General features: G+C 45.8%; 58 protein-coding genes (1 of these 58 running past the window's edge). 17 read left to right on the forward strand and 41 right to left on the reverse strand.

Annotated elements, in window-relative coordinates:
- Positions 1–194 precede the first annotated feature (194 nt).
- On the reverse strand, positions 195–848 hold the full coding sequence (locus AC4OGX_RS00170) for a YigZ family protein (RefSeq protein ID WP_493327770.1): 654 nt from the start codon (positions 846–848) through the stop codon (positions 195–197).
- Between the two features lie 283 nt (positions 849–1,131).
- Between AC4OGX_RS00170 and AC4OGX_RS00175 the strand changes: the two genes are divergently transcribed.
- Positions 1,132–3,720 carry a PBP1A family penicillin-binding protein gene (locus AC4OGX_RS00175; protein ID WP_493327771.1) on the forward strand — a complete coding sequence of 863 codons (2,589 nt, stop codon included), beginning with the start codon at positions 1,132–1,134 and terminating at the stop codon, positions 3,718–3,720.
- A 130-nt stretch (positions 3,721–3,850) separates the two neighbouring features.
- On the opposite strand, the gene AC4OGX_RS00180 is transcribed toward AC4OGX_RS00175, so the two are convergent.
- The 4 genes from AC4OGX_RS00180 to ftsH all read right to left on the reverse strand — a co-directional run bounded on the left by AC4OGX_RS00180 (position 3,851) and on the right by ftsH (position 9,934).
- A complete protein-coding gene (locus tag AC4OGX_RS00180) occupies positions 3,851–4,786 on the reverse strand; it encodes an ROK family glucokinase (protein ID WP_493327772.1) in 936 nt (311 codons plus the stop codon).
- 39 nt (positions 4,787–4,825) lie between these two features.
- Positions 4,826–5,755 carry an HPr(Ser) kinase/phosphatase gene (gene hprK / locus AC4OGX_RS00185; RefSeq protein ID WP_493327773.1) on the reverse strand — a complete coding sequence of 310 codons (930 nt, stop codon included), beginning with the start codon at positions 5,753–5,755 and terminating at the stop codon, positions 4,826–4,828.
- 103 nt (positions 5,756–5,858) lie between these two features.
- Positions 5,859–7,730 (reverse strand): excinuclease ABC subunit UvrC, encoded by a 1,872-nt coding sequence (gene uvrC / locus AC4OGX_RS00190; RefSeq protein ID WP_493327774.1) that lies wholly within the window; start codon positions 7,728–7,730, stop codon positions 5,859–5,861.
- Between the two features lie 125 nt (positions 7,731–7,855).
- On the reverse strand, positions 7,856–9,934 hold the full coding sequence (ftsH, locus tag AC4OGX_RS00195; protein WP_493327775.1) for an ATP-dependent zinc metalloprotease FtsH: 2,079 nt from the start codon (positions 9,932–9,934) through the stop codon (positions 7,856–7,858).
- 141 nt (positions 9,935–10,075) lie between these two features.
- On the opposite strand from ftsH, the gene AC4OGX_RS00200 reads away from it, so the two are divergent.
- The gene (locus tag AC4OGX_RS00200; RefSeq protein WP_493327776.1) at positions 10,076–11,554 is read left to right on the forward strand and encodes a DUF1846 domain-containing protein; all 1,479 of its coding nucleotides are present in this window, start codon (positions 10,076–10,078) and stop codon (positions 11,552–11,554) included.
- Positions 11,555–11,781: 227 nt separating this feature from the next.
- Entirely contained in the window at positions 11,782–13,401 is a 1,620-nt protein-coding gene (gene pyrG / locus AC4OGX_RS00205; RefSeq protein WP_493327777.1) for a CTP synthase, read from the forward strand.
- 68 nt (positions 13,402–13,469) lie between these two features.
- On the opposite strand, the gene AC4OGX_RS00210 is transcribed toward pyrG, so the two are convergent.
- From AC4OGX_RS00210 to AC4OGX_RS00225, 4 genes are all read right to left on the reverse strand, one after another.
- Positions 13,470–14,054: a phosphatase PAP2 family protein gene (locus AC4OGX_RS00210; protein WP_493327778.1), complete on the reverse strand. Its 585-nt coding sequence runs from the start codon at positions 14,052–14,054 to the stop codon at positions 13,470–13,472.
- A 66-nt stretch (positions 14,055–14,120) separates the two neighbouring features.
- Entirely contained in the window at positions 14,121–15,050 is a 930-nt protein-coding gene (locus AC4OGX_RS00215; protein ID WP_493327779.1) for a cation diffusion facilitator family transporter, read from the reverse strand.
- Between the two features lie 248 nt (positions 15,051–15,298).
- Entirely contained in the window at positions 15,299–15,643 is a 345-nt protein-coding gene (locus AC4OGX_RS00220; protein ID WP_493327780.1) for a hypothetical protein, read from the reverse strand.
- 142 nt (positions 15,644–15,785) lie between these two features.
- On the reverse strand, positions 15,786–16,934 hold the full coding sequence (locus AC4OGX_RS00225; RefSeq protein ID WP_493327781.1) for a M23 family metallopeptidase: 1,149 nt from the start codon (positions 16,932–16,934) through the stop codon (positions 15,786–15,788).
- 107 nt (positions 16,935–17,041) lie between these two features.
- Here AC4OGX_RS00225 and AC4OGX_RS00230 point away from each other — a divergent pair, with 107 nt between their 5' ends.
- Complete coding sequence (locus AC4OGX_RS00230; protein ID WP_493327782.1) at positions 17,042–17,644, forward strand: manganese efflux pump; 603 nt, start codon at positions 17,042–17,044, stop codon at positions 17,642–17,644.
- A 56-nt stretch (positions 17,645–17,700) separates the two neighbouring features.
- Here AC4OGX_RS00230 and AC4OGX_RS00235 read toward each other — a convergent pair whose 3' ends face one another.
- The 11 genes from AC4OGX_RS00235 to AC4OGX_RS00285 all read right to left on the reverse strand — a co-directional run bounded on the left by AC4OGX_RS00235 (position 17,701) and on the right by AC4OGX_RS00285 (position 27,523).
- Complete coding sequence (locus AC4OGX_RS00235; protein WP_493327783.1) at positions 17,701–18,363, reverse strand: YkgJ family cysteine cluster protein; 663 nt, start codon at positions 18,361–18,363, stop codon at positions 17,701–17,703.
- The gene (locus AC4OGX_RS00240) at positions 18,348–19,298 is read right to left on the reverse strand and encodes a tRNA dihydrouridine synthase (RefSeq protein WP_493328087.1); all 951 of its coding nucleotides are present in this window, start codon (positions 19,296–19,298) and stop codon (positions 18,348–18,350) included. Before AC4OGX_RS00240 ends, AC4OGX_RS00235 begins: the two co-directional genes overlap by 16 nt.
- A 95-nt stretch (positions 19,299–19,393) precedes the next feature.
- Positions 19,394–20,332, reverse strand: coding sequence for a DMT family transporter (locus AC4OGX_RS00245; RefSeq protein WP_493327784.1), 939 nt, complete (start codon positions 20,330–20,332; stop codon positions 19,394–19,396).
- Between the two features lie 191 nt (positions 20,333–20,523).
- Entirely contained in the window at positions 20,524–21,444 is a 921-nt protein-coding gene (locus tag AC4OGX_RS00250) for a sensor histidine kinase (RefSeq protein WP_493327785.1), read from the reverse strand.
- A gap of 2 nt (positions 21,445–21,446) precedes the next feature.
- Positions 21,447–22,223 (reverse strand): ABC transporter permease, encoded by a 777-nt coding sequence (locus tag AC4OGX_RS00255; protein ID WP_493327786.1) that lies wholly within the window; start codon positions 22,221–22,223, stop codon positions 21,447–21,449.
- Entirely contained in the window at positions 22,217–23,143 is a 927-nt protein-coding gene (locus tag AC4OGX_RS00260) for an ABC transporter ATP-binding protein (protein WP_493327787.1), read from the reverse strand. Before AC4OGX_RS00260 ends, AC4OGX_RS00255 begins: the two co-directional genes overlap by 7 nt.
- 100 nt (positions 23,144–23,243) lie before the next feature.
- Entirely contained in the window at positions 23,244–24,005 is a 762-nt protein-coding gene (locus AC4OGX_RS00265) for a response regulator transcription factor (RefSeq protein ID WP_493327788.1), read from the reverse strand.
- A 189-nt stretch (positions 24,006–24,194) separates the two neighbouring features.
- Entirely contained in the window at positions 24,195–25,307 is a 1,113-nt protein-coding gene (locus AC4OGX_RS00270) for an ABC transporter permease (RefSeq protein ID WP_493327789.1), read from the reverse strand.
- The gene (locus AC4OGX_RS00275) at positions 25,271–26,206 is read right to left on the reverse strand and encodes an ABC transporter ATP-binding protein (protein WP_493327790.1); all 936 of its coding nucleotides are present in this window, start codon (positions 26,204–26,206) and stop codon (positions 25,271–25,273) included. Before AC4OGX_RS00275 ends, AC4OGX_RS00270 begins: the two co-directional genes overlap by 37 nt.
- Positions 26,194–26,961, reverse strand: coding sequence for a hypothetical protein (locus AC4OGX_RS00280; protein WP_493327791.1), 768 nt, complete (start codon positions 26,959–26,961; stop codon positions 26,194–26,196). The genes AC4OGX_RS00275 and AC4OGX_RS00280 overlap by 13 nt, the downstream gene beginning before the upstream one ends.
- Positions 26,954–27,523 (reverse strand): RNA polymerase sigma factor, encoded by a 570-nt coding sequence (locus AC4OGX_RS00285; protein WP_493327792.1) that lies wholly within the window; start codon positions 27,521–27,523, stop codon positions 26,954–26,956. The genes AC4OGX_RS00280 and AC4OGX_RS00285 overlap by 8 nt, the downstream gene beginning before the upstream one ends.
- A 314-nt stretch (positions 27,524–27,837) precedes the next feature.
- On the opposite strand from AC4OGX_RS00285, the gene AC4OGX_RS00290 reads away from it, so the two are divergent.
- The 3 genes from AC4OGX_RS00290 to AC4OGX_RS00300 are packed head-to-tail and all read left to right on the forward strand — an operon-like array spanning position 27,838 to position 29,797.
- Complete coding sequence (locus AC4OGX_RS00290; protein ID WP_493327793.1) at positions 27,838–28,206, forward strand: GntR family transcriptional regulator; 369 nt, start codon at positions 27,838–27,840, stop codon at positions 28,204–28,206.
- The gene (locus AC4OGX_RS00295; protein ID WP_493327794.1) at positions 28,203–29,063 is read left to right on the forward strand and encodes an ABC transporter ATP-binding protein; all 861 of its coding nucleotides are present in this window, start codon (positions 28,203–28,205) and stop codon (positions 29,061–29,063) included. Before AC4OGX_RS00290 ends, AC4OGX_RS00295 begins: the two co-directional genes overlap by 4 nt.
- Before the next feature lie 2 nt (positions 29,064–29,065).
- Positions 29,066–29,797 (forward strand): hypothetical protein, encoded by a 732-nt coding sequence (locus AC4OGX_RS00300; protein WP_493327795.1) that lies wholly within the window; start codon positions 29,066–29,068, stop codon positions 29,795–29,797.
- 206 nt (positions 29,798–30,003) lie between these two features.
- Here AC4OGX_RS00300 and AC4OGX_RS00305 read toward each other — a convergent pair whose 3' ends face one another.
- Together AC4OGX_RS00305 and AC4OGX_RS00310 are read right to left on the reverse strand one after the other, a co-directional pair.
- On the reverse strand, positions 30,004–30,726 hold the full coding sequence (locus tag AC4OGX_RS00305; RefSeq protein ID WP_493327796.1) for a DUF5131 family protein: 723 nt from the start codon (positions 30,724–30,726) through the stop codon (positions 30,004–30,006).
- Between the two features lie 69 nt (positions 30,727–30,795).
- Positions 30,796–31,725 carry a DUF1848 domain-containing protein gene (locus tag AC4OGX_RS00310; RefSeq protein WP_493327797.1) on the reverse strand — a complete coding sequence of 310 codons (930 nt, stop codon included), beginning with the start codon at positions 31,723–31,725 and terminating at the stop codon, positions 30,796–30,798.
- Positions 31,726–32,017: 292 nt separating this feature from the next.
- Between AC4OGX_RS00310 and AC4OGX_RS00315 the strand changes: the two genes are divergently transcribed.
- Together AC4OGX_RS00315 and AC4OGX_RS00320 are read left to right on the forward strand one after the other, a co-directional pair.
- The gene (locus AC4OGX_RS00315) at positions 32,018–33,358 is read left to right on the forward strand and encodes an AAA family ATPase (protein WP_493327798.1); all 1,341 of its coding nucleotides are present in this window, start codon (positions 32,018–32,020) and stop codon (positions 33,356–33,358) included.
- 2 nt (positions 33,359–33,360) lie between these two features.
- A complete protein-coding gene (locus AC4OGX_RS00320; RefSeq protein ID WP_493327799.1) occupies positions 33,361–34,020 on the forward strand; it encodes an RloB family protein in 660 nt (219 codons plus the stop codon).
- Between the two features lie 97 nt (positions 34,021–34,117).
- On the opposite strand, the gene AC4OGX_RS00325 is transcribed toward AC4OGX_RS00320, so the two are convergent.
- The 8 genes from AC4OGX_RS00325 to AC4OGX_RS00360 all read right to left on the reverse strand — a co-directional run bounded on the left by AC4OGX_RS00325 (position 34,118) and on the right by AC4OGX_RS00360 (position 43,783).
- Positions 34,118–34,648: a hypothetical protein gene (locus AC4OGX_RS00325; protein ID WP_493327800.1), complete on the reverse strand. Its 531-nt coding sequence runs from the start codon at positions 34,646–34,648 to the stop codon at positions 34,118–34,120.
- Complete coding sequence (locus AC4OGX_RS00330) at positions 34,639–35,307, reverse strand: J domain-containing protein (RefSeq protein ID WP_493327801.1); 669 nt, start codon at positions 35,305–35,307, stop codon at positions 34,639–34,641. Before AC4OGX_RS00330 ends, AC4OGX_RS00325 begins: the two co-directional genes overlap by 10 nt.
- The gene (locus AC4OGX_RS00335) at positions 35,288–36,145 is read right to left on the reverse strand and encodes a DUF5685 family protein (protein ID WP_493327802.1); all 858 of its coding nucleotides are present in this window, start codon (positions 36,143–36,145) and stop codon (positions 35,288–35,290) included. Before AC4OGX_RS00335 ends, AC4OGX_RS00330 begins: the two co-directional genes overlap by 20 nt.
- A gap of 405 nt (positions 36,146–36,550) precedes the next feature.
- On the reverse strand, positions 36,551–37,414 hold the full coding sequence (locus tag AC4OGX_RS00340; protein WP_493327803.1) for a hypothetical protein: 864 nt from the start codon (positions 37,412–37,414) through the stop codon (positions 36,551–36,553).
- A gap of 19 nt (positions 37,415–37,433) precedes the next feature.
- Entirely contained in the window at positions 37,434–38,849 is a 1,416-nt protein-coding gene (locus AC4OGX_RS00345; RefSeq protein ID WP_493327804.1) for an alginate O-acetyltransferase AlgX-related protein, read from the reverse strand.
- An 11-nt stretch (positions 38,850–38,860) separates the two neighbouring features.
- The gene (locus tag AC4OGX_RS00350; protein ID WP_493327805.1) at positions 38,861–40,270 is read right to left on the reverse strand and encodes an MBOAT family O-acyltransferase; all 1,410 of its coding nucleotides are present in this window, start codon (positions 40,268–40,270) and stop codon (positions 38,861–38,863) included.
- Positions 40,271–40,335: 65 nt separating this feature from the next.
- Positions 40,336–42,771 carry a transglutaminase domain-containing protein gene (locus AC4OGX_RS00355; protein WP_493327806.1) on the reverse strand — a complete coding sequence of 812 codons (2,436 nt, stop codon included), beginning with the start codon at positions 42,769–42,771 and terminating at the stop codon, positions 40,336–40,338.
- A 382-nt stretch (positions 42,772–43,153) separates the two neighbouring features.
- The gene (locus tag AC4OGX_RS00360; protein WP_493328089.1) at positions 43,154–43,783 is read right to left on the reverse strand and encodes a recombinase family protein; all 630 of its coding nucleotides are present in this window, start codon (positions 43,781–43,783) and stop codon (positions 43,154–43,156) included.
- 251 nt (positions 43,784–44,034) lie between these two features.
- Between AC4OGX_RS00360 and AC4OGX_RS00365 the strand changes: the two genes are divergently transcribed.
- Together AC4OGX_RS00365 and AC4OGX_RS00370 are read left to right on the forward strand one after the other, a co-directional pair.
- On the forward strand, positions 44,035–44,505 hold the full coding sequence (locus AC4OGX_RS00365; RefSeq protein WP_493327807.1) for a GNAT family N-acetyltransferase: 471 nt from the start codon (positions 44,035–44,037) through the stop codon (positions 44,503–44,505).
- Positions 44,506–44,549: 44 nt separating this feature from the next.
- Positions 44,550–45,317 (forward strand): HD domain-containing protein, encoded by a 768-nt coding sequence (locus AC4OGX_RS00370; protein ID WP_493327808.1) that lies wholly within the window; start codon positions 44,550–44,552, stop codon positions 45,315–45,317.
- 81 nt (positions 45,318–45,398) lie between these two features.
- Here AC4OGX_RS00370 and AC4OGX_RS00375 read toward each other — a convergent pair whose 3' ends face one another.
- Together AC4OGX_RS00375 and AC4OGX_RS00380 are read right to left on the reverse strand one after the other, a co-directional pair.
- Positions 45,399–45,536, reverse strand: coding sequence for a hypothetical protein (locus AC4OGX_RS00375; protein WP_493327809.1), 138 nt, complete (start codon positions 45,534–45,536; stop codon positions 45,399–45,401).
- Positions 45,533–45,745 (reverse strand): hypothetical protein, encoded by a 213-nt coding sequence (locus AC4OGX_RS00380; protein ID WP_493327810.1) that lies wholly within the window; start codon positions 45,743–45,745, stop codon positions 45,533–45,535. The genes AC4OGX_RS00375 and AC4OGX_RS00380 overlap by 4 nt, the downstream gene beginning before the upstream one ends.
- Before the next feature lie 166 nt (positions 45,746–45,911).
- Between AC4OGX_RS00380 and AC4OGX_RS00385 the strand changes: the two genes are divergently transcribed.
- The 5 genes from AC4OGX_RS00385 to AC4OGX_RS00405 all read left to right on the forward strand — a co-directional run bounded on the left by AC4OGX_RS00385 (position 45,912) and on the right by AC4OGX_RS00405 (position 48,247).
- On the forward strand, positions 45,912–46,136 hold the full coding sequence (locus AC4OGX_RS00385) for a LysR family transcriptional regulator (RefSeq protein ID WP_493327811.1): 225 nt from the start codon (positions 45,912–45,914) through the stop codon (positions 46,134–46,136).
- Positions 46,137–46,418: 282 nt separating this feature from the next.
- Positions 46,419–46,754: a nucleotidyltransferase family protein gene (locus tag AC4OGX_RS00390; RefSeq protein WP_493327812.1), complete on the forward strand. Its 336-nt coding sequence runs from the start codon at positions 46,419–46,421 to the stop codon at positions 46,752–46,754.
- 14 nt (positions 46,755–46,768) lie between these two features.
- Positions 46,769–47,203, forward strand: coding sequence for a HEPN domain-containing protein (locus AC4OGX_RS00395; protein ID WP_493327813.1), 435 nt, complete (start codon positions 46,769–46,771; stop codon positions 47,201–47,203).
- Positions 47,204–47,291: 88 nt separating this feature from the next.
- Positions 47,292–47,801, forward strand: coding sequence for a ferritin (locus AC4OGX_RS00400; RefSeq protein WP_493327814.1), 510 nt, complete (start codon positions 47,292–47,294; stop codon positions 47,799–47,801).
- Positions 47,802–47,857: 56 nt separating this feature from the next.
- Positions 47,858–48,247, forward strand: a complete 390-nt coding sequence (locus AC4OGX_RS00405) for a desulfoferrodoxin family protein (RefSeq protein ID WP_493327815.1) — start codon at positions 47,858–47,860, stop codon at positions 48,245–48,247.
- 202 nt (positions 48,248–48,449) lie between these two features.
- On the opposite strand, the gene AC4OGX_RS00410 is transcribed toward AC4OGX_RS00405, so the two are convergent.
- From AC4OGX_RS00410 to AC4OGX_RS00435, 6 genes are all read right to left on the reverse strand, one after another.
- Entirely contained in the window at positions 48,450–48,734 is a 285-nt protein-coding gene (locus AC4OGX_RS00410) for a hypothetical protein (protein WP_493327816.1), read from the reverse strand.
- A 60-nt stretch (positions 48,735–48,794) separates the two neighbouring features.
- On the reverse strand, positions 48,795–49,556 hold the full coding sequence (locus AC4OGX_RS00415) for an ABC transporter permease (RefSeq protein ID WP_493327817.1): 762 nt from the start codon (positions 49,554–49,556) through the stop codon (positions 48,795–48,797).
- Positions 49,553–50,284, reverse strand: coding sequence for an ABC transporter permease (locus AC4OGX_RS00420; protein ID WP_493327818.1), 732 nt, complete (start codon positions 50,282–50,284; stop codon positions 49,553–49,555). Before AC4OGX_RS00420 ends, AC4OGX_RS00415 begins: the two co-directional genes overlap by 4 nt.
- A complete protein-coding gene (locus AC4OGX_RS00425; protein ID WP_493327819.1) occupies positions 50,281–51,039 on the reverse strand; it encodes an ABC transporter ATP-binding protein in 759 nt (252 codons plus the stop codon). Before AC4OGX_RS00425 ends, AC4OGX_RS00420 begins: the two co-directional genes overlap by 4 nt.
- A 130-nt stretch (positions 51,040–51,169) precedes the next feature.
- Complete coding sequence (locus tag AC4OGX_RS00430) at positions 51,170–52,492, reverse strand: Nramp family divalent metal transporter (protein ID WP_493327820.1); 1,323 nt, start codon at positions 52,490–52,492, stop codon at positions 51,170–51,172.
- A gap of 28 nt (positions 52,493–52,520) precedes the next feature.
- Positions 52,521–53,492, reverse strand: coding sequence for a dihydrodipicolinate synthase family protein (locus tag AC4OGX_RS00435; protein ID WP_493327821.1), 972 nt, complete (start codon positions 53,490–53,492; stop codon positions 52,521–52,523).
- Positions 53,493–53,988: 496 nt separating this feature from the next.
- Between AC4OGX_RS00435 and AC4OGX_RS00440 the strand changes: the two genes are divergently transcribed.
- The gene (locus AC4OGX_RS00440) at positions 53,989–54,984 is read left to right on the forward strand and encodes a LacI family DNA-binding transcriptional regulator (protein WP_493327822.1); all 996 of its coding nucleotides are present in this window, start codon (positions 53,989–53,991) and stop codon (positions 54,982–54,984) included.
- On the opposite strand, the gene AC4OGX_RS00445 is transcribed toward AC4OGX_RS00440, so the two are convergent.
- The 3 genes from AC4OGX_RS00445 to buk form a co-directional block, all read right to left on the reverse strand.
- Complete coding sequence (locus AC4OGX_RS00445; RefSeq protein ID WP_493327823.1) at positions 54,981–56,273, reverse strand: DUF6056 family protein; 1,293 nt, start codon at positions 56,271–56,273, stop codon at positions 54,981–54,983. The genes AC4OGX_RS00440 and AC4OGX_RS00445 overlap by 4 nt on opposite strands.
- Before the next feature lie 219 nt (positions 56,274–56,492).
- Positions 56,493–57,044, reverse strand: coding sequence for a DUF1097 domain-containing protein (locus AC4OGX_RS00450; RefSeq protein ID WP_493327824.1), 552 nt, complete (start codon positions 57,042–57,044; stop codon positions 56,493–56,495).
- A gap of 6 nt (positions 57,045–57,050) precedes the next feature.
- Positions 57,051–57,671 carry the 3' portion of a butyrate kinase gene (gene buk / locus AC4OGX_RS00455; protein ID WP_493327825.1) on the reverse strand. 492 nt of this gene lie beyond the right edge of the window, so only the last 621 of its 1,113 coding nucleotides appear in the window; its start codon lies off the right edge, out of view; the stop codon is at positions 57,051–57,053.

Below are 57,671 nucleotides of genomic sequence, written 5' to 3' on the forward strand. Positions count from 1 at the left end.
ACGATGGACACCCTTGCCTTCGGCTATATCCTTCCCACTACCGGGCGGATTCCGGACTTGCACCGGTTAGAAACGTGCGCCGCCGGGCGCACTTGAAAAAGGTACCTGGGATTCCCGGGTACCTTTTTACTGTCCTTCATTCTTCTTATCTGACGTATCCTCTCCTACTTAGCCATATGTCTTTCTTGGGTATTTTACACCACATCCCAGATTTTCAATTCCTTATCCGCCTCAGCAAACCAGCACTCCCCATTCCTGCTGATCCTGCTCTTTCCATTCGTCCCCTCAGTCACCTCGGCGGTCACAGCCTTCTCATCCCCGGTCGGTACAAGTACAGTCAGCTCCACTGAATCGGTATAATTGGTCTCTAATATAGGAAGTCCTCTCTGCCCCAGGATATATTGGATTTTGCCAAGTCCGGTATAATCTGTCTGTATCTTCAGTTTAAAACCGTAAATTCTGGTAATAATCGTACTGTGGGCAAGGCCTTCTCTGGATGCGGATGTATACGCGCGCACGAGACCGCCAGTGCCGAGCAGGGTTCCTCCGAAATAGCGGGTAACGATAATCAGCACATTTTCAAGTTTTGCTCCTTTTATTACCTCCAAAATCGGCTTACCCGCTGTCCCGCTCGGTTCCCCATCATCACTGCAGCGTTCCAGCGGACGCTCCTCCCTGATTACATACGCGTAGCAATGATGCCTGGCATCCCAATACTGCTTTTTGATGCGTTCCAGACATTCCAGGGCTTCCTCTTCCGACGAAACCGGGAAAACATCTGCGATAAAACGGGACTTCTTTTCGACAATCTCTGCAGTGTTTCCCTGATATACTGTTTTATATTCCATAATGCACCTACCTCTGTCGATGATTTATTGCAATTTTCAACTCATGCCCTTCGGGCGGGTTTACAGCTTCGCTGTAAAATATAGTATACCCATAGGGCATCCCGTAACTCATGCCCTTCGGGCGGATTTACAGCTTCGCTGTAAAATATAGTATAACAAATATGTAGGAAACCTCAAGAAATTATTAAGATTTTTTTATAAATATGAACTTTTGGCAAATTTTCTTTATTTAGGGAGTTAAATTTGATATAATGAGTGGAATGAATAAAGGAGGATATTATTCATGAATTACGGAAAAGAAAATCTTTCGAAGAGAAAGAAGAATATTTCTTCAAAAAAGAATATGAAAAAGAAGCGTGTCGGAGTCCGCGTCTTCAAGGCTCTGATCATTTGTCTGCTATTGATCATAGTCATTGGTGCGGGAGGGGGTGCTCTGTTTGTTAAAAAGATCATCGACAAGGCACCAAAGGTTACTCCTGATAAAGTAAAGCCTTCCGGGGCTACTACCTTTGTTGTGAACGAGAACGGAGAACAGCTGGATACCTTCTTCCAAAAAGGATCCAACCGTGTTTACAAGACCTATGATCAGATACCGATCAACCTCACACACGCATTTGTCGCGATCGAGGATGAGCGTTTCTATCAGCACAACGGGATCGACCTGCAGGGTATCCTGAGGGCCGGTGTTGTGGGACTTGCCTCCGGACATTTTTCAGAGGGTGCCAGTACATTGACACAGCAGCTGATCAAGAATAATGTGTTCCCGAACTTCGTCGATGAAAATACCTTCTATGACAGGCTGCAGAGGAAGCTCCAGGAGCAGTATCTTGCCGTGGAGATCGAGAAGCAGATGACAAAGGAGGAGATCGTTGAAGCCTATATGAACACGATCAACCTGGGGCAGGGCTGCTTAGGCGTACAGACGGCAGCAAAGAGATATTTCGGAAAAGATGTCTCCGACCTTACACTCTCTGAATGTGCTGTAATCGCCGGTATCACACAGAACCCTTCCGGCTATGACCCGGTAGAACATCCGGAAGACAACAAGAAGAGACGTGATAAGGTTCTAAAGAATATGCTGGATCAAGGGTATATCACGAAACAGGAGTTTGAGGAAGCTAAAGCAGAAGCTGTATATGATAAGATCACGAACACTGTCCAGGCTACAGAAGAGGACAAGCCGAATACCTATTTTGTCGATGCACTGCTTCAGCAGGTCATCAAAGACCTTCAGACCCGAAAGGGCTATACAGAGACACAGGCTTATAATGCCGTATACAGCAACGGACTTACGATCACAGCTACACAGGATAAAGGAATCCAGCAGATCTGTGACGAGGAGGCTGCAAATCCGGCCAACTATCCGGCTACCGTGGAGTACGGCCTGGAATATGCCCTGACAGTCACACATGCAGACGGCACCTCCGAGAACTACAGCAAGGAGATGCTCGGCGAATACATCCGCGGTGCATGGGGCAAGGAATACCCGCTCATCTTCTCTTCTCCTGAGGAAGCACAGCAGGCAGTTGCAGAGTATAAGAGTACACTGAACATTGCCGAGGGAGATACCGTTACAGAGAATATGGATATCACTCCGCAGCCGCAGATCTCCATCGTAGTGATGGACCAGTATACAGGTAAAGTAAAAGCAATCGTCGGAGGACGTGGAGAAAAGAAGACCAGTCTCTCCCTGAACCGTGCGACAGATTCAACAAGACAGCCTGGTTCCTGTTTTAAGATTCTTTCAACCTATGCACCTGCTCTGGATTCTGCCGGATATACACTTGCAAAAACAATCGACGATGCTCCGTTCAAATATGACAATGGACAGTCAGTCAACAACTGGGATCATAAATACATCGGTCCGACACGTGTACGTTACGCCATCGAGCACTCTATGAACGTTTGTGCCGTTAAGACACTGACTGATATCGGTCTGCAGACCGGATTTGATTCCCTAAAGGAATTTGGCATCACTACTCTCGTAAATAATGATGATGACAACTATCCTGGATTCACCGATGTGGCACAGGCTACCGCCCTCGGAGGAATCACTCGTGGTGTATACAACCTGGATATGACAGCCGCTTATGCCGCCATCGCCAACAATGGCTTATATACCGAACCAATCCTTTACACAAAGGTAGTCGACAGTGAAGGAAATGTCCTGTTAGATAATACCGAGCCTGTTACACGCCAGGTCATCAAGGATTCCACAGCAGGGCTTCTCACAAGCGCTATGGAAGATGTTATCAATAAAGGGACCGGTACGGCTGCAAGATTAAATAACATGCCGGCTGCCGGTAAGACAGGTACAACGGAGAAAAGTACAGACCTCTGGCTTTCTGCGTATACACCTTATTTTACCTGCTCCATATGGACAGGTTATGACTCCAATAAACCAATGGAGGGTTACCAGTATGACCAGATCTGGCATGAAGTCATGTGGAAGCATATCATGGACCGTATCCATGAGGCGCTGCCATATAAAGACTTTACGATGCCTTCCTCTGTAGAACAGAAGACGATCTGTACACAGACAGGACTTTTAGCAACCTCTACCTGCCCGCCTCTGACCGAGTATTTTGCAAAGGGAACAGCGCCTACTCAGAGCTGTCCAGGTCATGTAGTGCAAAAGCCGGAGGATGAGGAAGATAAAGATAAAGAGAAGGAAGACGAGGAAAAGCCAAAGGAGGAAGAACCTGAGGAGCCTCAGACACCGGAAGACCCTTCCGGCGGTGAAACTCCAGCTCCTGAAGACCCTTCCGGCGGCGGTACTACACCTCCTCCTTCTGAAGGAGGCGGCAATACCGAGGCACCACCTGCTGAAGGAGGCGGCGGTACGACAGATGTACCGGCTCCTGCAGAGTAAAGGACCTGCAAAGGATTTTTACTAAAAAGTGAGTATAAAAAAGCAGAGAAGATTGAAACTTCAATTGAAACTTCAATCTCTCTGCTTTTTTTGTATAGAACCTTTTCTTTTTTCTATATGCAGGTTCCTTTTAATCTCCTAACACCAGCTTAGCAGAACCGCAGATTCCCGCGTCATTTCCCAAAGTAGCCAGGGTAAATCTCACATCCTTATTCGCAAAGAATACCCGCTCTCTGAATGGCTTCTCAATATAGGTTAAAAGCACTTCTCCGGCCTTTGAAACACCGCCGCCGATGACAATTACTGACGGGTCTGTGATCGTTGCCAGATTGGCAAGCTCATACCCCAGATATCTTCCGAATTCTTCTGCCACCTCCATGGCTACCGTGTCTTTGGCTTTTACTGCATCGAAGACTGCCTTTGCCGTTACTGTATCCTTTTTAAGCATCGTGTCTCTTGTCTCTTTGTCCAGTTTTCTCTTTGCCAGACGGACGATTCCTGTAGCGGATGCATACTGTTCCAGACACCCCCGGCTTCCACAGCCGCAGACCTCAGTCTCCTCATAATTCACGCAGACATGTCCCAGCTCGCCTCCTGCTCCGTGTGCCCCGGTGATCACCTTGCCGCCGATGATGACACCGCCGCCGACTCCGGTACCCAAGGTCACCATCACCATGTTTCTCTGGCCTGCACCGCCGCCTTTCCACATCTCACCCAGTGCCGCCACATTGGCATCGTTTCCGATCTCTGCCCGAAGGCCTGTCAACTCCTCCAGCTCCTTCTTTACGTCTTTATATTTCCAGCCCAGATTCGCGCTGCCATTGACAATGCCCTCCTCTGTTACCGGTGCAGGAACTCCAGCCCCGATCCCCAGGACATCTGCTTTATCAATGTTCTTTTCTTTCATCTTATCAAGGATGGAAGCTGAAATATCCGGGAGGATGGCTTTGCCTTCCTCTTCTGTGTGGGTAACGATCTCCCATTTGTCAAGGATCTCACCCGTCTCTTCAAAAAGTCCTAACTTTACAGTTGTTCCTCCGATATCTACGCCAAAACAATACTTCATGGTCTGTCTCCTATCTGTCTTTTTTGTTTCATTTTATATCTATCTGTGTTTTGCCAGGTTCTCCTGCACACGCTTGTACAGCTCCTGAGCCGCATTATATCCCATCTGCTTTTGTCTGTGGTTCACAGCCGCGGATTCCACGATGATCGCCAGATTACGTCCCGGACGGATCGGGATGCTGTGGCATACCACACGGTTACCCAGGAATTCTGTGTAATTTTCCTCCAGGCCCAGGCGGTCATACTCTTTATCGCGGTTCCAGTCCTCAAGGGTGATAACCAGATCAATGTTCTGCGTCTCTCTGACACTCTGTACACCGAACATGGACTTCACATCTACGATCCCGATGCCACGCAGCTCGATAAAATGCCTTGTGATATCCGGGGCAGCACCGACCAGAGTATCATCACTCACTTTGCGGATCTCAACCACATCGTCTGTAACAAGACGGTGGCCTCTCTTGATCAGCTCCAGAGCTGCCTCGCTCTTACCGATCCCGCTCTCTCCCATGATCAGGACGCCGACACCATATACGTCCACCAACACACCATGGATCGAGATGCATGGGGCCAGCTTAACATTCAGCCAGCGGATGATCTCTCCCATGAAAGAGGAGGTTGATTTGGAGGTCGTAAAGATCGGCACCTCATGCTTCACTGCCAGATCCAAAAGCTCCTGCTCCGGCTGCATGTCTCTGCTGAATATGATGCACGGCACCTTATGGCTCAATAATTCTTCATATATCTTGATCTTCCGCTCCTTCGTTAGTGTCTCCAGATATGCATACTCCACAAATCCGATCATCTGCACTCTGTCTGAGTCAAAATGATCAAAAAATCCGGTAAGCTGAAGAGCCGGTCTGTTAATATCCGGCACATTCACTTCCCGACCGATCAGTTCCACATCAGGAGTCAGATTCTTTAAATCCATCTTCTCAACGATTTCGCTTAACTTTACTCCTTGTACCATAATATTCTCCTTTTCCTTTATTACTTACTGCCCGTAAAATGACAGAAAACAAACAGATTTCCTTTTCATTATAGCATGAATACCTAGTCCTTAAAAGACTTCGTCAAAGATTCGTCTCTTCCTTCCCGTGAAAAAACTGATAGACCGCCTCTGCCGACTTCTCATTCATGGATGGGACATTTGCCAGCTCCTCCACCGTGGCAGCCTTGATCGCATCCAGACTCAGATAATGGCGCATCAGCGCTTTTCTCCTGGCAGGCCCGATCCCGGTAATATCATCCAGGATTGAATGTACCTGCCCCTTTGAACGAAGCTGTCTGTGATACTCAATAGCAAAACGGTGTGCTTCATCCTGGATCCTTGTGACCAGTCTGAACGCCTCCGAGGATTTATCGATAGGGATCTCCTCATTGTGGTAATACAGCCCTCTGGTCCTGTGATAGTCATCCTTAACCATACCGCACACCGGGATGTTTAAGCGCAGCTCCTCCAGTACTTCCAGGGCGACATTGACCTGCCCCTTTCCACCGTCCATCAGGATCAGATCCGGGAACAGGGTGAATCCTCCCAGCTCTTTACTCTCCTCTCTTTCTCTCAGACCATGGGTAAACCGCCGGGTCAGCACTTCACGCATACTTCCATAGTCATCTGCCCCTTGGATCCCCTTGATCTTAAACTTACGGTAGTCATTCCTCTTCGGCCTGCCTCTCTCATAAACGACCATAGAACCTACAGATTCGAATCCATTTGTATTTGAAATATCATAAGCCTCCATCCGGTTGATATGATCCAGATCCAAAAGCTTTGCGATCTCCTTGACAGCACCGATGGTCCTGCCTTCCTCTCGTTTCAGGCGTTCCTTATCCTTGCCAAGGACCAGACTCGCATTATTGGCAGCCAGCTCTACCAGCTTCTCCTTCGTCCCCTTCTTGGGAACACGGATCGTCACCTTACCGCCCCGCTTGGTACTCAGCCACTCCTCCAGCAGCTGCATGTCATCCAGTTCCTCCGGCAGCATCAGCTCACTGGGTATAAATGGTGTTCCTGCGTAATACTGCTTGATGAAACTGTCCAGCACCTCTTTGTGAGGCTCCTCCTTTGAAATCCTCAAATAGAAATGATCTCTTCCGATCAGACGGCCGCCGCGGATAAAGAAGACCTGTACCACTGCATCCTCTTCCTCAGATGCCACCGCCAGCACATCCCGGTCCTCGCCGCTGCTGTCTGTGATCTTCTGCTTCTGTGCCACCTTTTTCACGCTGTTTAAAAGCTCCCGAAACTCGATTGCCTTTTCAAATTCCAGTGCCTCGGATGCCGCATTCATCTTCTCTTCCAGCTCTTTTAGAATACCGTCAAAGTTTCCGTTTAAGAAACGGATCACCTCCTGGACAGCCTTCCCATACTCTTCCTGAGAAATGTACCCCTGACAGGGTCCGTCGCACTGCTTGATATGGTAGTTTAAGCAGGGCCTTTCCTTCCCCACATCTCTCGGCAGATTCCTGTTACAGCTGCGGATATGGTACAGCTTGTGAAGAAGCTCGATGGTATCCCTCACCGCCTGCGAGCTGGTATACGGCCCGAAATACTTCGCCTTATCCTTTAGCATCTTTCTGGCGAGCATCACACGGGGATATGGCTCATTCGTTGTTACCTTTATGAATGGATAGGCTTTATCATCCATCAGCATCGTATTATACTTCGGTCTGTGCTCCTTGATCAGATTACACTCAAGGACAAGCGCCTCCAGCTCCGAGTCTGTCACGATATACTCAAACCTCCGTATATGCGTGACCATCTGCTCAATCTTAACCCCCTTGTTCCTGCTGCTTTGAAAATACTGCCTCACCCGGTTCTTGAGGCTGACCGCCTTGCCCACATAGATGATGTTATCCCTCTCATCGTGCATAATATAAACCCCCGGCTTTCCCGGGAGTTTTTTTAATTCTTCCTGAATATCAAAATTATTATTTTCCATGCAACTATTATAAAGCCTGGGCCCTGTTTTGTGAAGAAAAACTTTTCTGCATGAGTCTTTACTATAAAAGAACCCGGAAAGGATCATCTTGTATAGACTTCCTTTCCGGGTTCCCGGCTCTTTATTTACTCTGTTGGATCTTCTGCCCCGTCTGGTTCCTTAGCAGGCTCTGATGATGCTTCTGGCTGTTTTGCTATTTCTTCGGATACAGTCTCTTTCGCTGCCTGTTCCCCGACCGGCTTCATTGCAATCCTAATATCCTTCTTCGGCTCTGTGCCTTCTTCCGGCTCCTCGAGCCCCTTGACCTCACGGAAAATCTTCATGAATTCTTTTCCGGTAATGGTCTCCTTCTCGATCAGGAAAGCGGATATCTTATCCAATGCCTCCCTGTTTTCCCGAAGCAGGCGTTTTGCTTCTTCATACGCTTTCTTTAACATCGCCATGACTTCTCCGTCTATCTCGGCAGCCGTAGCCTCCCCGCAGTTCACGACCGGGCGGCCGTCCAGATAGCGGTTCTGGATAGATTCCAGGCCGATCAGGCCAAACTTCTCTGACATACCATACTGGGTGATCATGGCCCTGGCGATCTTCGTTGCCTGTTCAATGTCATTGGATGCTCCTGTTGTAACGGTATCGAACACGATCTCTTCTGCTGCACGTCCGGCTAAAGCACCTACTAACATGGCCTCCAGCTCCTTCTTCGTATTGAGGAACTTCTCTTCCTCCGGAGTCTGCATCACATAACCCAGGGCTCCCATCGTCCTCGGAACGATCGTGATCTTCTGCACCGGTTCGGCATCCTTCTGAAGAGCACTTACCAACGCATGGCCGACCTCATGGTAGGATACGATCTTCCTCTCCTCCTCACTCATGATGCGGTCCTTCTTTTCTTTCCCGACAAGTACCACCTCAACTGCCTCAAATAAATCCTTCTGGCTGACTACCTGTCTGCCATTTTTAACAGCATTGATAGCCGCCTCATTGATCATATTGGCAAGGTCTGAGCCGACGGCCCCGGAGGTTGCCAGTGCTATGGCTTCCAGATCCACGGTCTCATCCATCTTAACATCCTTTGAATGTACCTTTAAGACATCCACACGCCCTTTCAGGTCCGGTTTATCCACGATGATACGTCTGTCGAAGCGTCCCGGTCTTAAAAGTGCCGGGTCCAGTACTTCCGGACGGTTCGTCGCTGCCAGAAGCAGCAGTCCTTTATTCGTGTCAAATCCGTCCATCTCGGCAAGCAGCTGGTTCAAAGTCTGTTCCCTCTCGTCATTGCCGCCCATTGCAGTGTCACGGGTCTTACCGATGGCATCGATCTCATCGATGAATACGATACAAGGCGCCATCTGCTGCGCCTGCTTGAATAAATCACGGACACGGGATGCCCCGACCCCCACATACATCTCCACAAACGCGGAGCCTGACAGTGAGAAAAACGGAACCTTTGCCTCTCCTGCCACAGCCTTTGCAAGCAGAGTCTTACCGGTTCCCGGAGGGCCCACAAGCAGAGCTCCCTTCGGCAGCTTCGCACCGATGCCCGTATACTTTCCAGGATTATGCAGAAAATCCACCACCTCCTGCAGGGATTCCTTCGCCTCATCCTGGCCTGCCACATCCTGGAATGTGACTCCCGTTTCCTTCTCCACATATACCTTCGCATTGCTCTTGCCGATTCCCATCATTCCGCCGCCCTTAGACATGCGTTTCATAAGGAAATTAAACAAGATGACCAGCAACAGGATGGGCAGGATCACGGTAATGAAAATCTCAAATATCATGGTAGACGCCGTATCCGGAATACGCTGTTCATATTCCACCCCGGCCTTATACAGACGGTCTGATAAGGTATCATCCTTTACCGCACCTGTATAGTAATCGGGAGCCTTCTCTTCCTGGCTGCCATTCTTTTCCTCCAGCCTGCTCACGATATCCGATGCCGTGCCTGTTCCCTTTTTCTCCTTCGCATCATCTTTCAAGGTAATGTAAAGCTTGGTCGACTCGATCGTGACCTTTTCAACCTTTCCTTCATCCACCATCGTCAGGAATTTATCATAACTGATCTCCTCAGGATTCTTATCCTGCATCATCGAGTATAATCCCATCACTATAAAAACAGTCAACAGTGTTGTTACCAGGATCACTCCCCAGCCCTGACGATTGTTTTTAGGATCTTTATTGTTTCTGTTATTCTGATTATCCATTCTCTGCCTCCTAAAATCCACTATCCCCATTATAAGTACAGCTTGAACATAAATCAATAAAAAGATTATGAAAATATTGTAAACACAGGGCGTTTTATAGTATACTGGTTACGAAATATGTCATGAGTGAGGAAAGAGAAAATGAAAATAGGATTCGATAATGAAAAGTATTTAACCATGCAGTCAGAACATATCCGCGAAAGGATCAACCAGTTCGATAACAAGCTTTACCTCGAATTTGGCGGGAAGTTATTCGATGATTTCCATGCAGCCAGAGTCCTTCCGGGCTTTGCACCAGACAGTAAGCTAAGGCTGTTAAAGCAGCTCAGCGACCAGGCAGAGATCGTCATCGTCATCAGCGCTCGTGATATTGAGAAGAATAAAGTCCGCGGTGATCTTGGGATTACATACGACTCAGACGTACTCCGGCTGATGGATTCCTTCCGTGACAGCGGCCTGTATGTAGGAAGTGTCGTTATTACCCAGTATTCCGGTCAGGAGAGCGCCCAGCTCTTCAAAAACCGTCTGGAGAACTTAGGCATCCGCGTATACATCCACTACAATATCAGCGGCTATCCGTCCAACATTCCACTGATCGTCAGTGATGAAGGCTACGGCAAGAATGAATACATTGAGACTACACGCCCGCTTGTTATCGTCACAGCACCCGGACCAGGCAGCGGCAAGATGGCAACCTGCCTTTCACAGTTATATCATGAGCATAAACGTGGAATTCATGCAGGATACGCTAAATTTGAAACATTTCCCATCTGGAACCTGCCGTTAAAGCATCCGGTGAACCTGGCCTATGAAGCCGCCACAGCCGATCTAAACGACATCAATATGATCGACCCGTTCCATTTGGAAGCATACGGTGTCACCACAGTTAACTATAACCGCGACGTAGAGATTTTCCCGGTATTAAATACCATTTTTGAAAAAATCTATGGAAGCAGCCCTTACAAATCTCCTACAGATATGGGAGTCAACATGGCCGGCAAATGCATCTGCGACGACGAGGCCTGCAAGGAAGCTTCCCGCCAGGAGATCGTCAGAAGATATTTTGCATCCTTAAATGCATTGGTAATGGGCTCCAGTTCCGAAGAAGAAAAGCAGAAAATAGAACTTCTCATGAACCAGGCCAATGTAACCGTTAAGGACCGGAAAGTCGTTGCAAAAGCACTGGAACGCGCCAGGGAGACCGGCGGTCCCGCTGCTGCGCTGGAGCTGGACAACGGACGTATCATCACAGGTAAGACCACGAACCTGTTGGGAGCCTCTGCCGCCCTTCTGCTGAATGTAATCAAGGAGCTGGCAGGGATCGACCACGAGCAGCATGTCATCTCCCCTGAATCGATCGCACCGATCCAGGAGCTGAAGGTGAAGTATTTAAAAAGCAAGAACCCACGCCTCCATACGGACGAAGTACTGATCGCCCTCTCTGCAAGTGCCGCTCACAGCGCACCTGCTAAAAAAGCTCTGGAGCAGCTGCCAAAGCTCGACGGATGCCAGGCTCACACTTCTGTCATGCTGTCTGACGTGGATATTAAGACATTTAAGAAGCTGGGAGTACAGCTGACCAGCGAGGCAGCTTACGAAACTGATCATATTTACCACTAGGAACCTATTTTGACGTTTCCGGGTGCATGCAGGACCGTGATCTCTTCCCCCGCACCGGGCCCATGAACGCCAGGCCGGGCCATAGCCTTAGATCTCAGGGCTGTGGCCTGGTTTTTTCTCTGATAAAACTCCTCACAAAAATTTCCTGTAAAAAATCCTGTATTTTTCTTTCATTTTAGTATATACTCTTTAAGTATTTTTTAATGATTCATACAAAGGAGGATTTTATGGCAGTGAAATATGTATTTGTAACCGGCGGAGTCGTCTCCGGCCTTGGCAAAGGAATTACAGCGGCATCTCTTGGACGACTTCTCAAGGCACGCGGCTATACTGTGACGATGCAGAAGTTCGATCCCTACATCAATATTGACCCCGGCACCATGAACCCGGTACAGCACGGGGAGGTTTTTGTAACAGAAGACGGAGCGGAGACAGACCTGGACCTGGGACACTATGAACGGTTCATCGATGAGAACCTGACGAAGAATTCGAACGTAACTACCGGTAAGATATACTGGTCCGTGCTGCAAAAAGAGCGCCGCGGGGATTTTGGCGGCGGAACCGTACAGGTGATCCCCCATATTACAAACGAGATCAAAAGCAGATTTTACCGCAATCCTGCTGCAAAGGATACGGAAATCGCTATCATAGAGGTCGGCGGGACAGTTGGCGATATCGAAAGCCAGCCTTTCTTAGAGTCCATCCGGCAGTTTCAACACGAAAAAGGTCACGAAAACGTGATTCTGATACACGTCACTTTAATTCCCTATCTAAAAGCATCCCGCGAGATGAAAACAAAACCCACTCAGGCAAGCGTCAAGGAGCTTCAGGGCATGGGCATCCAGCCTGATATCATCGTCTGCCGCTCCGAATATCCGCTCGATGACGGAATCCGGGACAAGATTTCTCTTTTCTGTAATCTTCCGGCAAGCCACGTGCTTGAAAACCTGGATGTGGAATATTTATATGAGGCTCCCCTTGCCATGGAGCGTGAGAGGCTGGCACAGGTCGTATGTGAATGTCTGCAGCTGGAATGCCCGGAGCCTGACTTAAGGGATTGGGAGGAAATGGTAGAAAACCTGCATCAGGCCTCACAGGAGGTTACTGTAGCACTGGTCGGAAAATATATCCAGCTCCACGATGCCTATATCAGTGTTGTGGAAGCATTGAAGCATGGCGGGATCTACAGTCATACTACGGTTCATATCAAGTGGATTGACTCAGAGACCGTCACCGCACAAAATGCCTCCCATATCTTCCGGGATGTCAGCGGCATCCTTGTCCCCGGAGGTTTTGGAGACCGGGGTGTGGAAGGAAAGATCGAGTCCATCCGGTATGCACGCACACATCAGATCCCCTTTCTGGGGCTCTGTCTCGGAATGCAGCTTTCCATCGTGGAATTCGCACGTCATGTGCTTGGATACCATGACGCACACAGTATGGAATTAAACCCGGACACCACACATCCTGTTGTCCATATCATGCCGGATCAGGAGGGGATCGAAGACATCGGAGGTACCTTGAGACTTGGTTCTTATCCCTGCATACTAAAAAAAGCTTCCAAAGCGTATCAATTATATGGAAAGGAAGAAATCAGCGAACGCCACCGCCACCGGTATGAGGTAAACAATGATTATAGGGAAGCACTTAAGGAACATGGCATGCTTCTCTCCGGTCTTTCTCCCGACGGGCGGATCGTTGAGATGATAGAACTGACGAACCATCCCTTTTTTATTGCTGCACAGGCACACCCCGAATTAAAATCCCGTCCAAACAGACCCCATCCTCTGTTCAAAGGATTTGTAGAGGCTGCTCTTGACTATTCCAAAACACAGCCAAAAGAGTAAGCATGTAAAAAGCCTGTCTGTGATCTTTCCCTCCACAGACAGGCTTCCTTATGGCTGTTCATGCCATGCTATTCTTTTTTCTCTATCTGGTCAGCAGCACCCAGTGCCTTACTTCGCTTCCACCTTTGAGACACATACGCTGTCAGCTTTACCGCTGCCCAGGCTGCAAAGACTCCGACCAGCAGTCCGCCCAATACATCGGATGGATAATGCACCCCCACATACAGACGTGAAAAGGCGATCAAAGATGCCAGTATCACAGCCGGTATGCCCCACTTCCTTGGTGCCATCCGGTAATATACCATGGCCGCCGCAAAGGACGCAGAGGTATGTCCAGACGGAAATGAATAGTCATGCGGCTTTTCTATCAAAAGCCTGAGCCCTTCGATCACTTCATAAGGCCGTGTCCTCGCCACCAGATTTTTCAGTGTTACATTTGTGATCAATGCCCCGATCGCCATCGCCAGAACTGCCGCGATCCCTGCCTTCCGCGTCCTTTGCGGTATCACAAGCAGTAGAGAGAGCGCGATCCAGAACCATCCTGAATTTCCCAGGGAGGTAATGAACTTCCAAAAAGGAGTCATCCAGTCCTGCCTGATATAGTCCTGTATATATAACAGGATATTTCCATCTAATTGTAATAAATAACCCATCTGTAATCCCTTTCTAAGCCAAAAATATTTTTATCAGTATATCACATTACGTTTGGTTTTCAAAGTTTATCCCCCGATTTCTTTGATTTCCCGCTGGGTTAACGGATTGACATGTACCATACAGTGCTTTACTTCCGGAAACTGCTCCTCGACTTTGTTATGCACATCTTCTGCAATCTTATGCGCTTCCCTCAGGGTCAGATTTTCATCGGCTGCAATCTCCATATCCACATATGCCCTTGCCCCGAACATTCTGGTGCGGATCGCATCTATCTTTTCCACACCCGGATTTTCCAGGACCACCTGCCGGATCTGCTGGATCGTCCGGTCATCACAGGCCTTATCTACCATTTTATTCATTGCATCCCGGAAGATATCCCACGCTGCCCTGCCGATAAATACACAGATCACAACACTGGCCAAGGGATCCAAAACCGGAAAACCCAGCCTGGCCCCTAAAATCCCCGCAAAGGCACCTATGGAAGAGAGCGCATCCGAACGATGGTGCCACGCATCTGCCATCAGTGCGCCGGAATGAATCTTCTTAGCCGCCCCTCTTGTATACCAGTACATCCATTCCTTCACAAGGATCGAGAGCACTGCCGCTGCCAGAGCTGCCCGCCCGGGAATTACAGCCTTTCCCAGGCTGTCCGCCGCGATCTTCTTTACTCCCTGAGCTCCGATTCCCGCGCCTGTTGCAAAGAGTACCGCCGCCAGCAGAATCGACGCCACACACTCCATCCTCTCGTGTCCGTAAGGATGCTCCTTATCCGATTTTTTTGCAGATACTGTCACACCGATCATAACAATGAATGTACTAAACACATCTGAGGCCGAATGGACCGCATCTGAGATCATTGCGCCGGAGTGGGCTGTAAGCCCTGCGGCCAGCTTAAACACAGACAGAGCAATATTCACCCCGATACTGACCTCTGATACTCTCATTGCGATTCTTCTGCCGTCTATTTGGGATGTTTCCTTCTGCATCATTATCATTCCTCCACTTCTCTTTCTATGACTGATACTTAAAACAAAAATTTTGCCTGCAAAGCTATATCACAAAAAGAATCTGCGGAACATTCTGCTAAATGGTCCCACAGATTCTTTGACCTGCCCTGAGGCAAAATGAAATATCAGATGCGGCTGTTACGGAAATTAGATTTCAATAACAGCCGCATCTCTATGAGGGGGGCTAATTTATGGATTTGTCAGGTTATCTGCATATTACTCAAATAACACTGAACCTACATATTGGCTTTTATTTTATACTTCTTCTCTTTTCTGACATATTCTGTATCCCTGGCTTTTCCTTCTCTGCCGGCTGCCTCCATCTTACGGGGCTTTTTCTGGTCATCCAGCTTTACACTTCCCAGCTCTTCCTCTAACTGCATCTTGCGAAAATCCTTTTTGTGGTTCACTCCTCCGCAAAAATCTTCAAACGCAAATGCCATTCTGTCCAGGATGCCAAGACTGGATATCCTTTCTGCCGAAAACTTTCTTACAGAGCGGAGCCAATACTCTGTGAGCATCCAACATGCGGCTAATAACGCTGCCGCTGAAATCAAAACCATCATCATTCTTTCTAACATAGCTTCCACTCCTTTTCTCTTTATTGTTATCTTTATATTAAACTTTATAAGTTGATTAGTCAATGTTTTTTACTTATTTTTACCAATTTTCTGTTATTATTTTCATTATGTCTATATATTCTATAAATTTATTCTTTTTCTATTATTTACGATCTGTACCCGCCCCCTTTGCTTTGTCTTTTGCTTCTCTTCCACTGCTTTTATCTGTCTTCGACTTTTGGTATTCCTCCGCTTTAGGATCCTCCATTTTATACCGCCGGTACCACTCTTTGTTCGCATCATTGCGCACGACCTCGCAGCGGTTTTGGGAAAGAAAACGCACAAGAGGATAGACATCGACCCATATTTCATGATTTCCCTCTCTCTGGCTTTCATCAAAGATTAGCTGCAGCCCAAAATGAAGATGATAGGTATCGATATTATTTACATTTTCTTTCGTACTGTAACCGGTCCTCCCCATATACCCGATCACATCTCCTGCCAGGACCACATCCCCCTCCTTTAAGGACTCTGCGAACGGGACATTTTGACGAAGATGCGCATAATAGTAATAACGCCGTCCGTCAAAGCTATTGATGCCGATACGCCAGCCACCATACTGATTCCACCCCATCACAGCCACATAGCCGGACTCGACTGCGGTCACGGGAGTTCCCACCTGCCCCATCATGTCATGCCCCAGGTGATTGCGGCGGTATCCATAGCTTCTGGCGACCCCGAAATCATCATAATCTGTATAGGGAAATTCCTTTGCGATGGGGCAGAATGCTTTCAATCCGTAATACTTCTTCCACGTGTTATCCTTCGGACTCTCGATCCTGTACTCCCCCACCATGCCATCCAGCACTGCACCGTAGGCCTCCCGGTAATACTCATAATACTGCATATTTTCTGTCAGCTTTTCCATTGTAGTCTCACCTGAGAGGATTTTTTCCGCGGCTTCTGTCATATCCTTTTCCCGGAAATTCTTAAAATCACCGCCATACTTTGCCCCCAGATAAGCAAGCAGCTCCACCCAGTTCAGATGGATCTCCTCCTGATAAGTCTCTACGTCATATGTATATGCCTGATTCAAGGCTTCATAGCTGACATTGAATTCGACCCATTTAATATAATCCTTCTTCTGTTCTTCCTGTGTCTCCTCCTTTACCGCACTTCCTTCAGTTCTGACAGAAACTGCCGCCTCTTGATCTATTTTTTCATTCTGCCCATTTCCCTGCCAGACGCCAATCATCAGAAGAAGCAGCAATATCTCAGCCCCGATCCCTGCCGGGAAAAATAATTTTCGCATGTACATGCTCCTGCCCATAAACTCTTAATAGTCTATGCTCGATGAACGCAACAAATTCTTCTGAATATACTGAATACAAACAACAATCATGACGTCAGGAGCAGGCCATGCATCTTATATCCTCACTTTTATTCGCGCTCTCCGCAAACATAGACAGCTTCATCGTAGGCATGTCTTACGGGATAAAAAAATCAGACATCAGCCTTTTAAAAAGCACCATCATCAGTCTCGTGACCCTGATCGGTACGATAGCAGCTATCCTGATGGGAACACAGATCTCACAGTTTCTTCCTGCCTCATCTACGCTGGGTATCGGCTGTGCCCTCCTGATCGGACTCGGCCTGTACTATATACTAAAGGCACTATTTGGCTTTATCCGAAATAAGATCAGAAAAAGGGAAGTAAAAGCAAATGAACAGGCCGCCCCTTTAAAGCAAGAAGCCGAGGATACAGCTCTTCTGACCTTAAGAGAAGGTCTATTTCTCGGGCTGGCCCTCTCCATCAACAACTTTGGAATGGGAATCGGGGCAAGCATCACAGGATTAAAGCTGGTACCGACTGCGGTCATCTCCCTTATTGTGTCCGTTATTTTCTTATATGCAGGTAATTTCATAGGAAAGACAAAGATGCCACGGATATCTGACCAGATGGCAGATGTGATCTCTGGATTGATACTGGTGGGACTGGGGATTTATGAACTGCTTGTTTAAATCTAAAAACCCCGGCGCAGGTAGAAACATACGCGCCGGGGCATCCTTCATGATCATTAATAAAGTAATTCTTTTTGTGCACTCTTAAGCCTCTCCTGAAACTGCTCATAGAATTCTCCCGCTGCATATCCTTTCACATAGAATTGATTGAGCACATACAGCACAGTTTGTTGTCTCAGGCTGTCATCTCCTGAATCCTCCAATTTTTTCTGAAGATCCTTGAGGAAATAATGCCACTGTGTGATAAACTCCTGATTCTGTTTCAGATTTGGCGTATCGATCCACTTTTTCACCTTCGTTTTTGTCCGGTTCTGCTTTTTGCACTCATGGACCTGCAGAAAATACTGAAAGCTTCGGCCCTCATAATATCTCCCCAGTGGAAACAGGCGGCAGATCCCCGGCCTTGCCGGATGGATACTGCATCTGCCCTCCTGATTTAAAAACACACAGGTTTCATCCGTACCGCTCATTTTCAGATTGGGAAGTATCATTCCATCGACAACATGAAGCTCGATCTTGTCATCGATCATTTCCTCAAAGCTCTTTCCCAATATCTCTGAAAGTCTGTGGATATCCAGCGGATCCAGCAGGATCGTGTTCCCCATTTTGCTGCAGCAGGCAAAACAGCCTTCGCAGTCCCCACAGTCAGCACGTACCATATCGTTTATGCCATAAAGCTTCCCGTCTGAAATTTCCTCCAGGCTTACATGTCTTTCCATACCCTGATCTCCTGTTCCTCAAATAATGCATCTACCACCTTTTCATAGGCAGTAAGTTTCTCCGATTTTTTGATCTTCTTTCCATATTTCTCATGATCTGTAAACAATGGGGCCAGATAGAACCAAAACTCCTTCATCTTAAAGAGGATCGTCTTATCACCGCTTAATACCTCCTGATAATCCCCGTATATCCGGTCATGAAATGCCTTTAAAGTCCCCTTGTCAATCACACTTCCCTGACGGATCGCACAGACCAGACCTGGATCTGAAAGAATCCCCCTTCCCAGCATGACACGATCCACCTCCGGGAACTGCTCAGTGAAGCGGTTATAATCCCGGACCGTAAAAATATCCCCGTTATAGCAGACACTGCATCTACATTTTGCCAGCGCCTCGCCGAACACTTCCCAATTGGGAGTATTCCGATACATATCCGACTGAAGCCGGGGGTGGATGATCAGCTCCTCCAAAGGATACTGATTATATATATGAAGCAGTCCTTCAAACTCGTCGGGGCTGTCCATCCCTATCCTTGTCTTGATCGATATCCTCATGTCCGTCTGTTCAAAGATCTCTTCTAAAAAGCGGTTTAACTGATCCGGGTAAGCCAGAAAACCGGACCCCCGTCCCTTCGTGACCACCGTCTTAGAAGGACACCCCAGGTTCAGATTCACTTCCTTATAGCCGTAAGCCCTCAGTTTTTCTGCTGTACCGATAAAATCTTCCGCCGAATTGGTCAGGATCTGCGGGACTGCATACATCCCCTTATTATGCTCCGGCAGTATATCATTTTTCTCTCTGGAACTGAGATGTCCAAACTGGTTCGGCTTAATGAACGGGATAAAATATTTATCCACCTGACCGAAATATGTATGATAAGCTCTGCGGTATACATAACCGCTGATCCCCTCCAGCGGGGCAAAATAAAATTTCATATCTGTCTGCATCATAGTTTCTCCCAAGCTTTTTCATTTCTTATAGATTACGAACTCCATCATAAAATAAGGAACCGATCCTGTCGATTCCTTATCTATTCTGATCCTCCTTCTATCTCTCCCGAGACCCGGTCATGAGCGGAAGATCTAAGCTCTATCTTCCCTTCCGAGATCACCAGGCCCACGAGGGTAAGCGCTGCGCCTGCTGCCGCCACGGGAGTGATCTTCTCATGCAGGATCAGCACGGAGGTGACGATCGTAATGACCGGGGACGCATAGATATAAACACTGGTGCGTACCGGGCCGAGTACCCGCACCGCAAAGTTCCAGGTCACAAAACAAAGGGCGGATGCCCCTGCTCCAAGAAACAGGATATTCATAAGATTCGCAGGATCAGCCAGCCTCGACAGCCCCAGATGGAAATCAAAGACCACTGCTGCCGGGATCATGAACAGGATCCCATATCCAAACATATGGCGTGTGGACTGTATCGTGGAATATCCGTAACCACTGATTTTCTTCGTAATAACAGAATAGCAGGACCACACAAAAGCCGCCCCCATGGAAAGGATATCCCCCTTGGGGTTCAACTTAAGGTTCTCTGCTCCGCTAAAGCTCATCATGCCGATCCCGATGATCGCCGCCACAAATCCCAGAAAAAAGGAGGCCTTCATATGCCCCTCCTCTTTCAGGAAGATACGGCTGAGTATGGCAGTAAAAAACGGGGCCACTGATATAATCACGCCTACATTGGAGGCCTGGGTGTAGGTCAGGGCAATATTTTCCATCAAAAAGTACAGACATACGCCGCAGAGCCCTGCCGCCGCGAACAGCCACTCCTGCTTCTTCTCAGTCAGCCTCACCAGTCCCGGCTTGACCAGGAACAGGATCACATACCCGATGACAAACCGGATGAGCAGGATCTCTACCGGCTGGAAGCTCCTAAGCAGTGTCTTTGTAGAGATAAAAGTGGTCCCCCAGACCATCACTGTTAATAATGCCACGATATGTCCAACACCATTTTTACTCTTCATTTCAGACTGCCCCCTGTAAACTTTGTACTCTAACTCTCTTTTTGCACTCTCTTCTTGTTCACATCCTGCTGTATTCAATAAGCAGGATGAAACTCTTCTCTGCACGCTGTTATTCATTATATCACAAAAAATCAAGTTAGCCATCTTCTTTTGCTCAATTTATGGAACTCGTTTGATATCCTGATTACATTTTAAAATGCTCCTGTTCTAAGCGTAAGCTGCAGCCGCAGCCAGTTACCATTGTCTTCCTTCTTCATCCCGGCAAGAAGCTCTCCGCCCATCTCCTGTGCCAGATATTTCGCAATCGGAAGGCCCAGACCTGTGCTGCCCTCACTCCTGGAATGATCGGCTGTGTAAAATCTCTCAAACAAAGCATCCACCTCTAATGTATCAAGATGCTCTGTATCATTCTCCATCACCACAGTCACTCTTTCCCTGCCCTCTAAAAGATAGATTCTAAGCTCACTCTTTGCATATCTTCCTGCGTTCTGCAGCAGGTTGAGAAAAATCCGTTCCAGGGCATCCTCATCCGCCATTGCAAAGACTGCTTCATCCGGGATATCCGGCCAAACCTTTAGTTCCCTCTTTTTTAGTTCTCCATAACTGTCCAGCACGGTCTCACGCAGTTTTCTGCCGATGTCTACCCTTTTCAATTCCACCGGAAAGTCCCCGGCTGTCAGTCTGGACAGATCATAGAACTGGGCGGTCAGCTTTTTCAGAGAATGTGCTTTCCTTATCACAACGGCCAGGGACTCCCTGTCTTCCTCAGACAGAGAGCCTTCATCAATTAAGTCCAAAAATCCCAGAATCGCGGTCAGCGGCGTCCTCAGATCATGGCTGACATTTTCGATCTGTTTCTGCAGAGTGCGCTCCTTCTCCTCATACCTGACACGGGCCCGGCGGATGGTCTCCAGATTCTCATTGATCTCTCCCAGGAGCTCCTCCAGGTCAGGATGGGGACTTGCCAGCTTTAAGATGCGGTTCTGTTCCACATCCTCTGAGATCTCATGCAGTTCCTTTGCGGATTCCCTGACCGCTTTTTTCAGCAGGATATAGCGTGCGCAGAAATACACTGCCAACACGCTTATGATGATAAAGCACAGAATTTCCATACCTATACCAGCTCCTTTTTCCTGAATGCTGCTGATCCGAACAGATAAAAAACTACGATTCCGATACACCCTGCAATCAGGCATTTTGCCATCCCTTCGGGAGTATCCCACAAAACCTGATACTTAGACATATTCACAACCACTTCCATCCGCAGATAATTCCTGGGCATCCATTTGGCTGCCCCGTTTAGCCAGTCAATCTTAAGCCCAAGTAAAAAAATAATGTTCGGCAGAAACGTCATAATAATAAACCATACGATTATCGCGATCATATCTTTTTTAAACAGACTAAAAAGCGCAGCTGCCAAAATGACGGAGGCAAATGCCATAGGAAGATTTGCTGCCACACCTCTTAACCTGTCAAGAACGGTAATATCACCCGGATGATCTAAAAGCAGATAAGCACTCCCATAGTAAAAGGCCATAATCACGATCATACTTAAGACGGAGACGGTGCAGCATACGATGCATTTTCCCGTAAAAAACTGACTTCTTGACACCCCGAAGGATATGGTATTTTTCATGGTGCCGCTCTTATGTTCCTCTGAAAAAAGAAAAGATGTCAAAATGGCTCCCATATAAAATAAGACTTCCATGGTACCTGAAAGCAGATTCAGAGAGTACCGGACAGAACCATAGGGGAAATTCGGTGTATTTGTTTGAAACAGATACAAAACGATATTCATAAGTACTGACAGCGCTGCCACAATCCCCGTAAACAGGTAAAACTCTTTTCCGTGAAACACTCTGTAAAATTCGCTCCTGATATAATTTAACATGACAGTTTCCCCCTTTCTTTCAGATTCATATAATACTCTTCCAGCATCATCTGCTTCTGCGCCAGACGAAGGACACCGATTCCGTTCTCCGATGCCAGTGTGCTGTATGCATCCGCTGTCATCTCCGGATTCCTGATGCATATGGATCCGTCCGGCTGTACCTGATACCAAATATCCTTCCAACGTTTTTCCAGCAGCGCCGCAAAATGCTCCGGCTGCGTGACCGTGATTTCCAGATAGACTGCACATCTCTCATGTAATTCCTCTGCCGTGATCTCATTCAGCAGCCAGCCCTGGCTTAAAAATCCGTAGATCGTTGCGATCTGTTCCAGCTCTGAAAGAATATGACTGGAAATAATGATGGTGATATTTTTTTCACGGTTCAGTTTTAATAACAGGTTTCTCATCTCTATGATCCCGCTGGGATCCAGTCCGTTGATGGGTTCGTCCAGGATCAGAAGCTCAGGTTCTCCAAGGAGTGCGATTCCAAGTCCCAGCCGCTGTTTCATCCCCAGAGAAAGCGTACCGGCCTTTTTCTTTCTTTTTTCCTGAAGACCGATGGTTTTCAGAATATCCTCTACCTTTTCTTTCCCCGGAATTCCTCTTTGGATCCGGTAATACTCCAGATTTTTTTCCACAGAAAGCTTGGGGTAAAATCCCGGGTTCTCTACAATGGCCCCGGTACGTTTTCGGTTCTTTTCAAGCTCCTTCTCTGCATAAGCCCCAAACAGCCTTATCTCCCCTCCGGTGGGGAATATCTGCCCTGTCAGGAGTTTCAAAAAAGTAGTTTTTCCGGCTCCGTTGTCGCCGATCAGTCCATAAATATCGCCTCTTTTTATGGTGATATCCACGTCCTTGAGTGCTGTGACATCCCCGTACTTCTTCGTGAGACTTCTGGATTCTATGACATGTTCTCTCATCTTTTCATTCCTTTCTTTTCTCTTTTTGACAAAGTCATTCTACCCCGGATGCTTTTAATAAGTCCTCAAGAAAGTTTAAAGAAATCGTAAAGTTGATTTCCTATGCCATTTTAAAACCGATCCCCCAGACTGTTTTGATGTATTCCTCCCCCGGATCTGCCTCGGAGAGCTTCTTCCGCAGATTACTCACGTGAACATTAACGGTATTGTCTTCTCCATAATATCCGCTCTTCCAAATCTGCTCGTATAAAAGCTCTCGTGAGTAGACTTTCTCCGGATCTTTTACCAAAAGACAGAGGATATCATACTCATGCAGCGTCAGAGACAGTTCCTTTCCATTTACAACAGCCTTGCGGGACTTTGGAATAAGGTGCAGCTTTTTATAAAGATACTCCTCGTTTTCCTCATCATCTGCATCATGAATCCCCTGATTTGAAGCGAGTCTCCGGCCGCCAGCTTCTGTACTTTCATTTCCTGCCCTGCTGCCGGCGTAACAACGCCTAAGCCCCGCATACACCCTGGCTAAAACCTCCTCCGGTTCAAATGGTTTCGTCAGATAGTCATCCGCACCGCTTCGAAGAGCATCCACCTTGGAGTTCAGCGCCGCTTTCGCAGACAATACCAGGATGGGAAGCGTAAGCCCCATCTCTCCTCTCACCGCCTGAATAAGCTCCTCACCGCTCATTCCTGGAAGCATTAAGTCCAGTATCAGAAAATCAGGCGTCTCCATCTGGATCAGAAGCTTTGCCTCCGTCCCTGAAAACGCCTGGACTGTATCATAATTATTTTTCTCTAAAATCCTGCGCAGCAGATGATTGATATCTGTGTCATCCTCTGCAATAAGAATCTTATACTTATCCATATTCGTCTTCCTCCATACGGATATTATTGTACATGATTCTTAGAAGAAAGGGAATATGTAAGAAGGGAGTTTTGTGAGGCTGCCGTTCACTCGTCAAAATCCTGGGGTGGTTTTTTCTATACCCAAAGGACATGTGTTACGGGATGCCCTTTGGGTATGTTTTAACTCATCAGTGACAGATCCCCAAATTTACCCCTGATAATTCCTATACTTTCGATACCCCAGTACTACACAGACTGCCGTCACCGCTGCCGCAATGACAATGTGCATCCTTATCTGCCCCGCCGAAAAGGCGAATCCCCAGTTCCCGTGTAAATAAAAAGGCATTGACATCATAAAATGATTGACTGTTCTTGTAAATCCAGATCCAAAGGGCTGCATTGGCGAAATAACCTTCATCCATATATAGGGGGAGATAAATACCGCCGCAGAGATTACTACTGACATAAATGCACTTCTGAATGCAGCCGAGACAACCAGCACCAGCGCGCTCAGCAGGATCATGGCTGCCGCCCCCAGCCCAAATTCCAGCCAGAAGAAGCCCTGAACCGTTTTGGGAGTATATCCAAAGGCGGGAATCGCATTTAGAAACCGGGGCGAGGCATCCAGCCCCTGTGCGCCGAACATATACCTGTATAGCAGCCACAGATACAAAGACACCACGCAGTAAGCCGCTGCCGTAAAGGTGAGTGCCGCTGCTGTTTTCAGCCAGACGGCGCTCTTCTTCCCGCGCCGCGTGGTCAGAAGGATATTCGCGGTCCGAAGCGTATACTCTTCTGAAAATACTGGTGCCATACCGACGATGAATATAATGGATAAGAGTATATTGACTAAGATTAAAGTCTCTCTTAAATCCTCCCATCCGTAATTATAATCGAACCTCAGATCACCGTTCAGGAGCGGCGCCACATTACGCTCCCACTCTTCCCCCTCATAAAACTGAATCTCCGCCGGATCATCCCCTTCGATCTGCATGAAATTTGTCATATGATCCGTGATATATTCGTTCCAGAAATTCCTCCCGCACTTCTCACCTTGTTCGTTATAATAGTAGAAACCAAATCTCTCATAAATAGACCGGACGGTCTCTTCTGTCATGGGGCCTGCATACTCACGGGCCAGCTCCTGGTCCTTTTGGATTGCTTCTTTTCCCACATATGTCTGACCGTCAACAACCGAAGTATACTCCTTTTTAACGATTCCCAGCCGAAATGTCACAAAGATCAGCACCAGTGCCAGACCCCACCAGATGATTTTTCTGGATGCTATTTTACGGATCTCTTCTTGAAAGATCTTCCACATGGTATGCTGCCTCCTTCCTTTTCCACAGTCTCTGCCATTTCATTGAAATAATATAGGTATACGTCCTCCAGTCCCGGCTCTGCCTGTTGTGCGCCCTTTAAGGGACAGCTGTCGGAAACGATCCTTAAGTACACCTGATCGCCCTCATTTCTTAAGTTGCTTACAGAATAGTCCGTATTAAACTTCTGTACCTCCTGCGGCTGTACCAGACACTCCCAGACTTTGCCGTCCACACTTTTTGCCACCTCTTTTGGAGTCCCCTGTTCCACGATCTGTCCCTGTCTCATCAAAAGGATCTGATCGGCAATAAACTCCACATCAGATACGATATGTGTGGACAGGATCACGATTTTTTCCTTTGACATTGCACTGATAATATTCCGAAAACGGATCCGTTCCTTCGGGTCCAGGCCGGAGGTCGGCTCATCTAAAAGCAGGATCTCAGGGTCATTGAGAAGCGCCTGTGCGATCCCCAGCCTGCGGATCATCCCTCCGGAAAATGTCCTGATCTTCTGCTTTTGTTCCCCTGACAATCCTACAAGCCCAAGTACCTCCTGGACCTTCTGCTCTGCCAGTTCCTTAGGAACTGCCTTGCAGGCCGCCAGATATTCCAGATACCGCTTCGCTGTAAAATCCGGGTAATAGCCAAAATCCTGGGGCAGATATCCCAGCATTTGCCGGTATTCCCCATCCATCCTCCTGATCTCTGTCCCATTACAAAGGATTTCCCCTGCTGTGGGCCTTAACACACCACACAGCATTCGAAGCAGCGTCGTCTTCCCTGCTCCGTTTGCACCTAAGAATCCATACACGCCTTCCTTTAAACACAGAGAGACCTGGTCCACTGCGATTTTATTCTGAAACTGCTTTGTCACCCTGTCTAATCTTAATTCAGGCACAAACCCTCACCTCCTTCTATTTTTCCAAGCAGCCTTTTGATCTCCAGAACCAGAACCAGAATCCCGGCCAGGGCTGCCACGCCCCACAGGGGCAGATACATGACATCATACGCATTTTTAACAAAGGCAGGGAAGACTGCTCCCATCCCGCACAATACTCCTGTTGCCGTCCCGCCCATGCCTCTTCTTTTCAGAAAGGTCAGCATATGCAGGTATACAATATTCGACCAGAGAAACGGCACGAGTAGATAGAGCAGATATCCTCCTGCACCTGCCTGATTCAGGCTGCCGCCCAGAACCATAATTAACGCCAGGATCAGAAAATCTAAGATTCCTGCCTCAAGCATCTGGATGCAGACCATCTGTTTTAAATTAAAATACAATGTCTGCTCCAGCTCTGCCATATTTCTGGAAAACAAACTCCCCACAGTACTCAGGCAGACATTTGCTGCAACTGCCATAAAGACAGAGCCCAGGATGAGAGACTGTGTATCTTCTATATTCGCTTTGTTCATCCACAGCCCAAGCACCAGGGCCAAAAGCAGCATCCCGCCCTGCAGGAATCTGCTCTGCCAGGTCTGATACTGCAGCTGATTCATCATACAGGTGAAAAAGGACGGATAATACCGGATCTTCTTTTCCTGCACTGCCCGGGCAATTTCCACAAGCCCTGCTTCTTTTTTCGATTCATTTAATTCAAACCTAAAGGAGGGATCAGATCCCAATCCTCTGATTTCCTCTTTTCCATTATTCATAGAAATCCTCCCTGTCTAACAAATTTTTCAGTTTACCAAGCCCTTGATTGATCCTCGACTTTACCGCCGCAAAGGATGCTCCTGTCATGCGGGCGATCTCCCGATTCTTATAGCCATAAAAGTGATGGAGAAGCACGGCCTCCCGCTGGGCAGACGGAAGCTGCAGAAGTGCGTCCGACAAAACCTGGCTGCTCTCCATCCGTTTTATACTGCCCGCATTTTCTGAGCCCGGCAGACATTCACACTCATCCATGTCTGCCGTATGGATAAGTTCTTCTCTGAACTCCTGTTCCACACGCCTTACTCCTGCTTCGTGAAAATAAGTCCGGCAGACATTCATTGCGATCGTAAGCAGATATCCCTTCAAATTCCGGTAACGGTAACGATCCACATACCGGATAAAGCGGAGAAACGTCTCCTGTGCCAGATCATAGGCCGCCTCCCGGTCTCCGGTCTGATAGGCACAGAAATAGTAAATATCATCATAGTATCTGGCGGCAATCTCATTGAGATATTCCTTCTGGCCGTTCTGGATCCGCCGGATCAGTTCCTTATCTTCCAATACGCTTCTCCCCTCCTTTTAAGCTTCTTCCTTTATACTTCTTCCTCTATGCTTCTTTATCCTTTTTGTTCTTCTTTTATAAAGCGCTTTATACTAATATAACCCATTCTATCTAAAAAAGGATTTATCGTTTTGTAAAATTCTTTTCTGCCCAAAGGGCATCCCGCATCTCATGCCCTTCGGGCGGGTTTACAGCTGCGCTGTAAAATAATGTATAAAACAGTTGACACCGATGTAATTCTCAGATATACTAAGCTTGTAAGGTAGTTAGTTACTTGACTAACTAACTAGCATTCAGAAGGTGGTGATACACATTGAATATTAATCCAAATATTGATAAGCCAATATTCGTTCAGATCGCAGAGCAGCTTGAGGACTCCATATTCACAGAGATATTTCCGGAGGAGACAAAGATCCCTTCTACTAATGAGATATCCGCATTATTGAATATCAATCCCCATACGGTTCTGAAAGGAATGAACATGCTGGTGGATGAAGAAATCATTTATAAGAAAAGAGGTTTGGGAATGTTTGTAAAAGAGGGGGCGGTGGAAAAGATCCGTCAAAAGAGGCAGAGCCAGTTTTATGATCAATATGTCGCAGCACTGATCGAGGAAGCGTCTAAATTACACATGACAAAAGAAGAAATCATAGCATTGATAGAAAGGGGATTTTCATCATGAATGCGATTCAGATAAAAAACGTCACCAAACAATATAAAGAAGTGACTGCACTCGACCATGTTTCATTTTCCTTTGAATTTGGAAAGATCTATGGTTTCTTAGGCAGGAACGGCGCCGGAAAGTCGACACTCATCAATATCATAGCAAACCGGATCTTTGCCGATCAGGGAGAGATTCTGATAGACCAGCAGCCTGCCAAAGAAAATATGGAGGTACATGAAAAGATCTTCTGTATGAGTGAAGCGGATCTGTATGACGGAAGCCTGAGGGTAAAAGAGCATTTTAAATGGATCGACCGTTTTTACACTTGCTTTGACCTGGAAAAGGCATATCAGATCGCGGAGAAATTTCATCTTGATACAAATCAGAGGTTCAAGGCATTATCCAAAGGGTATCAGTCCATCTTTAAACTGACAGTTGCCCTGGCGCTTGATGTTCCTTATGTGGTCTTTGATGAACCTGTACTGGGATTGGATGCAAATCACCGGGAGCTGTTTTATGACCTGCTGGTGCAGGATTATGAGACGAACGAAAGAACGATCATCTTAGCCACACATCTGATCGAGGAGGTTGCGAATATCATCGAGGAGGTCGTCCTCATCGACAACGGTCGGATCCTCTTACAGGACACCGTGGAACATCTTCTGACAGCAGGCTACTGTATCTCCGGCCTTGCATCTGAAGTCGATGATTACTGTAAAGATAAGAATATCATCGGCTCTGACGAATTGGGCAATATGAAGCTTGTGTATGTGTTAGGCGAAAGATCAGAACTGCCTCAGAGCAGTACGCTGCAGATCTCGAATATGAACCTGCAGAAACTATTTGTCAAATTAACCGAGAAAGGCGGTCATTAGATATGAAGAAATTAGGTACGGTTATCCGTTATGAATGCAAGACTTCATTTAAGTACATCTGGATATTCTATGCATGTGTATTTGCAGTTATTGCGATTATTTATGCCATCGCCTGCGCTGTCACCGGTGGTTTCGACCACGTCGGCACCAATGCATTGGAAGTAAATTCCATGATTTATGTGGGTATCCTGGGGGTCATGGGATATAAGGAAGATTTCAAAATGCTGTTACAAAATGGTTTCACCAGAAAGTATATCTTCCTTTCCACCTTATCCTTGTTTGCATTTGTATCAGCAGTCATGGCTTTTGTCGATACTATTTTAGGAAATGTGCTACACATCTTTTCTTCCCGTTATGATTCCTTCTTTGCCGGAGTGTATGGATACGGACATTCTATCCTGTTGAATTGGCTGCTGCTATTCCTGGTCTATATGTCCCTGTGCTGCTTATTGTACTTTATCGTCCTGATCATAAATAAAATCGGGAAAATGACGACGCTGCTATTCGGTATCTCTCTGGGATTTTTATTTATCGTACTTGTGCCTGTTTTATTCCGGTTTGCATTACCTGAGGAGACCCAGAATGCCGTCCTGGAATTCCTGCTGAAAACCGCAGGCTTTATGGCCGACGGCACAATCAACCTTTTTTATCCGATACTCCTGTTCCTTGTACTCGGCGGGATATTCGGATACTGTGGATATGTAGTACTGCGTAAAACAGAACTCAAGGTTTAAGTGTACACAAGTTTAAACGTATGCGGAATTAAGTACACATAACCAACTTGTCTTTTTAACAGCGCAAAACAGGCTGGAGGAGCTTCTGCATCAACCCGCAATCTTGCCGGGCAGCTCTTCCAGCCTGTCTGTATCTTATTTTTAAGGCAGGGGATTTTATGTTAAAACAGATATCATAGATCCTCTTCGCGGCATCCTTGATGAAGTTAAAATAAACGCTTTCCGTCTGAAATATCGATCCCCAGCTCTTTTGCCATACCTGTCTGTTTAAATGGATTTACTTTTTCCACGATCCCGTCATGTCTGAAAACCGAGCCCGTATTCTTAAACCAGAAGGTGACGTCTGCATCTACACACTGCTGACGGATGTCCAGCACCCAGTCGTAATTGCACTCTCTTGCCTCTCTCCCTGTTTCGCCGCCAACGGTAACATGTGATACCCCATGAAGATAGGGCGTTAGGTCGATAGCCTCTAAAAGCGGGGCACAGGCGATAAACCGCCGCCTGATGGGGTAGGACAAAAACAAGGAAAGCCGGTAGTCAGCTAACGCCTGGTTTTCCACCGTACATCCGATATTCACATTATCATAACCTTCGCCCCAGTCCGGGGGAAGTGATACAAGGAACCGGTCGATCCGTTTTGTCAGGATCAGAAAATCGATATCCGTTCTTTCCCGGATCATTGCCCAGGCCTCTTTGCGCCATTCGTCTGCTTCCGGCAGGAAAAAGTCGGTGGCAAAGCAGGTTGCCAGAATTTTATTCCCTTTGATGTTGTATTCACCATTTGCCTTTTTCCTGACCGGCCAGTCGAATTTATCCGTTTTTTCGATTGTATTTTGACCATAGCGTTTTGCATGCGGCCCATAAAAATAACAATTTGTGCAGCCGTCACTAATTTTGTAACAGCCTGTCCATGGCTCCCAGTTCATAGGTCCCTCCTTTTGCGATCAGTAAAACATCAGCTGATCCTGTTCATTTCTGCTTTTAAAAAGCTCTCTTTAAAAATCAAACCGCATCTGCCCATCCATCCAGCTGCTCTGCACGGCCTCATGAACCTTATCTTCCGGTCTTAAGTTTCCTACTAAAAACGGAGAAGCCGGATCATGCTGCCTCATATTCCTTTTCACTGTCTCCACCTCTGTATTGGCATAGCAATAGCGGCAGAAGTGTCCGCAGGTATCATACTGTCCGATATCGCTTGCCAGATAACAGGCACATTCTTTGCGCAGAGGCTTTTTCTTCGGTGCGTCCAGATGGCAGTGCAATGCCTTTTCGTAGGTTTCCAGGGTCATGCATCCGCTGCAGTCGGCACCATACGGGGCAAGCTCCTCTCCCTCTGCACAGGGCTTCACCGTCATGCCGTACCTCCCGGCGATCCCGATCAATGTCTTCCCGATCTGAATCCGCTCCTTCTGCTCGACTCTGTGAACCTCCGGGAAGTTACGGCGCACCTTTTGATACAGGTCGATAAAGCTGATCACGCACGTCTTCGTATATCCTGCAAGCTTCGCTGCCATCTGCTCGAATTCGGCGATATGACGCTCTACAGAATATTTTTCTGTAATAAAAATGGGGTCGTAACGCCACCCCACAGAATCGACCCCCACGATTGACGATAATCTTTTAAAATCCTCGATCACAATCTCTTTATCAGGAACATTCGGTTCCATATCCCTGCCGTAAGGCGTGATCGTGACAAACCAGTACTGCCCATATGGCTTTAACAGATCCATATATGGAAACATCGGCGCCGGATTCTTGGTGCAAAAGCCAAGCAGATCGACCACCTCTGGTGATAAACTGTATCTGGTAACAGAAACCGGATCGTACGGGTTCCTGACATATACAAACCCTTCCCTGACCCGGCTGGCAAACCACTTAGAATAAAATGCCGGAATGTCTGTGCGCATTCCTGTCTGGATAATCAAACTACTTACCTCTTTCTTGAATCTTCTATCGTTGAAACACATTCATAATTATATCATTTCATTTGTAATTTACAATACCTTGAAATACAGATATTTTTACCTCACAAACCAATTTCTGTATCCTCCACACACAATAGCAAGGATAAATTCTGAATACTTCATTATCGCGAATAAACATCTTATATTTTGCATAAAATACGCAAAATCAGAATAGTATCGTTGACGTTTGGTAAGAATAGGCATATAATCAGATTATGATTTTGCAGAAATCAACCAGAATGGAGGTAACAATATGCTTCTTGAATTTAAAACAAAAAATTATAAATCATTTGTGGAAGAGTCAATTTTTTCTATGATAGCGGCGCCAAAACAAAAAGGGTTAGACTATAGTTTGATGAAAACCAAGATAAAAGGAAAAGAGATTAAAGGATTAAGCTCATCCGTAATCTATGGACCGAATGCCGCAGGAAAGACGAATATCATAGGTGCCATGGACGTTTTTCGTGCGATTGTCCTGAGAGGAAATATTAGAAACTCAGAAGAAAAATCTTCACCTAACCCTGCATCATCGTCACTGGAGTTGATTCCCAATAACAGTGAAACAGAGGCAAAACCTGTTAGTTTTTCTGTCGAATTTTATGAAGAAAGTACAGAAGGAAAATTTAAGATTTTATACGAATTAGAAATTGACTTAGGATTATTTCTTGATGACGAATATCCAAGAAAGATTTTATCTGAAAATCTTTTTGTAAATGAGGAATCCATTTTTCAACGATCAGAAGATCTGCATATTGGAAATATGAAAGTAATTAAAAAGTACCTCTCTGATATAACAGGGCAGAATGTAGACGGTATCAGTGAAATTGCAAAAAACAGTTTGAATAAAGAAGAATTATTTTTGACCAATGGATTTAAACTAATTTTTTCACAAAGCTTTGTAAAACTGATTGTAGACTGGTTTACCAATAAGTTTATGGTGATTTATCGTGCGGATTCTATGCAGTTGATAAAAAGGTTTGCTGATCCTAAGAAAAAAGCAATTTATGTGGAAAAAACAACAGATAAGGCAGCAAAATTATTTGGAATCAACTCAAATGCAGTTGGATATGTAGTAAGTGAAGACGAGCCGGATGCAAAATTATACTCTGTTTTTAAAAATATGAAGAACAAAAAAAATACGGCTATCGCAGCTGAAATTTTTGAATCCTATGGTACGATTCGATTTATCAACATGTTTCCACTGGTGATCAAAGCAATACAAACGGGCGGAACATTAGTAGTTGATGAGTTTGATGCATCTATTCACCCAATGGCATTGATGAGCATCATCAACGTATTTCATAATGATGACATCAATATTCATCATGCACAGTTAATTTTTAATACACATAATCCCATCTTCTTGAATTCCAATCTTTTTCGGAGGGATGAAATTAAGTTTGTTGAACGTGATGATACCAGTCATCAAAGTGTATTGTATGCATTATCAGATTTCGGAACATCAGGTGATAAAGGTGTACGCAAACACGAAGACTATATGGGGAAATATTTCATCAGCCAGTACGGAGCAATTAAGGATATTGATTTTACACCAATCTTTGAGGAGATTTTGGATATCGAAGGAGAGGTGTAGATATGGCAAAGAGAAAACCAACCAATAAATATTATTTTAGCGTTGAGGGAGAAACAGAGCAATGGTATTTGAAATGGTTACAGGATACCATCAACAATACAGAGAAGTCTGTCTGCAAAGTTTCAATTGATTGTCCGGTCAAAAAAAATCCCTTAAAACATGCAAAAACCCTGACAGTAACAAGAAAGATAGAGGTATATCATTTCTTTGATTATGAAAGTGATGAACCGAATCATGTTCAGGAATTTCAGGACATTATGGATAACATGAAGAAAGCAGAACAGCTGGGCAAACAGATAAAATATAAATCCGGATATAGTAATTTTACATTTGATTTATGGATGATTCTGCACATGACAGACTGCAATACCTCTTATACTCATCGAAAGCAATATATTACACCAATAAACAAGGCATTTAATGAGAAGTTTGAGAATATGGCCGAATATAAGAAAGAGGATAATTTTAAACGCTGTTTGAATAAAATGAATCTTTCAAATGTAATAAATGCGATAGAACGAGCTCGAAAAATCATGCAGAGAAATAAGGAAAATGGCTATATCTTGTTCCGATATAAGGGGTACCAGTATTACAAAGAAAATCCCTCTCTTGCTGCTTGGGAGGCAATTGAAAAGATTTTGGGCGATTGTAAACTATTATAACAATAGGTCGCGATGAATAAATAAACTAAAGAGTGTACTTCTGAAGGAAACCGTCTACTAGGAAAACGGTTTCCTTTATTTATTCCCATATCTCTTCTCACAGTAATCTTCCGCGCATCTTCCCCCACAGATGTGCCTGCACATATTCATATGCCCTGTCATAGATCCACAGACCGATCTGTCCCGCTGCGATCACACCGAACATCCACATGCCTGTGAGACTTTTCCCAAAAAGTATCTGCTGGAAGAACAAAAGCATCGGAATGTACATCATATTAAAGACCAGATACTTTAGTCCCCAGAAAAGTGCCTTTCGATTCACTGTCCCTGTCATCTTTCCCAGCAGTACAAAAATCACTTCAACAGCAAGGATATAAAACCCCATCGCCGCAAATGACAGTACATAAAACTTATTCGGTGCTACGATAAAACCGAGCAGATTTGCGGCCAGGTAAAAAGCCGCACCGGTGCGCAGTCCCATCTCCCGTATGATGATCCCTACAAAATAAGATGCAGCAGCTAACAAAAACAATGTATTTGTCTCGATTACGCTCCCAAGTATCATACAAACAACACTTAACGCCAGGAGCAGGCCGCCTACAGCCATTTTTTTCGCATTTACATGCATGAGCAAAGATCTCCTCCCATACATTCACATAAAGTATCCGCACACCAAAGATCACAACACATATTTCCCGTACCGCAGGATGAATTGCCTGTGCCGTAACCACCGCCGTAAGGATTGTTCCGATACCGCTGGCTGTTCCACTCCAGCTGATTCAAGAGCTGGCGGTACTGCGGATTACCCGGTTCCATATTCACTGCCTGGGCTGCATGGTCCTTTGCCAGAATGTTGTTACCCATCCCTGCGTTGGCTGCTGCACTCAGGTAATACCAGTGGGCATCTCGTGTCGGCATACGGCTGAGAAGATTCAGTGCTTCCTGAAACCGCCTGGAATTAATAGAATTATACACTGCCTGTATCTCGACATTCTGCTGCCCACTGTTATTGCTATAGGTTCCGCTCTGCTGGTAACCGTATCCATAACCGCCGCTTTGCCCCGCACTGTGTCTGCCGTAGCCATAACCGCCGCTTTCTCTTTCCTTCATGATCACATCATAAGCTTCCTGTACCTCTTTGAACTTCTCTTCTGCCAGGTCAGCCAGCGGATTATTCACATTCGCATCCGGGTGATACTTTCTTGTCAGATCTCTATAGGCTCTCTTTATCTCATCGTCCGATGCATTCGGAGATACACCTAATACATCATATGGATTCTTTGTCATGATTCTTTTCCTCACTTTTCTTCTTTTGTTCCTGTATCTTACGATAACGGGTCCACACACCATCATATAATATATTTCGCAGAATGTCTACATCTAAAAGACACGGAAAGCCCTCAAACTGGGCACTGCACTCTGCGATCATCATACACAGCATCTCACGGCAGCGCTCCTCATAATCCGGCTGGGTGCTCCGTTCCTTCAGAGGGTTATAGCATCCTTCCTTTTTGTCCTTCTCCAAATCTTCATAAGCATCCATCAGGTATATAAACTTTCCCAGGAAAAAGCCCATCTTACGCAGTCTGGCTTCCCACTGGTCTTCCCGATAGACCAAAAGTTCCGCCATCAGTCTTCCAAAGCATCCCGCAGTCTTGTCAATATCCTGAGAGTTTTCCTTTTCCAGGGCAGATAGGGCCTTTAGCTCCTTCTGAATCACACGGCTCTGCCTGGGGTACTTCTTGATGATCTTCTTTACTTTGCGGCGCAGGGCATAAGTCCCCAGAAAACCGCTCACTTTTTTCTCATCTATCCAGTCATCCTTCATATGGTAGTAAGCCAAAATCATATTCATATCTGCCGCATATTCTGTCATCTCGTTTCGCAGCATGTTCTGCTTCTTCACTGGATGCACCTTGCAGCGGTGGGTTAAATGTTCTGTCTCACTTTCATACAATGATGTCAGCAGGATGACCGCAAATGTCATATCATATGTCAGGGTAAACTGTCCCACACTGCCATAACGTTCCTTAAGGGTACGGCATAAGCCGCAGTAATAAGCTTTATATTTTCTCAAATCCTTCACTTTAAGTTCTGGTTCACTGATCGTCACATATCCAAACATAAATCTCCTGCGCGGTATATACAAAATGTATTGCTTTATGCAGGCTGTTCATATACCGCCTTCCTTTCACGGAATTTCTGTTGTATCTGTAAGGTTCCCGGGATAAAAAGGCATAGAACCTGTACATTTTGTTATTATAACATAATTTTCAAACCAGCGGAATAGTTCACAGAAAGTTCGGATATATTGAAAATGATATTTTAAACATCTGATTGGCTGCAAAATCCCGCTTTTTATCATTTTTACAGTCCCGTATCTGGTTATTACACCTATAGCCATACTGCTACGGAATAAATAAATCCAAAATAGATAGAAAACACCGGAAACTTGAGCTCAATCTGTAGTCCCATATTTCCGGTGTTTTCTTAATTTCATATCAATATCTAGACAAAATAACTCCCGTGTCTACTGCTGGACTGCTCCATCAAGGCAGCCTTCACTGTTTTGTGCTGCGCCATCCAGGCATCCTTCGCTATCCTGTGCTGCACCATCCAGGCAGCCCTCTGATCCCTGATCTGCTGGTGCCTCTGTGTATGGCTCTTCATATGACTGTGAGTAGTCAGGTTCTACATATGGCTCCTCGTAAGCCGGCTGCTGGGACTGCGCTGCTGCATCCTGAGCCGCTCTTTCCTGTGCAGCTGCGGCTTCTTGAGCTGCCTTGATATCTGCTTCTGCCTTTGCTTTATCAGCTGCTGCTTTTTCCCTATGTGCCTTTAATCCAAGTTCCTGCTCCTTTGTGCTGACCTGATCCTTTATCTCTATACTTTCGTATTCTACGAATGCAACCTTATCTTCATATTTGATTGCAGCCTCTTTCATGTCTGAAAATGCAAAATCAGACATCAGACATTCTGTTCCATCTGCCAATATTATTCTCACATCATATGCCGGCTTCACAGCTTTGTCTGTCTCTGCCTTCACATCGCTGTCATCTTTTCCGGGAGTATAATAAAATTTTACGGTCTCATCCTTTACAAACTTCTTTCCGGATAAGATCATGTTATCCGGCCAATCCTTTTTGTCAGCGCTTTTCACAGAGATCGCTGTAATATCCTGACCAGTCTTATTTGTCAGAAGGATCTCATATGCATCGTCCGTTTTATTACCAATGATCTTATATTCTTTCTCCACTTTTTCGTTTGTCTTGTCCACTGTTACCGTTTTCTGCTTTTTCTCCGTCTTTTCCTGCTTTTCATCTTTTCCACATCCCGCGATCATCATGCATGTGCAGACAGCCATAACAAGAAATCCTAACATTTTCTTTTTCATCTTCCTTCACCTCTCCGTTTTAATCTTTGTTTTTTGAATACGTTTTCTTTAGTACCGTAAACATTCCCTTTTCCCCGGAAACGATCACTTCTATATCATAATCTGTATCCGAAGGCATATTCTTCTCCTTCAGATACAGCTGATATCCGCCGTCATTTACTTGTCCGTCTTCCTCCTGGATCTGTATGCCGAATGCCTCATAGGCATTCTTTTCCTGTTCACCGGAAGGATGAACAACAATGAAGACCCTGCTCCTTGTTTCTATGTATTGGGGATCTATGATTCCCTCGATCATCAAATATGGGCCATTCTTTCTTGTCCGAATGCTTGTGTTGGTCTTAACCTGCTCCGGCGTCCCTATTTTTACTGTTGGTCCCTGCATGATCGGCGGCTGCTCAATAATCGAAGAAATTCTTCGCTCCACCCGCTCTACGATCACATAATCCGGTTTATACTTTACAATATCCGCCATGTTATATGGAGTCAGCTTCGAGAAATATGTCTTATTGAATTCATTTGCAAACAAGGGGAACAGGGTATTCCCAAAGGAATCTCTGAACATCAGCACGGAACCTGTCTTCTCTGGATTCTCTGCCTCGATCCAGTCAGCTTCTACGTCCTTTACTTCACTGAGGATGTGATACTTTTGTTCCCTCTGATATTCATAATTCACCTCCGGCCTGGCAGTCAAAGGATACAGCATAGTATTCAAATCCCCCAGATAATTTCTCTCTTTTGTATATGGGATATTGAGATAATCCTCGTGCTCCTTCCCTAATGTATCAAGCATGGTATTGTAAGCCAGCACGGCTCCTTTGTTGTTCCAATGGGAGTCTCTCTTTAGATAGAGGACCTCCTTTTCCTTTTCGAATGCACCTTTTACATCAATATAATGTACCCCTTCCTCCTCCAGATAAGGGATCAGTGAGTTCAGATTACTGTCCTTCCCCTTCTGGTAATAGTAAGGCATGTTTTCACCGTACAATGTATTTTTATTGGGTGAGATCGTATAATAAAACTCGCTGCCAAGAGCCTCTGTCATTCCCTGCATCATAGCCAGGTTATGAGCTGTGTTAAAAAGGCTTCGTTCCGACAGAAGACGGGTTCCCTGATAATCCCCTATAGTTCCTGAGTAATAGAGCCATCCATTTTGCCCAAGAACTACCTTCTTTTCCGATGAAGTCTTCACAAGCTTACTCCTCAATTCTGAATTTGCTGAAACTAATTCCTGACGGAACGCAAAATGCTCCTCGAAATAAGTACCCAGGTCACTGAGATAATCCCGGTTCCACCCCTCTTCTCCGCGCAGGCTGGGAAACCTGCTTAATTCCTTATTCTCCGTAGTGACGTTGGTCGGCCTAACTGCCATACCGGCAAGGGGTGTTATGAGGATCAGAAGCATCAATCCTATATAGATCAGATATTTCTTTTTCAATTTCTCTCCTCCTAAAACCTGAAATAGATAAACGGATTATAAGTACCGCCTGCCAGTGTCATCATAGACAGGATGATCAAAAAAACACTTCCTGCATATCCAGCCGTTTCCACCAGCGTCCTGAAGCGCTTCGAGCCTTTCTGTATCCTGCTCTCAATCACTTCTTTTACCGGACACATAAAAACAAATGCAGCCAGCATGGTAACGATAAAAAGGGGCGTCATCTGATTTTGGAATAAAGCCATACTGACATGATCAAAGTGAAAACCGACAAACATCTGCCCGGTCATATGTATTCCCTGCGCCAAAGTGTCTGCCCGGAAAATGACAAATCCGATACATACGACCAGAAAGGTGTAGACATGTCCTAATGCCCGCGGCAGCTTTTTGACTGGCAGCCACTCCTCCAGTAACAGAAACAGCCCATGAAACATGCCCCAGACAACAAAAGTCCAGCTTGCCCCGTGCCAGAGTCCGGTCGTAAAGAATACGATCAGCTTATTTACACAGGTCCTAACTCTTCCCTTTCGATTCCCACCAAGCGGGATATAGAGATATTCTTTAAACCAGGTGCTTAAAGAGATATGCCATCTGTGCCAAAATTCCTGAATATTTACAGAAATATATGGATACCTGAAATTCTCCTGGAATGTAAACCCAAACATATGCCCCATTCCAATCGCCATATCACTGTAGCCGCTAAAATCAAAATAGATCTGCATCATATAAGCAAGCGCCCCTGTCCATGCAGAAAGGATATTTACCTCTCCTGAGCTAAGCGAAAAGACCGCATCTGCTGCGAGTGCCGCTGTGTTGGAGATCAGAATCTTTTTTCCCAGACCTATTGCAAAACGCCTTATCCCTTTTGCAATCTCTTCTGCATCTGCACTACGTCTCACAATCTGTTCCTGAATATCGTGATACTTCACGATCGGACCTGCAATCAGTTGTGGAAAAAAGGAAATATACAGAAGGATATTCAAGTAATTTTTTTGAGCCTTAACTTCCTCACGGTATACATCAATTACATAAGACATTGCCTGGAATGTAAAAAAAGAAATCCCCACTGGCAGGTCGATCCCGGGTAATTTCAATGACAAGTCAAAGATCCCGTTTGCGGTGCCAATAAACATATCCGCATATTTAAAGACTCCCAGCATTCCCAGATTGGCTGCGATGGTGATGATCATCCAAAACTTCTTTCCCCCACCCTCACTGCCCTCAATCAGACGCCCCAGCAGATAATTTTCCAACGTACTTGCCAGCATCAGGATTACATATACCGGTTCTCCATACGCATAAAAAAAGAGGCTGGCTATAATCAGCAGGATATTCCTTGTCCGAATTCCAGGCACCACGTAATATAGTAAGAATACGACTGGAAAAAATGCACAAAGAAATGCCATTGAACTAAATACCATTTATTTTTCTCCTTAAAAAAGCGGACCACATCACTGTAATCGGGATATGGTCGCTCTTCTTGTTTTTATTTTACATAATTAAATCTTGCTGATCCATAAGTTACCATGTAGAAGTTTGATCCCAGTTCATACTCGCCATCAGGATCGCAGATATATGTGGTACCGTTCATATTGATTTCCACCCATCCGTGAGGTCCGATCCCTCCGTTGCGTAGTCCTACACCGCCTTCGATAAAACGCGCATCATATCCCAGCCTCTTTGCAGCCCCAGCAAAAGCTGCAGCATAACAGAAACAATTTCCTCTCCGATTCTCTACAGCATAGATCGCATATCCTTCTTCTCGGCTGTATCCTGCCGGCGGATTCATTGGAATAGGAAGTGTCTGATAACGAATGTGGTTGACCACCCATGAGTAACAGGAATACAGGTCACGCCCGGCTTCATTTAAAATTGTATTGATGGCATTGTTATATCTAGGTTTGTATATCTGATCCTGATAATATCCTGTTGTGCTTCCCGGTGCTTTCGCTGTTTTCAAAACAATCATCACCTGGATCGCCTCGATCCGGTATCCACAGTTATTCGTTCCTGCAGTCTGTCCGTCCTGTGCCCAGCCGAGCCAGCCATATTTTTCAACATGTGCACGATAGTATACTTTACAATACTTTGCCAGTTCTCCAGTCAGCTTTACCTGGAATGCCTCTACACGCTTTCTATCCGTTGTACTGCCTGCTGTCTCGCCTTCTGACTTCCATCCCTGCCAGCCTTTGCCCTGCATAAAGGAGCGATAAGTAATTCCACCTTTAAACACAGCATTCGTATCTCCTTTTCTCTGCATACGAATGGCCTCGACCTTTTTCTTCTGACCTGTAGTGCCTGACTGCTTAGGCCCCTGAACCGCACCACTCCAGCCTTTCCCTTCTATACTTGTCTCATAGGTCAAAGTGCCAATATTTGCTTCTGTGATGGAAGCTGGTGAACCAGACCCCGGCTGACTGCCGCTGCCCTTTTTCACAAGGAGAATCTCAAACGATTCGATCGATCTGGCAGCGCCAGTTGTACCAGCAGTTTCTCCGTTTTTCGCCCAGCCTAAGTCTCCCCATGTTGCACAGTGTGTTCTATAATAAATATCATACTGTTCTGCAAGAGCGCCTGTCAGTTTGATCTGAATCGCCTCGAGACGTTTTGCCTGACCGACTGTACCTGCGATCTGTCCTTCCTGTACCCAGTCCATCCAGCCATAAGACTGAGAATGTGCACGGTATGTAACAGATCCCTCGATCGGGTACCCTGCAGCATCTACAGGATTTCCCACAAAGACTTTAAACGCCTCCATACGTTTACTCTGTCCAGTGGTCCCGCTCCGTTTGCCATCAGCAACTGGATTCATCCACCCATAACTCTGAACATGAGAGGAATATGTAACGTTACCTAACTCCGTGGGACTTTTAAAGCTAGCACTATCTTGTACTGGTGCATCTGCACTCCCCTTTTTCACAAGGCGGATCGTAATAGCCTCAATCGATCTGGCATAGCCTTCACTCCCTGCTGCCTGTCCGTTCTTTGCCCATCCCATGTCTCCGAATTTTGAACAATGGACTTTATAATAGACATCGTACTTCTCTGCAATCTCACCTGTCAGACGGATACGGATTGCTTCCAGACGTTTTGCCAAACCTTCTGTACCTGCCAGCTCTCCATCTTTTACCCAGTTCATCCAGCCATAGGTCTGACTGTGTGCCTGATATTCGATGGAACCTGTGATAGCTGCCACTTCTTTAGTTGCTTCTTCTTCGACAGCTTGCTCTGACACGGCTTCTACATCTGGATCCTGCTCTTCGGGTGTTGCTTTTACTTTCCGGCCCCCATCGAGCCCGGTAAGTTGAATACGGATCGCCTCCATACGTTTCTTCATGCCAGTGGTTCCGGCCCGTTTTCCATCTGTTACCGGATCCATCCAGCCATAGGTCTGTACATGTGTTGTATACTCTAAACCAGGTATCGGCTCTTCGGCTGCAGCTTTTGATTTCATCTGCTCTTTCGCCTTCTGATCAGCCTTCTCCTGCTCTTCTTTCTCTTGGGCTGCTTTCTGATCTGCTTCTTCCTGTTCTACCTTTTCCTGATTCTTTTCTTCTGAGACAGAATCATTGCTTTCTTCTGTTCCAGCGGTTTTGGAATCATCGATATCCTGCCCATTTACTGAAGGCTGATCTGTAACAGTCCCTCCTTCTGGCTGGCTTCCATTCTGATCCTGGCTGTTCGGTACATCCGTATCTGGCGTATCTGTCCCAGGTTCTTCTGTTTCTGGTGTTCCTGTGTCAGACGGGATATCTTCTGATATTACTCCATCCTGAGGCACATTTTCCATACTCTCGGTCACCTCTGTGACTCCTGCGTCAAAATTTGGCTCTTCAGCATATACCGGCAGAATACACTGCATCACCATCGTAAATGCTAAAACTGCGCCAAGTGTCCTTTTCATTCTTTTGTAACTTTTCATTACTGTTCCTCCCTCTGTTTCTTTTGTGCATCCCAGAATCAAGACCACTTTTTGTTCTATATGAATTGAGTCAAAGCAGATATTTGGAATCTGCTGCTCAACTTTCTTAATGAAGTTAACATCTAATATGGTTCACTGATTAAACTACTAATGTCCAATAAGGTACACATTTTTAGACATCCTTATATATAGTAGATTTTTCCTTTTTTGGCTTTACAATTTTCCCACTTATGTGTTATAATCCAATCGTATTTTAGTAAAATGTATTCAAAATAAGAATAACTATAATTGTCAAATATAGTGTACCTTATTGGACATTAGTAGTCCTATAGGTATATTTTTTTGTTTATTTTCCTTTCAGGATTTCACGGCGATCACCTATTCATTTACATTTCGATTCTCTTCCCTTTTCCGCCCGCCGATACTGTTCTGCCCTTTTATAAAATCCCTGCCTGGATATCCCACATTTTGAAGCTGCCTCTGTAGCAGTGATTTTTCCAGTTTTCCACAGAAAATAATACTGTTCAAATTCAGCTACCTTTTTAACAGGGCGACCAAATCTTACGCCTCTGGATTTCGCTGCTTCGATCCCTTCTGCCTGTCTTTTCCTAATATTTTCTCGTTCCGTCTGGGCTACATAAGAAAGTATCTGTAACACAAGATCTGAGATAAATGTTCCTGTCAAATTATTATCCCTCACTCGCGTATCCAAAAGCGGCATATCCAAAACCATAATATCTGCCTTAATTTCTCTGGTAATCAAACGCCATTGTTCAAGAATTTCTTCATAATTTCTACCCAATCGATCTATGGACTGTACCACCAATAAACTGCCTGATTTTAACTGTTTTAAAAGTTTTCCCCATGCAGGCCGCTTAAAATCTTTGCCACTTTGCTTGTCAATGTAGATATTCTCCTTTGGAATCTTGAATTTTGTAAGAGCATCAATCTGCCTTGCCTCATTCTGATCTCTAGAAGATACTCTGACGTATCCATATACTGTTTCTTTCATAGATTTCATCTCCTTGTAATTTTCTTTACAAGGAATTATAAAGCCTATTTGAAAATAAATGGTAATTTTTCGTAAACAAACAATCATTTTTCAAAAGTTTTCAAAACAAAAAAACTTATATCTCTACCGTTCTGAATATGAAATTTTTGATAAAATTGTTAATTCGATTTTATCGTTTAAGTAAATAAATTGCTGCCATATTGCTTTTTCTATTTTTTCTTCGTATAATCAAACTTGTTGGAGGGATTGCTATGGAGTTTAAGAAATTGACGATTGAAAGCAAGGAATGGAACGCGGTTTCTGACTATGCAAAGAATTGCTCCTGGCGTGCAGGCCAGACCCTCGCCAGCCTTATGAATAATAGAAATTTCACTGACTGGGAAAGGGTTATCATTGCAACAGAGCAGGATCGAATCGCAGGCTACTGCACTGTCTCCGGATCAGATTGTATCCCGGATGTGTCGTATACTCCTTATATTAGATTCCTGTTTGTTGATGAGGCATATCGTGGAAAAAGATTAAGCCAGAAGTTGATCGAACATTCTATGGAATATCTGAAAGAAACTGGATTTAAAAAGGTCTATCTGGTGAGTGATCATGTGAATCTCTATGAAAAATATGGATTCGAAGTGATCGACAAACGGATAGCTCCATGGGGAAGCCTTGAAAAAATATATGTACGAGACTGTAGTTCCGTAAATCAATCCCCTTCCACCTCTTAGAGCCAGCTGACAAAAATACCCAAAACCGATGAAAGGAACCTATCATGGATCTTAGTTACGCAAGGAAAATATTCGAGGAGTATCTGGACTCCTATGACCGCAGTGATGATAAAATACAGTTAAAAATAGTACATACCTATGGAGTGGTCGCCCAGAGCAGTGAGATTGCCCGCCGGATGCATCTCTCCCAGGAAGACACAGAGCTTGCACAGCTCATAGCCCTCCTGCATGATATCGGGCGATTCGAACAGTTGAAAAGATTTGACAGCTTTGAACCAGGAACAATGGATCATGCCGAATATGGGGTAAAAGTTCTTTTTGAAGAAAATATGATCCGCCATTTTATAGAGGAGTGCTGCCTGGATTCTATCATCCGAACCGCAATTTTGAAGCATAGCGATTATCAGCTCGAAGGGATTGCGGATAAACGTACCCTACTTCATGCAAAAATTATCCGTGACGCAGATAAGCTGGACAACTGCCGTGTAAAACTGGTGGATGACCTGGAGACCTTAATGGGTGCCTCTGCAGAAACGATTGGCAGCCAGAAGATCACCCCCGCTATCTATAATACAGTATTCCAAAACCGCTGTATCCTCTCGAAAGACCGTGTCACCTTGATGGATTACTGGGTGTCTTATATCGCTTACTTCTATGACATCAATTTTAGAGAAAGCCTGGATATCGTTGAAGAAAAGGATTGGCTTTCCCGGATTATCCGCAGGATTCCATATTCTGATCCACAGACCGCACAGCAGATGAGTGAGATAGAAGAACACATGGGGAATTTTATTCATATACGATATCGCTAGAGAGATCCCACATTTAAATATCCCGGATCATTTCTTCAACAGCATCCAGAACTTCCCGGATCTGTCCCCCTGTAATCCCATCTACATGAAAGCCGCCGTACAAGTAACAATCCCTTGTTTCTTTTTCGCCGTTTTTTCTGCGATGAGGCGGCAGACTGCTCCGGCCTTCGTGATCCTGACCTTTATCCTTGAAAAGGATAATTCCTTTTCGTAAATCATATCCCCTTCCTTCTTCGATACTCCTTTGCCTCTATTCCAAACGGCTCCAATAATTTGGCTGCTATATGATACACCATATCCTCAATGCCCTCCGGCCGATGATAAAATGTCAACATCGGTGAAATGATCCGTACCCCCGGCACCATAGACAGTTCCTGGAGATTTCTCAGATGGATCAGGCTAAGCGGGGTTTCCCTGGCCGCCAGCACAAGGGAACGCTGCTCCTTGATCGTAACATCCGTTGCAGTTTTGCACTGTCACTCATGATCAGCCAGAATTCATACTCCGGCTCCACTTGAATCAATTTGAGGCATTCAGCTAATATGGGAAGGCCACTGGCTCCTGTTGTGCCTACTATATTATTTTATTGCCGTTGTGGAAGAAAATAATTTTTTAGATGCAGCAGAGCTTCTGCATATTTCCCAGTCCTCCCTGTCAAAGCAGATTATAAAGCTGGAAAAAGAACTGGATATCCTGCTGTTAGACAGAAGCGGCCGCAGTGCCCTCCTGACAGAAGCCGAACACTTATTTTACGAGGAGGCACTCCTGCTTGTACAGCAATTTCATGCCAGATCTTCCCCCTCACAGAAGATGCGCTGATGGCAGTCGTGCCTGTTTCCCATAAATACGCTGATGCCGCCTCTGTCAGCCTCCCTGCATTATCTGATGAAGACTTTATACTCATGAATCCTTATACCTCCTGTGGCACTGCCTGTCATCGCAGCCTTTCAGAAAAATAGCAGAAATGCGAAAACTGCGAAGGAATTTGTCACCTATTTGCAGACGGCATTGAATTGACCATATATTCTACTCTATGATAGAATGGAATGAATCCATATTAGAAATTCAGAGTTTTAAATATAAATGTTTGGGGTGATTTTTATGAAAATAGACGAGTCCATGTCTTTTTTGGAAGGTTCTATAAAAAATTTATTGGATAAAAAAATCCGGGTTTTAGTGAACCAGATTCCTAATTTGGAGTATATCGTATTATTCGGAAGTCATGCAAGAATCGAACAGACGATAGAAAGTGACATTGACTTACTGGCAGTCACATCCGGTATCCCTGACCGCTGCATCCGCGGCGATCTATGCAGCCAGTTTGAAGAAGATAATATTGATCTCGTCTTTTATGATTTAAATGTTTTTCGTACATCAAACTGTCTCTTTGTATCACAGATCAAGAAGGAGGGAATTGTAATATGGAAAAAGGGTTAAATTCCTATTATGGCATGGCATACAATGATTATTGCTATGCAAAAGCAGGAATGCAGGTAGGTGAGCAGCTTGGAAATTATAATGGTGTTGCCGCTCTCTGTGCACAATCAGCAGAAAAGTATTTGAAGGCTATCCTAGAGGTAACATTCGGAGAAGAAAGTTTAGGCCTCATGCACTCTCATAACCTGAGAGCCATTGTTAATAAATTGAAGGAAGCCTATCCTAATCTGGAACTTTCTACCAAAGACATGAAATGGCTGGGCGACTTCTATTTTGATGCAAGATATCCCGGTGATAATTTTATCCAGGTTCATAAGGAAGATGCTTTAGAATGTCTGCGCCTCACAGAAGATCTGCAGAAAAAAACAACGATTCTTTTAGATCAGATAGAACGGGATAAGCAGCAAAAAAAGGACATCATACAAGGATTAGATTCCTTTGAAATTTGATTATCGTATACCCAAAGGGCACGCCCATTGGGTATATTTTTTACAAAAATGAACATACTATCCTGAGAATCTATTTAAGGAGGCATGTATGGACGAACAAATACTGCAGTTGATCAATGAACAGATTAATTTTGAATTCTTTTCTTCTTATCTTTACCTGGGATTTGCAAATTATTATGCAGAAGCCGATCTCGATGGTTTTGAAAACTGGTTCCAAATCCAGGCCAGGGAGGAGCTTGATCATGCAATGCTGCTGATCCAGTATCTTCACAATAATGACCAGAAGGTGGTTTTGGAAGAGATCCGCAGACCTGACCTGAAACTTTCCTCTCACGCCCAGCCCCTGAAGGTTGCCTATGAGCATGAGAAACAGGTAACAGGGCGGTTTAACGAGATCTACGAAACTGCTTTTAAAAAGAAGGATTTCCGGACGACCCAGCTGCTGGAATGGTTCATTATGGAGCAGGGCGAGGAAGAAAAAGCTGCCAGTGATCTTCTGGCAAAGATGAATCTGTTCGGCGGTGAGCCCAAAGGGCTTTACGAGCTTAACAAAGAGTTTGCAGCAAGAGTTTATGCCGCTCCTACACTTGTTCTCTAAATCTATTACACCTGTCAGGAACCCCTGATAATTGCATTCAAACGGAGGAAATAAGTATGTCAAAACATGAACCAATCTTTTTTGCATGTGACAACTGTCATGTCATTATCGAAGAAATCGCCGGAACCAAAGAAGGATTTTCCTGTTGCGGAACACCTATGAAACAACTCACCCCGAATACGTCCGAAGGCGCCCATGAGAAACACCTGCCGGTCGTAGAACAGGACGGAAATACGATCACTGTCAAAGTAGGAAGCGTTTTCCACCCCATGTCTGAGGAACACAGCATAGAGTGGATCTACCTGGAGACAGAAAAGGGAGGACAAAGAATCCACCTGGATCCAAACGGCGAACCTGTGGCAGTATTTACAGTAAACGACGGGGACCGCGCTCTGGCGGCATACGCATACTGTAATCTCCACGGCTTCTGGAAGGTTGAGATATAGGAAGCCTAAGAGAATCAGGCAGCAAAATAACAGGCTCTACAGTAGAATTCGTACCATATTGTATACCCAAAGGGCATCCCGTAACTCATGCCCTGCGGGCGGATTTACAGCTTCGCTGTAAAAAAATGTATATATTTATAAAAGGGGACAGTGCAGTGAAACAAATCACGCTGTCCCCTTTTCATATAAAATCCATTTATCCTTAGAAGAAATTCGTCTGCATCATCAATCCCAGCGCGATCAGCCCGCCCAATGCATACACTCCATTGATCACTACACAGAGCTTCATAAGCGTATTTTTTACCTCTCCCTTCGTATAGGAAAGAATTGTGAACACACCGGAAAACATCATAAAAACTGCATAGCATGCAATACTAATTTCCGCTCCTGGTGATTCCAGGGCCCACTGATTCTGCCGAAGGATAAAGATCGTCCATGGAAGGAAGATCATCATTGTGCTGACTGCTGTGGATACTTTCTGTTTCATATTTGCCTTACCTTTCCGGTACGCACTCTCACGTACCTGAATCTATTTATTGTGATACTGCTACTTCCTCTCCGCTCTTCCGAATGCGATACAGCTGACCGTCAGACAGATCACTGTCGCTGCGACAGCAACCGCTGTCAGCGGGAACCATTCCATCTTCATATCCTCAAGACCTGTTCCCATACTGTTCATACGATTCATCATAAAATAGAACGGATAAGACATCGGATATGCAAACCAGATCTTCGTATTTGTGATCACCACAGTCGGAACAATGGATGCCAGTCCTGCCCCGATCGAAAAGATCGGAGTCTGAATGCACACCGCAAGCATCCAAAAGACTGCTGCCATCGGAATCGACGATACATAGATCAGCCCGATCTCGCGAAATACCTTAAGCGGTTCCAGCATAAAGGAATAGTCATGTATCTGAGATACAATAGCTGCACAGATGAAATAAGCGGCAGTCATCAGGAGCATCTGAATCCCGGCCAGGATGAGAAGTACGACAAACTTGACCATGGATAATGCCGCCGTATTCACGGGCAGTGACAGCATCTTTAAGATTCCCCTGTTGGTACGCTCCAGCTGCGTCATCATCACTGTACAGACTACCATGCTGGCCGGATACATGATCCAGGCAAAAGCCATAAAACTCTGCACCAGGAAGTTATTTTCAGGTGTGATCCCCTCTGCCTGCATCTGGAAATTCATATCCGCATTGATCACCTGGGGAATCCATAAAACAATGACAGGGATCAGCAGAATCCAGAAAATCCTGGAGCGGCGTATTTTCATCAATTCCACTTTTATCAGATTCATGCCAATTTCCTCCTTATCTTCAAAAGTACCAGCTGTACTGCTGCTAAAATTACCGCCTCGATCCCTGCCACACAGAGAAAATGATTCACCTGTTCCCGGCTTAAAAGAACAAAGCTTTGGTAGGGAAGTGCGAACGGGAACATGACAAATGCCGAATCCGGAGACATTGTCTGTGGAACAACCGATACGACAAAGGTGCATATCACGCAGATACCGAGGGACACCCACATATTTTTGCAGATATATGAAACTGCCAGGACTGCAAAGATGACCGGAAACATGACGATGGCTGTAAAGCCTGCATTTTTCAATAACACCAGCCAAAAATCTTCCGGAACTTCAAACCAATGGTATACGCAGAACGCAAAGGATGCATTTTCTAACAGAAGCGCGATCATGCCGGCCAGCGTCAATAGCCGTGCCTTTCCCATATGCATTCCGAAAATACTGACCGGCAGCATCTCCATTTTCTGCATGGCATTGTCGGCATATTCGGTGTGATAGAGCAGGCAGGCTCCCAGGATCAGAAGAAAAATATGCAGCATCGCCATCATCTGCCAGTTAGCCTTTAATAAGATCTCCAGCGGTTCTCCATATGTCCCGGTATAAAGTTCAGAGCGGACCGCCATGTTCACGACCGGTATGGCTGCCGCAAGGATCCCGCCGGCCAGGAAGGCCGGCCAGAATCCGGTCCGTTTTGTCTTCCTGAATTCAATCACCATACTCATCTTCTTACACCTCTTCTCTGATTATCTTCCTCGATCATCGTGAGGAATGTCTCTTCCAGATTGTCTGTGGGATAGCCCTTGATCGCAGCCTGCCCCCGGAGTGTATCGAGGCTTCCCTCAAAAAGAAGTCTGCCGTGATTCATGATCCCTACATCGTCTGCCATCAGCTCCACCTCTGAAAGAAGATGGGAGGACACCAGAACTGTACAGTGATATTTTTCCGGCAGGGTTCGGATCAGGGTCCGGATCTCATGAATTCCTACCGGGTCCAGTCCATTGGTCGGCTCATCGAGAATCAGAATCGGCGGACGGCCGATCAGAGCCGAAGCCAGTCCCAGGCGCTGTTTCATACCCAGAGAGTATTTTTTCACAAGCCGTTTCTTATATTCTGTCATTCCCACAAGCTCCAGTGCATCCTTAACGCTGCTCTTTGGCAGTCCCAGGATGCTTCGGACGATCTCCAGGTTCTCCTCCCCTGTCAGGTTGCCGTAAAAAGCCGGCGCCTCGATGAAGGAACCGATCTCTCTTAGGATCGCCACCCTGTCACGGGGATAGCTTTTTCCGGCGATCCTGAATTTCCCGCCGGTTGGATTGGTCAGCCCCAGGAACATCTTCATCGTCGTAGATTTGCCTGCCCCGTTGGGGCCGAGAAGCCCGTAGATACTGCCCTGCTTTATGTGCAGGGAAAGGTTGTTCACTGCTGTAAAGTCTTTATAGCTTTTTGTCAGGTTTTTTGTCTCTATCATATTTGTCATATCATCTCTCTCCTTTCTTGTTGATATCAGCATAATACAACAACCTTACAGCCACCTTCTGGAAACCTTACATTTACCTTACAAAAAAAGAACCCTCCATTTCTGAAGAGTTCTTCTTAATCGCTGCTTATTATATTCCAAAAGCTCCGAGTAGTTTCGGTACATAATTCATCAATGCAGATCCTGTCATCACCAGTGCAAAGACATAACTTACTACCATGCATACCTGAAGGACACGGGGAGCCTTTAGTCCCTCATTGACATCCTTCCTAAAAATCATGCGGCACACAAAGAATCCGCCAAACGGTGTTGCAACCGCAGTTGCTATATTTGCAATAAAGATTAATTGTGTCGGTGAACCATCATATGTATAGCAGATGACAGCTGCAAATGCGATGCAGAACAGACAGCCCCACCGGATAAATTTAGATTCCAGTCCCACAGGCTTATCAATCCCGGCTGCCAGTAATACCATTCCTCTCTGGGTGTTGCCAAGCAGAGAAGAAAATCCAGCTGCCAGCAGTGCTACCCCCATTACGATCGGAGCCGCCTTTCCTAAAAACGGAACGAGCAGTTCTCCTAACTGTGCCGGTGCAGTAATCGCCGTACCCGTCGGATTCAGTACGATCGCACCTACCAAAACGATCGAGCCTGAGATCAGAATTACCGCCGCCACATGGGCAATTGCATCGGCAAACATGATCCCGTTGAACAGATCCTCCTTCTTCCACTTCTTCTCCACACCAAGATATGTTCCGTAAATCCCTGCGGTGATCGCTGCATTGGTACTCACATAAGCCAGCGCCGTGGACAGACTGCCGTCTGCGATGTTCCAGTGTGTCAGCCCTTTTCCGAGATTTCCCCATGCCGGACCTCCTGTGGCGACCAGGGTGGCATAGAAACAAATGATCATGCCAAGGATACAGAGCGTGATCAGCTTTTCAACCTTTGAATACACCCCTTTTGTGAAATAGCAAATCAGAATAACCGCTATCATAAGCAGTGAACCCAGTTTCCAGTTCATTCCGAAGATCAGGTTCATACCAGCCCCGGAACCGGTTATATTTCCCATCGTGAAGAACAGACAGGATAAAAATGTGGCAGCGCCGACTACAACTGCCGCTCCTTTTCCATAATAATGCCGAATGGCATGTATGATCGGCATATCCGTCAACATTGATATCCGATAAGTTGTAAGCATGAACGTGATTCCCATAAAAGCGATCGGGATGATCAGCCATATCATGGAATATCCATAATTAGCCCCCATCATCGCAGAGGTCGTGATATTCCCCGGCCCGATTACCACACCGGCTAAAATGATGCCTGGACCGATCCTCTTGAGAAGTTCTATAAATGATGCTTTTTTCACTTTTGTCTGATCGAAATGATCCCCCATATCTTCACCTCTTGTTGTAAATGGCGGCACCGGACAGCATTCCAATGCCGCCATAAACAGACCTCTTCATTCTGTATTTTTACTATTTGAACTGGCTCATATCAACCTTTTCCATCTTGCTTCTCTCAAGACCTAACGCGATCCAATCCTTCTCCTCCTGATTCAGCGGAAGAACCGGCTTACGCATTAATCCGCTTGAGAAGATGCCTCTTTGTACCAATGCTTCCTTCAGACGCGCATGTGCTTCACCTGACGGCTGTCCTCCTCCGTAGATCGCCTGTGAGATATGATAGATCCGGTCGGACCATTCCTGTGCTTCTTTTAATGTATGCTTGTCCGGATTTGCAAATACTTCGCGGGCCGGGCAGATGATCTCAGGTACACATCCGGCAAATCCGATCAGTGCGCCGTCCATTCCCGGGAACCAGCTTACGCATAACGTCTCATCATGGCATGTGATCAGGGAGATATCCGGGCATTCCTGACGTAAAAGACGTACATCATGTTCATAGATAGAAGTCACACGTGTTCCCATCTTGATACATTTTACATGATCGATTTCTTTGCACATCTTGATCAAAGTCTCAACCGGATAGAAAGCCTTGCTTGTTGCAGGATACAGGTGGATGATGATGTCGATATCAGCACCTTCTGCCACATCCTTTACATATTCAAACGGTGCATCTGCGTGCATACCGAAACGCAGCCACATGTGAGGAGGCATCAAAAGGATTCCGTCAGCTCCTGCCTCTTTTGCTTCCTTTGCCATTTCGATAGACTCGATCGTATTTTCACAGTTGATACCGGAAATGATCGTCATCACATCGCCGCACTCTTCGCTGCAGATCTCAACAACACGCTTACGCTCTGCGCGGGAAAGGCCTGTGATCTCGCCTGTATGTCCGTTGCATACAAGACCTTCGATCCCTTTTCCGTAGAATGTTTTGATCCAGCGGAGGTATGCACGAAACTCTGGTTCATTAATAGAATAATCATCATTTAAAGGTACAGAAACTGCCGGGAAGATTGTTTTAAAATTTTTTACTTTAGCCATAGTGAAATTCTCCTTTTCATTATAAAAGATTGTTTAAGTTTTTACATCCTAAATTTCATATCAGACATTACCTTTTCAGCAGGCCCTACTCTCACATCGCGCGCTGTCATTTCGAACCGTTTGTGCAATCGTTTGTATGTCGTATGAGTATTTTATATCACACTGGTTTTACAGGGTCAATAGATTTCATCCCATCTGCAATTTATTGCATACGCTCTGCAAAATATTGTATATTTCACAGTAAAACCAATTAATCACTCTGTTTTTTATGCATTTTCACCATATTAAATTCCTTTTTCTTCCTTCCGTTTCCTGTTCATACTTTTTTACTTTTCAAACTGTTTTTTTCTTGCACTTTTTATTTTCTTGTATTATATTGATATTAAATACAAACGTTTGCATATATCTAAAGACAAAATCAAATATTCAAAATCTGCTTCGCTGATTCCTTGATGGGATGAAATAAGTTGAAAAAAGACTGAAAGGAGACAAAGAAATGGCTACTCTAAAAGATGTTGCACGTCTTGCATGCGTAGATGTGAGCACAGTCTCACGGGCGTTAAATAACACGTCCTATGTACACCCGGACACCAAGGCACGCATTTTTGCCGCTGTAAAAGAGCTCAGCTACCAGCCCAATGTCCTTGCCCAGGGCCTCAGGCAGGGTAAACGCCATACTATAGGTGTTGTAGTTCCCCGGCTCTATCTGACTTTGTTTGCGGAAATCACACAGAGTATTGAGCTGGAATCCAGAAAGATGGGATATGCCACGCTGCTATGCCACACAGAGGACGATCCCGTGATCGAAAAAGAATGCCTGAACCGGCTGCGCAATGGTTTTGTTGACGGGATCATCATTGCAGGAACGGGGCGCAACGGACGGCTCCTGCGCGATATCCATTCCAGCGGGATCGCGGTAACGCAGATAGTCCGGAAACAGGAAAGCACGATCAGCAGCGTCACCGCGGATTACGATGCCTGCGGTTACGAGACTGTAAAGTATCTTGCCTCAAAAGGCTGCAAAGAGATCGGTCTGATCAATGGCTCCACAAAGCTGGCGCCCTACCGGGAACGTTACAATGGATATCACCGTGCTATGGAAGAATTGGATCTGATCGAGACATGTGCGGCCTCCCTGGAGCCCTGTAACAGCTTTGAATACGGATATCAGTGCACCCTGGAGCTTTTGAATCAGAACTCTGAACTGGATGCCATCATGGCCGCCGTCGATATCCAGGGAATCGGAGCCTTACGGGCACTCAAGGACCGGAATATCCGCGTGCCGGAGGATATCAAGCTTGTCAGCCTCACCGGGCATTCCGTAGGCGCCATGCTGGAGACCTCCATGACCTCACTGGAAATTCCTGCGAAAGAGATCGGTGAGAAGGCCACGCAGATGGTGATCAGTGAGATCGAAGCTCCTGCGGATGCGAAGCCGAGCGTACAGAACCTTGTATTTCCGGCTTCACTTGTGGAGCGTGAAAGCAGTTAAAAAGAATGGCTATCCCATATTTCCCTGACGATCCACACCGTTCCAATGCAAAGAGCCACATCCATGAAGAAATATGTCCTTGTCCCGGATGCGATCAACGTCGGTGAGAATCCCATGATCAGACGTGCCCCAAACCCTGCTGCCAGGATCAAAAGCACCAGGGCTTTCTCTTCCAGAGACCGGAAACTTCCATAGACTGCCACCCCGGTCATAAGAAAGAAAACAGTATACAATATCACCTGGGGATACACCGGGATCGGCGGGGCCTCTGGAATCCCATTCTCATAATGTACACCGACTGCCCATTCCCGGATTCCTGTCCCCAGCACTGCATCCGGGAATCTTCCTGCCCAGATCACCGCACGGCCTAAAAGTGGAAAGGTGCCGCACAGAGTAAACAGATTCACCTTTTTATATTTTATCCAAAGCCATGCGCAAAGAAGTGTTATGAAGATCAGAAAGGGCAGTTCCCGCGTACTGTAGAAGTAGTCCACTGTTGTAAACCATCCGTTCCACAGCTTTTGACCAATCGAAAGCTTCTCAAATCCGTTCCAATAGGTGGCTGTCTCCTGCACAACCCGTGCAGCATTTCCCTTGCATGTCATGATGAAAACGAGTGAAAAAATACTAAGCAGCATCTGTGAGAAAAGAATCGGCTTTAACCTTTTACTTTTCACAAAATAGATTACTGCAAGCAGATAAAAACAGAATACGATCGCTGCCGTCTGTTCCATATTGCAGCCTATGACTGCTGCCGCACCAAACCCAATATAATGATACCATCTGATCTCTTTCCCCCGATAGATCATTCCCAACGGAATCAGTGCAGTCACCGCGGCTGCCAGCGCCCAGATATAATTGATAGCACCGGGCTGTATTCCCACATCAATCAGTCCGTCCATCGGAAACAAAAACAGCAGAAGGGAAAGCACTGTTGTCTCCAGCCATCCCCACTCAAAGAGTTTTCGTAAACCATATACTGTGCCCAAAATGATGAAACTGTCAAGTACTGCAAAAGCCAGATAAGGCAGTGTAAGAACCAGATAAAGCATCCCCTCCAGAATCACCCTTCCTGACCAGGTATTCACCCGCCATGAAAGAAATCCCAACAGGCTGTACTGCTTCACATTCTCCGAAAAAGCCAGTGTATCTGCCCGGTATTCCCTGACATGGTAGTGAAAGATGCATAAGCCTGCGCATAAGAGGAACACAGCGGCTCTCTCTATAAAAACAGAATTTTGCAGACAAAAGCTCTTTAGCTTCTCTTCCATCTTTTGTAATTCCTTCATCCTTAAATACTCCTCTCCTTGTATGTCACCGATGCTGCTTTCTATAGTTTAGCCAATAACTTAAGATCAATCAAGTATTTTAGGGATATCATCCTAAAATTCAAACAGTGGACATCACCTTATTTCCGCTGGTATAAAAATACGGCTTCACCTAGAATAGCACGTTCCTGCCGGTCAGACAGGAACCGTCTTTCTAAGCGAAGCCGTTTTGCATCTCTTTTAGGAAATCACTGTTTCTTCCTTGTTTTCTTTCTGTTTCTCCCCGCTCAGTCTTCGTATCAGCACCTTCTGGAATGCATCCACACCTACTCCCACATACAGAACGCCTGCCAGCATGGCAGCCCCGATCTGTATCGGCAGTGTCCCGAGTGCAGCAGTCTTCATAGGCCCCATAATCGTAAGGCCGATTGCCCAGCCACACAGCCAGGAGGGGGTAAAGATCCACTTCGGAACTGTTTCGCCGATGATCACGGCAAGGCCTCCTAAGACAAATAATGTCACATAAAGCTCTATACTCGGATTCCATGGCAGAGACTCCATAATCATGACCGCCAGCACGGCCCACAGATCTCCCAGCAGAAATCCGATACTGATCTTCACTGCATCTTTCCTTTTATTTCCATTGGCTACATAAAGTCCGGCACAGATCAGTGCAACTGCACCTGTACTCACTCCGATATAAGGGGAAAGTACCGCCCAGACCGGAGGCATCAGGGCGATTCCGAAGGCAAGTGTCAGTGTATGTATCCTTTTCATTTGCTTTTCTTCCATCTTCGGTCACTCCCACTCGAATTTATCCCAGACCGGTTTTCCGGTATATACCTTAAGCGCTTCTTCCCCGTCCAGTACCCGGACTGCCCCTGCTGCCATCGCCTCCATTTCAAATTCACCCGGGTAGGCGCTGACTGGAGCGATAAAAGAGCAGACCTCGGTGATCTGGCTGACCAGATCTTCATTATATACCATGCCGCCGCCCAGCAGGATGCCGTCAACCTCTCCATGCAGTACCGCAGCCATGGAACCGATACACTTCTCGATCTGGTAAATCATGCTGTTCCAGAGCATTCCGGCATAGGAATCCCCGGCCTTGGCTCTGTTCGTTAGTTCTAATGCATCGGAAATCCCGACATGGCTGACAAATCCACCTGTTCTGGTGCAGAGTTTTTTTACATCGGAAAGCTTTAGATCGTGCTTCTCCATATATCCTAACAGATCAGATACCGAAATACTTCCGCATCTGGTCGGTGCCATAGGCCCTTCTCCGCCTACGATATCATATCCGTCCACCATCTTTCCGCGCCGGTGGGCAGATACGGATATCCCGCCGCCGATATGGCATACGATATAATTACAGTCTTCATATCTTCTTTTCATTACATTTTTGCTGTGGCGGATCGC

The organism is Faecalicatena sp. (genome assembly GCF_058819085.1).

Coding starts and splice junctions, on each gene's coding strand:
- AC4OGX_RS00280 (WP_493327791.1), bottom strand. CDS start 26,961: ATGAATAATGGAAAAGAGGAAATCAGAGGATTGGGATCTGATCCCTCC.
- AC4OGX_RS00410 (WP_493327816.1), bottom strand. CDS start 48,734: ATGAAACAGAAAGTATCCACAGCAGTCAGCACAATGATGATCTTCCTT.
- AC4OGX_RS00440 (WP_493327822.1), top strand. CDS start 53,989: ATGGCTACTCTAAAAGATGTTGCACGTCTTGCATGCGTAGATGTGAGC.
- AC4OGX_RS00325 (WP_493327800.1), bottom strand. CDS start 34,648: ATGCATGTAAATGCGAAAAAAATGGCTGTAGGCGGCCTGCTCCTGGCG.
- AC4OGX_RS00420 (WP_493327818.1), bottom strand. CDS start 50,284: ATGAGTATGGTGATTGAATTCAGGAAGACAAAACGGACCGGATTCTGG.
- AC4OGX_RS00390 (WP_493327812.1), top strand. CDS start 46,419: ATGAAAATAGACGAGTCCATGTCTTTTTTGGAAGGTTCTATAAAAAAT.
- AC4OGX_RS00245 (WP_493327784.1), bottom strand. CDS start 20,332: ATGAAGAGTAAAAATGGTGTTGGACATATCGTGGCATTATTAACAGTG.
- AC4OGX_RS00230 (WP_493327782.1), top strand. CDS start 17,042: ATGCATCTTATATCCTCACTTTTATTCGCGCTCTCCGCAAACATAGAC.
- AC4OGX_RS00305 (WP_493327796.1), bottom strand. CDS start 30,726: ATGAACTGGGAGCCATGGACAGGCTGTTACAAAATTAGTGACGGCTGC.
- AC4OGX_RS00295 (WP_493327794.1), top strand. CDS start 28,203: ATGAATGCGATTCAGATAAAAAACGTCACCAAACAATATAAAGAAGTG.
- AC4OGX_RS00435 (WP_493327821.1), bottom strand. CDS start 53,492: ATGGCTAAAGTAAAAAATTTTAAAACAATCTTCCCGGCAGTTTCTGTA.
- AC4OGX_RS00260 (WP_493327787.1), bottom strand. CDS start 23,143: ATGAGAGAACATGTCATAGAATCCAGAAGTCTCACGAAGAAGTACGGG.
- AC4OGX_RS00235 (WP_493327783.1), bottom strand. CDS start 18,363: ATGGAAAGACATGTAAGCCTGGAGGAAATTTCAGACGGGAAGCTTTAT.
- AC4OGX_RS00320 (WP_493327799.1), top strand. CDS start 33,361: ATGGCAAAGAGAAAACCAACCAATAAATATTATTTTAGCGTTGAGGGA.
- AC4OGX_RS00255 (WP_493327786.1), bottom strand. CDS start 22,223: ATGTTAAATTATATCAGGAGCGAATTTTACAGAGTGTTTCACGGAAAA.
- AC4OGX_RS00360 (WP_493328089.1), bottom strand. CDS start 43,783: ATGAAAGAAACAGTATATGGATACGTCAGAGTATCTTCTAGAGATCAG.
- pyrG (WP_493327777.1), top strand. CDS start 11,782: ATGGCAGTGAAATATGTATTTGTAACCGGCGGAGTCGTCTCCGGCCTT.
- AC4OGX_RS00340 (WP_493327803.1), bottom strand. CDS start 37,414: ATGAAAAAGAAAATGTTAGGATTTCTTGTTATGGCTGTCTGCACATGC.
- AC4OGX_RS00405 (WP_493327815.1), top strand. CDS start 47,858: ATGTCAAAACATGAACCAATCTTTTTTGCATGTGACAACTGTCATGTC.
- AC4OGX_RS00250 (WP_493327785.1), bottom strand. CDS start 21,444: ATGGAAATTCTGTGCTTTATCATCATAAGCGTGTTGGCAGTGTATTTC.
- AC4OGX_RS00220 (WP_493327780.1), bottom strand. CDS start 15,643: ATGTTAGAAAGAATGATGATGGTTTTGATTTCAGCGGCAGCGTTATTA.
- AC4OGX_RS00170 (WP_493327770.1), bottom strand. CDS start 848: ATGGAATATAAAACAGTATATCAGGGAAACACTGCAGAGATTGTCGAA.
- AC4OGX_RS00240 (WP_493328087.1), bottom strand. CDS start 19,298: ATGAAATTTTATTTTGCCCCGCTGGAGGGGATCAGCGGTTATGTATAC.
- AC4OGX_RS00300 (WP_493327795.1), top strand. CDS start 29,066: ATGAAGAAATTAGGTACGGTTATCCGTTATGAATGCAAGACTTCATTT.
- AC4OGX_RS00430 (WP_493327820.1), bottom strand. CDS start 52,492: ATGGCGGCATTGGAATGCTGTCCGGTGCCGCCATTTACAACAAGAGGT.
- AC4OGX_RS00315 (WP_493327798.1), top strand. CDS start 32,018: ATGCTTCTTGAATTTAAAACAAAAAATTATAAATCATTTGTGGAAGAG.
- AC4OGX_RS00375 (WP_493327809.1), bottom strand. CDS start 45,536: ATGATTTACGAAAAGGAATTATCCTTTTCAAGGATAAAGGTCAGGATC.
- AC4OGX_RS00450 (WP_493327824.1), bottom strand. CDS start 57,044: ATGGAAGAAAAGCAAATGAAAAGGATACATACACTGACACTTGCCTTC.
- AC4OGX_RS00265 (WP_493327788.1), bottom strand. CDS start 24,005: ATGGATAAGTATAAGATTCTTATTGCAGAGGATGACACAGATATCAAT.
- AC4OGX_RS00175 (WP_493327771.1), top strand. CDS start 1,132: ATGAATTACGGAAAAGAAAATCTTTCGAAGAGAAAGAAGAATATTTCT.
- AC4OGX_RS00370 (WP_493327808.1), top strand. CDS start 44,550: ATGGATCTTAGTTACGCAAGGAAAATATTCGAGGAGTATCTGGACTCC.
- ftsH (WP_493327775.1), bottom strand. CDS start 9,934: ATGGATAATCAGAATAACAGAAACAATAAAGATCCTAAAAACAATCGT.
- AC4OGX_RS00335 (WP_493327802.1), bottom strand. CDS start 36,145: ATGTTTGGATATGTGACGATCAGTGAACCAGAACTTAAAGTGAAGGAT.
- AC4OGX_RS00200 (WP_493327776.1), top strand. CDS start 10,076: ATGAAAATAGGATTCGATAATGAAAAGTATTTAACCATGCAGTCAGAA.
- AC4OGX_RS00330 (WP_493327801.1), bottom strand. CDS start 35,307: ATGACAAAGAATCCATATGATGTATTAGGTGTATCTCCGAATGCATCG.
- AC4OGX_RS00215 (WP_493327779.1), bottom strand. CDS start 15,050: ATGATAATGATGCAGAAGGAAACATCCCAAATAGACGGCAGAAGAATC.
- AC4OGX_RS00225 (WP_493327781.1), bottom strand. CDS start 16,934: ATGCGAAAATTATTTTTCCCGGCAGGGATCGGGGCTGAGATATTGCTG.
- AC4OGX_RS00365 (WP_493327807.1), top strand. CDS start 44,035: ATGGAGTTTAAGAAATTGACGATTGAAAGCAAGGAATGGAACGCGGTT.
- AC4OGX_RS00400 (WP_493327814.1), top strand. CDS start 47,292: ATGGACGAACAAATACTGCAGTTGATCAATGAACAGATTAATTTTGAA.
- AC4OGX_RS00350 (WP_493327805.1), bottom strand. CDS start 40,270: ATGGTATTTAGTTCAATGGCATTTCTTTGTGCATTTTTTCCAGTCGTA.
- AC4OGX_RS00355 (WP_493327806.1), bottom strand. CDS start 42,771: ATGAAAAGTTACAAAAGAATGAAAAGGACACTTGGCGCAGTTTTAGCA.
- AC4OGX_RS00210 (WP_493327778.1), bottom strand. CDS start 14,054: ATGGGTTATTTATTACAATTAGATGGAAATATCCTGTTATATATACAG.
- hprK (WP_493327773.1), bottom strand. CDS start 5,755: ATGGTACAAGGAGTAAAGTTAAGCGAAATCGTTGAGAAGATGGATTTA.
- AC4OGX_RS00395 (WP_493327813.1), top strand. CDS start 46,769: ATGGCATACAATGATTATTGCTATGCAAAAGCAGGAATGCAGGTAGGT.
- AC4OGX_RS00180 (WP_493327772.1), bottom strand. CDS start 4,786: ATGAAGTATTGTTTTGGCGTAGATATCGGAGGAACAACTGTAAAGTTA.
- AC4OGX_RS00415 (WP_493327817.1), bottom strand. CDS start 49,556: ATGAATCTGATAAAAGTGGAATTGATGAAAATACGCCGCTCCAGGATT.
- AC4OGX_RS00270 (WP_493327789.1), bottom strand. CDS start 25,307: ATGTGGAAGATCTTTCAAGAAGAGATCCGTAAAATAGCATCCAGAAAA.
- AC4OGX_RS00425 (WP_493327819.1), bottom strand. CDS start 51,039: ATGACAAATATGATAGAGACAAAAAACCTGACAAAAAGCTATAAAGAC.
- AC4OGX_RS00445 (WP_493327823.1), bottom strand. CDS start 56,273: ATGAAGGAATTACAAAAGATGGAAGAGAAGCTAAAGAGCTTTTGTCTG.
- uvrC (WP_493327774.1), bottom strand. CDS start 7,730: ATGGAAAATAATAATTTTGATATTCAGGAAGAATTAAAAAAACTCCCG.